Source organism: Iodobacter sp. BJB302 (genome assembly GCF_002735645.1).
GTDB lineage: Bacteria > Pseudomonadota > Gammaproteobacteria > Burkholderiales > Chitinibacteraceae > Iodobacter.
Map to the genome: position 1 here is coordinate 1 of NZ_PDZG01000025.1, position 56,347 is coordinate 56,347.

Below are 56,347 nucleotides of genomic sequence, written 5' to 3' on the forward strand. Positions count from 1 at the left end.
TTAAGTAGTCAGATATTCGAATCGAATCTTCCAAATGTGCAGCTCTGCTCGCCATACTTCATGATTAATGAAAAAAAGAAATTATCTATCAATTATCCATCATTTGACTATAAAGTGAACAGCATTGAGGTCAAACCCCAATTAAGAACATGACATCGGTTTCCAATTTCTTCTTTTTACCTCCCCCTATACATGCACCGCCACAGCTCCAGGTATCGGCATCTCCATTTCCTGCACCACCAGCCTGGCCATATCTGACAGCATTTCTATTTCAAAATCCTGCAGTTTTCGGGAGGCTGGGTCGATCAGGCAGAGCGTGCCGAGGTTCATACCATTACTAGCCTTTAATGGCGCACCGGCATAGAAGCGGATTTTTGGCTCGCCGGTGACCAGCGGATTATCAAAGAAGCGCTCGTCCAGCAAAGCGTCTTCAATCACAAACACCCTATCTTGCAAAATAGCGTGGCCGCAAAAGGAGATATCACGCGGTGTTTCTTTGGCGCCCAGCCCGCAGGCCGATTTGAACCATTGCCGGTTTGTATCTATCAGGCTAACAACAGCAATTTGCACACGAAAAAATGCCGCTGCGGCGCGAGTGAGGTTATCAAAGCGCGCTTCAGGCGGCGTATCCAGAATCAGCAGCTCACGCAGCGTTTCTACGCGCAAGGCCTCATCGGGAGGGAATGCAGGCACCTGCATAACGTATCCTGTCTGGCATATAACAGATGCCATTGTACTCTTGAAAGCTGTTGGCTGGTCATGCTTAAGGTGACACCAGGTCGGGAAAAGTGGGTGTTTTCATAGGGCAGCTACTCGGCCGCACCAGCACACCAAATTAAACCTAATAAGTACGATGCATTTTTAGCGAGGTGGGTGAAGCCCGCGAGCAATCTTGAATAAAGACGCGGGTTTCACCCATATGCTCTAACCAAAGTCAAAAAGAACTTTTTAGTGCCTTCGGCACGTTGATTTTGGAGCGGTAGCCACCGCAGGGGCGTTCTTTTCTTGAACGGCCAAGAAAAGAACCAAAAGAAGGCCGCCCCACGAAGCACGAAACCCCTCGCTGCGGACAAGCGAGGCGGCGGCTGCGGACAAGCGAGGCGGCGGCTGCGGGACTCGCTTCGCTCAAACATCCTCGCCGAAACCCCGCCCCGCTTGTTCCTCGCTTCGGCGCGCTTCAAGGGGACTCTAAAAGCCCCGTGCAAAGAGCGTAGTCACTCGATTTTCGCTGTTTGCTGATGAAAACCAAGGTGGTTAGCGCCCATGAAGTTCTACCCGCTCTACGATAATTTAATCTTCAACTTTTTAGAATCCCCCCGCCCTTTGAGCAGAGGGGCTGCAAAGAGAGCTTAGTGGCAGGCACACGCCCCATGCACATGCGGCTTAGCCGGGATGCTGGCAAAGCTTGGCAGCTGGCCGTGCTCGGCTAAATGCTGACGCGCCTGGCGGGTGGCTTCCAGCATATTGGCAAGGGCCGCTTCGGTTTCCGGCCAGTTGCGGGTTTTCAGGCCGCAATCCGGGTTCACCCACAAGAGCTCAACCGGCACCACTTCAGCTGCTTTGGCGATCAGGCGCAGCATGTCTTCTACCGGCGGAATGCGCGGGCTGTGAATATCGTACACACCCGGGCCGACTTCATTTGGATACTTGAAGGTGCCAAAGCCGGTGAGCAATTCCATATCTGAGCGGCTGGTTTCAATAGTGATCACGTCTGCATCCATGGCGGCAATGGCGGGCAGAATATCGTTGAATTCCGAATAGCACATATGGGTGTGGATTTGCGTTTGATTGGCCACGCCAGATGCAGAGATGCGGAATGCCTCGGCAGCCCAGTGCAGATAAGCGGCCCAATCGCTCTTTTTAAGCGGCAAGCCTTCACGGAAAGCGGGCTCATCAATCTGGATAATGCCGATGCCTGCGGCTTCCAGATCCACCACTTCATCCCGAATCGCCAGGGCAATTTGCTGTGTGGTCACCGAGCGCGGCTGATCATCGCGCACAAATGACCATTGCAAGATGGTAACCGGGCCAGTCAGCATGCCTTTCATGGGCTTTTGCGTCAGGCTTTGCGCGTACTGGGTCCACTCTACCGTCATCGGCGTTGGGCGGCTTACATCGCCGAATAACACTGGCGGTTTAACGCAGCGGCTGCCGTAGCTTTGCACCCAGCCAAACTGAGTAAACGCAAAACCAGATAGCTGCTCACCAAAGTATTCCACCATATCATTGCGCTCGGCTTCGCCGTGCACCAGCACATCAATACCTAAGGCTTCTTGCTTTTCTACCGCAAGGCGGATTTCGGCTTGCATCTGTTCTACATAATCGTTTTGCGCCAGCGTGCCTTTTTTAAACGCCGCACGCGCCGCACGGATTTCCTTGGTTTGCGGGAACGAGCCGATGGTGGTGGTAGGCAATGGCGGCAAATTAAAACGCAGTTTTTGCTCGGCCTGGCGGGTAGCAAACACCGCATGGCGGCGGGCATCGCCCTCGCTCAAGGCTTGAATACGGGCGCTTACCGCTGGATTATGAATCCGTGGCGATGCCGCGCGTGAGGCGACTTTTGCGGCATTCGCGCTTAGCTCCGCGCTGACATCAGCTCCATTCAGGGCGCGTTTTAATACGCTGATTTCTTGTAGTTTTTGCTTAGCAAATGCAAGCCAGCCTTTTAACTCATCATCAAGCTTGGTTTCTTGGACCAAATCCACCGGCACATGTAAGAGCGAGCATGAAGCGCTCAGCCAGATATTGCGGCCTTGCAGTGCCTCTACTCGCGCCAGAATTGCGGATAAATCGCTCACCCAGATATTGCGGCCATCGACCACGCCCAATGATAAAACCTTGCTGGCTGGCCAATTGTTGGCAAACACGTCTAATTGCTGCGGTGCGCGCACCAGATCAAGATGTACACCGGCTACCGGCAAATCGCGCAGCAGGGCTGCATGGGCAGCAACCGATTCAAAATAAGTAGCAAGTAAAATTTTAGGGCCGGTATAAGCAAAGCTGCGATACACCGGCTCAAATGCGGCCAGCCATTCTGCTTCTAAATCTAAGCCCAGAATCGGCTCATCGAGTTGCAACCATTCCACACCTAATTTTGCCAAGCGCTCAAGGATGAGCGCATAGGCCGCCACAACTTTGGGCAACAGGCTTAGCTTATCAAAACCTGCCGTTTTGGCTTTGGCCAAATAAAGAAAGGTCAGCGGGCCGGGTAAGACCGCCTTCACCGCGTGCCCAAGGGAGCGTGCTTCTTCAATTTCATAAAAGAACCAATCTACCCCACCGGCAAAAGCAGTGTTTTCATCCAGCTCTGGCACCAGATAGTGGTAGTTGGTATCAAACCACTTGGTCATTTCTAAGGCTGGCTGCTCGGCATTGCCACGCGCCAGTTCAAAGTATTGTTTCAGGCTTAGATCCTTAGGGCTTAAACCACCGACCTCATCAAAACCAAAACGCGCAGGCAAAGCGCCCAATAGCGCGGAGGCATTCAGCATCTGGTCGTACCATGCAAAATCTCCCACGGTGACAAAATCCAGATCAGCGTCTTTTTGCCATTGCCAGTGCTGGCGGCGTAAAGCATTACCCGTTTGCGCCAAAGCGCTTTCATCAATCTCGCCTTTCCAGAATTGCTCAATCGCAAATTTAAGCTCGCGCTGTGCACCAATGCGCGGAAAACCAAGAATATGGGCCTTTGTAGTATGAGTAGTAGTCATCGCAATCTCTGTTTGTCATGAATATGATTTGTATCATGCCAGCGGAGTTGCTATGATTCAAATTCATTATTTTCATAACAATGATGAACAGCTCTCAATAAAAGTAATGTAGTTTACAACGAGCAAAACCCAAATCTTGAACCACAGAGGGCACGGAGAACACAGAGGGCCACGGAGAAAACCTAAGTTTTGTAAAGGAAACCTCAAAGCAGTTATCCCCGAGTGCCGTTATCAGAGATCCAACCAAGACACTAAATTCCCGAACACACACACGGGAATGACGACGTAACGCAGTTTCCAAGGATGGGTAGAACCATTTTGCATAACAGCAATAATTAATGGCTTAAGGAAACAGGATTCTGTCTTTCTCCGTGTAACTCCGTGTTCTCTGTGTGCTCCGTGGTTCAAGATTTGGGTTTTCAGTAAGCAAAAAAGGCCACCATGCAATCCTTACTCGAACTTCGCCACCTTAAAACCCTGCTCGCCATTCGTGAATCGGGCAATCTGACCCGTGCGGCGGAGCGTTTGCACTTGACGCAATCGGCGCTGTCGCATCAGATTCGCCTTTTAGAAGACCACTACGCCCTGCCGCTGCTGCTGCGTAAATCCAGCCCGCTGAAACTCACCGCAGCAGGGGAAAAACTGGCCCAGCTTGCGGCCGAGTTTTTGCCACGCATCGATCAGGCCGAGCGGGATATCGCTAAATTAAGAGAAGGCGAAGCGGGCCAGCTGCGTATCGCGGTGGAATGCCACACCTGTTTTGACTGGCTGATGCCGGCGATGGATGACTTTCGCGGCCACTGGCCGGAAGTCGAGCTGGATATCGTGTCCGGCTTTCATGCCGACCCGGTGCAGCTTTTATTTGAAGACCGTGCCGATCTGGCGATTGTGTCCGAGGCCGCTGATGAGCCAGGCATCAGCTATCAGCCGCTGTTCAGCTATGAAATGATCGCGCTGATTGCCAAGGATCACCCGCTGGCAACGAAGCCCTTTTTAAGCGCCGAAGATTTTGCTAATGAAACGCTAATCAGCTACCCCGTGCCGGACGATATGCTGGATTTAATCCGCAAAGTATTAAAGCCCGCAGGCATCAACCCCAAGCGCCGCACTACCGAGCTCACCGCCGCCATTTTACAGCTGGTCGCCAGCCGCCGGGGCATCGCCGCCCTGCCCAGCTGGAGCGTGCAGCATTATCTGGAGCGCGGCTATGTGGTGGCCAAACCCATCACCGAGCAAGGCCTGACATCCGACCTCTACGCCGCCATCACCCACGCCCAGACCGATACCGCCTTTGTAAAAGACTTTGTTACCACCACCCGCGAAGTCAGCCGCATCAGCCTGCCGGGGGTGACTTTGTTGTAAGCTTTTTAGAGGAGAGTAAGCAGGCGACCCGAATCCAGCGAGTGTTAGCTTTTTGCCGTTCGGTAATGCATGCGGTGCTTGCATTATTCACCGATAATGCAATGTGGCGCTTCGCTAAGCCCGTAAAATATTGGCCAGCTCCACAACGCTCATTTTTATCCTGAGCAAAAGACTATTCAGCATCACACAAATCATAGAGTGGCACCTGCCCCCCTTCCCCCAGCCTGTCTTCATATCGCAACAAACATCCTGAAATACCCACAATCTTTTATTCCCAATAAATATATCGGATAAGATACATACATCAAAATACGTATAAAGAATGCTCATCGTGAAACTCGCCAACTCCCTTGCTTTGCTCTTGATCAGTGGCAGCACTTTTGCCGCTTCTTCCTCTGCTCCTGCCGGTATCGCATGGGAGCAAGGTGATGTGGCTGCGGCTTTTGCCAAAGCCAAAGCCGAGAAAAAGCCGCTGTTTTTATACTGGGGTGCAACATGGTGCCCGCCTTGCAATCAGATTAAAGCCACAGTGTTTAATCAGCAGCGCTTTATTGATCGCACCAAACAATTTATTCCGGTGTATATCGATGGCGATAGTGCAGGCGCGCAAAAGCTGGCCAGCCAATTTAAAGTGCGCGGCTATCCAAGCATGATTTTGTTTAAGCCTGATGGCTCCGAAATCACCCGCCTGCCGGGTGAAGTGGATGCCGATCGCTACCTGAGCACGCTGGAACTGGGCCTCTCTAATGCACGCCCGGTTAAAGAAACGCTGAGCAGCGCGCTGGCCGGTGGCAAGCTCAGCAGTGATGACTGGCGCTTACTGGCCGATTACTCATGGGATTCTGATCAGGCGCAGCTGGTGCCCGAAGATCAGCTGGCTGCAACGCTTAAAACCCTGGCCAAATCTGTACCGGCCACTGAAAGCTACGCTTCAACGCATTTGCAGCTGAAAGCCATTGCGCAAGCAGCGGGTGATGAGAAAACAACTGGCCCGGCAGAAGAGCTTGCGCTGGTGCATAAAGTGCTGGCTGATAAGCAGCAAACGCGCGATAACTTTGATGTGCTCGTCAATAGCGTCACCGAAATTGTCAGCTATTTAAGTAAGGCGCAAACCAGCGAGCGCAGCAAGTTAAGTGAGGCTTGGAATAAAGCCCTGCAACAACTGGCGCTGGATAAAACGCTATCGGCCAACGATCGCTTAAGCGCACTCACCAGCCAGGTGGCGCTGGCCAAACTGGATGCAGCCAAAGACAGCAAGCTGGCAGCCCCCATCATTAAAGAAGTGCTTGAACGCGTGGCAGAGGCAGACAAAACCACCACTAATGGCTACGAGCGCCAATCGGTGATCAGTACTGCGGCTTACACACTCAGCGAAGCAGGCTTGCTGGATGAATCGGATGTCTTACTTAAAGCCGAGCTAAAACGCTCGCACGCGCCTTACTACTTTATGCTCTCCTTAGGCTCTAATGCCAAAAAACGCGGCGATAAAACCGCGGCCTTAGGCTGGTATGAAGAAGCGTATAAAAAGTCCGAAGGCCCGGCCACCCGTGTGCAATGGGGCAGCAGCTATGTAAGCGCACTGGTTGATCTGGCACCGCAAAATGAAGAGCGCATCGAGCAAACAGCGCAAGGCATTTTGAAAGAAGTCGCCGTCACACCCAATGCCTTTTACGAACGCAGCCGCCGCTCTATTGAAAAAATCGTCAATAAGCTCGCCACTTGGAATAAAGACAAACAGCACGATGCAGCAGTTGGCCGTGTGCTGACTCAGCTTGATGGTATCTGCAGCAAGCTGCCAGCCAGCGATCCGCAGCGTGGTATTTGCCAGGACTTACTCAAGCCTAAGGCTTAATCCATAGCGACAAAAAGCGGGCACTGCCCGCTTTTTGCTGATGCGTTTTCCACAGGCAGCAACGCCTCCCCCCCCAAAAAAACACCGGTTCCAGACAAAACTTCTGCTATCCAAGCGGCAATAAGCTTCTGATCTGTTAACTGCAGCAGCGCTCCTTCCTTCCCCCCAAGCTTTTTCCCTCATTCAGATAATCTGTATTTATTACTCTGCATGACCTGGCACATCGCCAACTGATCACGCGCATAAACGCAAGCCTGCAATTTATCTGTATCACTTGCCAAGGCGTATCAGGCAAAATCTCCTCAAAACTTCGCAACCTATATCAATCGTATCTGCTTAATCTGCAAGGCATGGAGAGAGGGATGAGAAAACCAACGGTAGAGGATTATGGGCGGCGGCTGATGCGGGTGGTCAATACCATCTGGCAAGACCCCACAGCGTCGTATTCAATTGAGCAATTAGCGGGCATTGCGCATTTTTCGCCGTTTCATTTTCACCGTATTTATCGTGAAATGATGGGCGAAACGGTCAACGCCACTCAGCTGCGTATGCGTTTGCTGTATGCATCGCGGCAATTAGCCCAAGCGAACGATATTCCCTTAATCCGCATTGCTCAGCGTGCGGGATATCAAAGCAGCGCGGCATTTGTGCGCTCTTTTGCTGCCGCGCACGGCATGCCACCCGGGGCTTACCGCAGGCAAAGACTCAGCCACATCCATTCTCAAATTAATCAGGAGCTTGGTATGTATAACGTTGAATTTCGTAAACTTGATACGCCGATTCACTTAGCCGCCAGCCGCCATCATGGCTCTTATCTGAAGATTGGTGAGGCCTTTGCACGGTTGCAATTATCTAAAACAGCACTGCCTGTTGATCCACAACAAGTGCGCTGGTTTGCCCAATACCATGATGATCCGCAGAGTGTGGCCGAGGCAGAGTTACGCTCTGATGCCTGCGTAGAAATCAAAGCCGGTGGCGATTTGCCTGATGAGCTGGCACGCACGCAAATCCCCGCCGGGCGTTACGGGGTGATTGAGCATCGTGGCCCCTATAGCGAGCTGCAGCAGGCTTATCACTGGCTGTTTGGGGTATGGCTGCCACAAAGCGGCGAGCAGCCTGCCAATGTGCCCGTTATCGAGCAATATCTGAATTTGCCACACAATACCCCGCCTAAAGATTTACGTACCGAGATTTGGGTGGCGCTGACAGCGTAATCAGATTCAATAATGACCCGCAAGCAGGCCCAAAGACCTGCTTTTTATTTTAATGACTCATTAAAGCTTGTAATCAAAGCCAATAAATCCGTAGCGGCCTGATGTGGTACCGTTATATCCGCCACCATCAACAGAGTATGGTGCAACTTTATCAAACAGATTATTTACACCCAATACAAAAGAGGTATTTTTATTGAGCTGATAACCCGCAGATAAATTAAACACGGTATATGAAGGCAAATAGCCATCCGGATTACTGCTGTTTTCTGGTAAATCAGCTGCATCATGCACACGGGCATACGTTTTGGCGGTTAAAGTGGCATCGTATTCTGCATACTGATAGCCCAGCGAAATCCGGTTAGACCAGTCAGGATTATTATATCCACCCGTACGCTCTACAGGATCTGTTCCTTCCAGATCAGAGCTCTTATAACTTAACAGGTAGCTGAATTGATCCCGGAATGTAAACTTGCCCCAGCCATTGGTTTTATAGGCAAAATTGAAATCCACATCAATACCTGATGTATCAATTTGGCCAATATTGGCTAAAGGTAAATCAATTACTTCGATTTTACCCCTGGTTAAACCTGGATAATTCTTTAATTCATCCGGATCCAGCGCCAGGCGTTTAATTAATTTGCCCATAGCAGGATTGCTGTCTTCGTGATCAATCACATACTGCGGATCCAGGCGTGCAATTGCATCATTTTGCTTAATACTGTACCAATCAATGCTCAGTGACAGGTCTTTTAGTGGCTGAAATACAAAGCCCAGCGTTAAGTTATTAGATGTTTCAGGTTTTAATTCCGGATTGCTGCGGCTGTTTAAATCAACCCTGCCGATGCATTCGCCGTTTGGAACACCCATTGGCTTGCAGCGGGCCCAGTCATTATAAAAGTAATAGCTTGAAGTAGGCGACATGCCTAGTTGCTGCAAGCTGGGCGCTCGGAATGTGCTTGTGGCCGATCCGCGTAATAACAGAGATTCAACAGGGCGATAAGCAACAGCTACTTTAGGCGATGTTGCCCCGCCCACATCGTCGTAATGGTCATAACGCAATGCAGCTTGTATTTCCAGGTTTTTTAATACCGGGATATTTAATTCACCATAGATTGATTTAACCCAGCGGCTGCTCTCTACGGTGCTGTCTTCAACCGCTTTTTCTTTTAAAATATTCACACCGGCTGCAAAACCAACATCCCCCCCCGCTAATTGAAACAGTGAAGAATGAGATACACGCGCATCACCAATTAATAAAGATGCAGTGCCTTCACGATAACGGGATGTAATTAAGGCGTTGGCTAATTCAACCGGATTATTGGCCACAAATGGATCATATCCGCCCTTTTTAAAGGCAGCAGTAATTTTTGCAGCGTCAGCGCGATCTCTCGCCTGGCTGCTTTTATTGCTGCTGTAAGTTAAAGCAGTTTCACCATCCCAGCCCCCCAGCGAGGCTTTAGCCCCTAAAACAGCACGCAGCGTATCGCTGTCTACATTATTTTGCGCTAAACCCGCTTCATAAATACGGCGGGTAACGGTGATATCCTTGCCATTTGTTTTTACACCGTTAATCACATCTTTATACGCCGCATCACCCGCTTTAATGACTGCTTGTGCCGCGGGAATAGAAAGCGGCCAGCTTTCAAATGCTTGCCTGTCCTGACCAATACCCAGCTCGGCAAACAATAATGCATCATCACTGATCTGATAGTTATAAAGCGCATTGGCATTTAAGCGCTTTATATGTGCACTGCGATAAAGATTTTCATTAGAAAAGCATTTCTGGTTGCCAAATTGATCAGTCACAATTTCGCCATTGCCTTCGCAGCCTGGCAACAGAGTCGTTGTTCCCCCTTTAATTTTATAAGCGCCACCATGCAAACCGGTAAAGCGATTATCTGCCCCGCCTAATCCACGTTTATCCAGATTTTTGCTTGCATCATGCTTATTATCAAGAGTCGGTTTTTTATCCGTTACATCCAGCGTGACTAATAAATTCTGATTATCTTCATTTAAATTACCAAAGCCAGCAGCAATGCCCAATACTAAATCCTGGCCATCACCCGCAAAGTTTTGTCCGTATTTACCCGTAAGCGAAACGCCTTGAAAATTGCGCTTGGTTTTAAAATTAATCACCCCTGCCACTGCATCCGAGCCATAAATCGCCGCTGCACCATCATAAAGCACTTCAATTTGCTCGATGGCAGAGAGCGGAATATTGTTCAGGCTGACCGGGCTGGTATCCACATCAGCAAAGCCATTGGGCGCTAAGCGACGGCCATTCAATAAAATCAACGTATTTTTAGCGCCCATGCCCCGCAGGCCCACGGTACTGGAGCCTGGTGCAAACCGGCCGCCATCGGTGGCAAATTCTAAGGAAGCTTTAGGCAACAGGTTATCCAGCGCTTCTACCACGGTGGTGGCACCGGATTTTTCAATTTCATCACGCTTGATAATGGTGACCGGCGACGGGCCTTCCTTATTAATACGTTTGATATTGGAGCCCACCACCTCAACGCGTTCAACCTTATTCGTTGGAAGATCTGCAGCGTAAGCCAGAGTAGAAGCCGTGATCTGAGCAATCACCATCGTCAGTAGTTTTGGTCTGAAATGCATGTCGTCCCCTTTGACTGATAAAAAGCGCTCGCTTTTTATGTCTATTAGTTATAAAAGATATTATTTATATATCAATAAACAAAATTTATCATAAAGGTGACAAATGATGACAAGCAAATAATTTAAAACCCTGACCTTTGCAATAACACTTTGATTTATATATAAAAAAAATTATTATAAATTTGCATTACTGCAACAATGGTTTATTTAATGCAAAGTAGTCGGTAAAAAATAAAAACCCCGCCAGATTCGCAATTGCGATGGCGGGGTTTTATATAAAATATTCTATAGATAGAATAGAATAGAATATTTATTTCTCCAACACCTGATCCAGTAATTGCTTAAATGGTTCGGCAGATTTAAAGCCAATACTGCTTTGCAGCTCTTTACCTTCTTTATTAAAGAAAATAATTCCAGGCGGGCCAAATAACTTAAAGCGCTTTAATAATGCTTTATCGTCTGCTGTATTGGCGGTGACATCCACCTGTAATCGTCTCATTTGCCCCATTCTGGCAGCGACTTCCGGATTTGAAAAAGTCAGCTTTTCCATTTCTTTACAAGAAACACACCAATCCGCATAAAAATCGAGCATTACCGGCTGATTTGTTTGCGCTAATTCCTGCTCTAACTGGCTTAAGGTCGTAACCTTGCTAAATGGGGGATATGACTCTGCTTTAGCCTGTGCCTGCAGGCCTTGCAAAGGCTGCAGCGGATCACGCCCGCCACTGAGTGCGCCAATCAATAGAGCAGATCCTGCCAGAAGTGCAATCACCCCCAGCCCTTTGCAAAAACGCGGCCAGCCTTTGCTGTCTGCCGGAAGCGGATCAATCGCCCGCAAAAAGATGGCAGATATAATCAATAGCGCAGCCCATGCCAGCATGGCAAATACTGCGGGCAATACCGGGGATACCAGCCAGATCGCTACAGCCAGTAATAAAACACCGAATACTTTTTTAATGTTTTCCATCCATGCCCCGGCACGCGGCAGGGCCGATGCGGCGCAGGCCACCATAATCAGCGGCACGCCCATGCCCAGCGCCATCACAAACAGTGCCGCCCCCCCCAGTACCGCGTTATGCGTTTGCGCTATATAGAGCAATGCACCTGCCAGAGGTGCTGCCACACAAGGCCCGACAATCAGCGCCGATAAGGCGCCCATCATCAACACGCCCAGCAAAGATCCACCCTGCTGACGATTGGCGCTGCCAGAGATTTTGCTTTGCAATGATGCGGGCAATTGCAGCTCATAAAACCCAAACATCGATAAAGACAGCAGCACAAACACCAGTGCAAACGCGCCTAATACCCAGATGTTTTGCAAAGCAGCAGAAAGCATAGAGCCAGATAAACCGGCGGCCACGCCTGCCGCGGCATAACTGACCGCCATACCCAGCACATAAAAAAGAGATAAAACAAAGGCGCGTTTTTTGCTGATCTGATCGCCATGGCCAATAATAATCCCCGATAAAATCGGGATCATTGGAAACACGCAGGGCGTTAAAGCCAGTAAAAGACCAAAGCCAAAAAAGCTGAACAAAATCAGCGTGAGATTGCCACTGCCCAGCAATGAATTGATTTGCCCGGTATCACTTGCCTGCGCCAAAGGGGCTGCTACGGCCGGGGCAACCGCACTGACCAGCACTGCTGACGCCACAACACTTGCGCTGGCAAGTGTCTCTTTAGCCAGCTCTTTAATCACTGGGGTTTCAGTATTGACAGCAGGCTTAATGACAGAGGCCAGCACCGCCACAGCTGAGGCTTTGCTGCGCGCCACAGCGGCCAGCTTAATATCTGCAATCTGGGTAATAGGCGGATAACAGAGGCCCGCATCTGCACAGCCCTGTGCAATCACGGTTAATTTAAATTGCTGAGCGACAGGGTTTTTAATCTGCACAGGCAGGACTAATTGCCCGCGATAGGTTTCTACCTTGCCAAAATTGGGATCATCGTGCGGCAATGAGGCAGGAAAATCGATCTCTCCCAGCTGCACGCCCTGATCTGCAGAAATTTTCAGCTTATTTTTGTAAAGATAATAGCCCTGAGCAATCGCAAAACGCACTTCCACCGTTTGGTGATCGCGTGCGCTGGCGCTCATTTTAAGGGCCTGCTCAGGCTCTAAAAATTCGGGATCAGGCTCTGCCCATGCCATCATCGAGATGACACACAACAGCGCACTGAGGATCTTCAACATGGGGTTTTCTCTCTTTAGCCAGTAAACAGGCATAGAGTTTAATTGTTATTATATTTTTAACACTAAGACTTTTTAGTTATTTAAAAGCAAAGATACTTAAATAAACCGCCAGAATACTTGCACGCTTTATCAGCAAAGCCCATTCAGCCCTTAAGCGCATCCAGCAAAACGACACAATTCTTACCCTGATGCTTGGCCTGATAAGTGCCATCATCCGCCCTTTTCACCAGGCTTTTGGCATCATCGCCTGTCACGAACTGGCTCACGCCAATACTTACCGTGCAATGTAAAACCAAACCCGGTGCGGGCCTTTGTATCTGATCTTCAAAACGCTGCCTCAGGCGCTCTGCCACATTAATGGCATCCTCGCTGCGTGTTTCCGGCAACACCACAATAAACTCTTCACCACCATAACGATAAGCACTATCCATTTCCCGCAAGCAGCCCCTGATCACCATGGCCAGAGACTGCAACACTTTATCGCCTTCCAAATGCCCGTACTGATCATTCACTTTTTTAAAATTGTCAATATCCATTAAAAGCAAAGTGAGCGGCCTGCCATAACGCCTTGCCCGTTCGATTTCTTTTTCTATGTTTTCATAAAAGTGCCTGCTGTTAAATAAGCCGGTCATACCATCAGTAATGCTCAGATCCCGATAGCGGGCCTCACTGGCTTTTAAAGCTTCTTCGGCGAGACGGCGCTCGTTCATATCCTGCAATGTTTCTATGGCCCCCACCACTTTGCCATCCATATCACGCAAAGGGGCGGCCGTAAAAAAGACCCATTTGCCTTCAGTGCCAAAATGGGCGAAAAAATCCTCTGCCTCAAAAACACCTTCAATCAGGCGTGAAGGACGAAATTTACCGTGATAAAACTGATCAACATCGTCTGCCATCGCACCATTCATAATTAAATCAGCCATCACGGGGCGCTCGCTCGGGTAAAAAGCCCGCCACTGCTCATGCGTGCCAATCACATCACTTGCAGCAAGCCCTGTAAGCGCTTCGCATGCCCGGTTCCAGTGCGTTACAGTGTGATCCCGGTCAATCACAAAAGTCGCCACAGAGCTGCCATCGACAATCTGCGCTAAAAAAGCTTCACTCGCCTGAAGCGCCGCTTCAACCGCATGCCTGCGGGTGACATCCTGCAAGGTTTCCATCGCACCAACCACCTTGCCACAATCATCCCTGATCGGCGTAGCCGTGAAATAAATCCACCTGCCGTCTTCCCCCATATGCGCAAAAAAATCTTCAGCCTCAAACACGCCTTGATTATTAAAAGAGACAGACACCTTGCCCGGGTAAAAGGCCTTCACCTTCTGCTCTAAAGCATCTTCAAGCATTAAATCGGCCAATACAGGCCGTGGCTCAGAGTAAAAAGCCTGCCACTGATTAGAAGTACCAATCATTTCAAATGCTTTTTTGCCTGTAAACACTTCACAAGCCTGATTCCAGTGCGTGACCTGATGATTGCAATCAATCACAAATGAAGCCACCGGGCTGCCTTCTACAATCTGGCTTAAGCTTAGCCTGTGCTCTATCATGTTCAGCTCTGCACTAGTCCGTGCATGCTGGTCCCGGCTTTCATTAATGACCCGCAATAACACAATAGGCAGCAGCACCAAAAAACCACCTTCAGCATCTTTAATCAGAAAGTGCTCGTTTTTTAATTGCACAGCCTGTTTAATCCATGCCTCACGCCCTGCAGGTGCCAGCATCACAACGGGCAAATTCTGGCTAATCTGGATTAACTGCCGGGCGTACTTCAGATGGCTTTCAGCCAGATCAATCACCAGAACATCGAAAGAAAAATCTTTAGACCGGAGTACCTGATCAAGCTGCATTAAATCCCGGCATTCATGAATTGTGCAGGGCAGATCACTATCCTGCATTCCACGGATCAATGGCGCACTATCTGCATACTGACCGAGCAGCAAGAGTATTCTGATTTGTGAAGGCGATTCACCATACAACAACATAAAAGCCCCAATGCGCATCAAATCCAGAGAAAGAAACACTCGTATAAAGCCCAAAACCAAGGAGAATACCCCATCAGTAAAGGTGCTTTTAAGTTGCATTACAAGCAAAAATCTGTTGAACCTGTTGAACGTTAAATACGGGCTCTTTTTATGCCAATCACTACTCCAAAAAATCTGCCAATACAGGCTGTAAGCTAAAATAGCCGCACTGCTAATTAATTGACTCAGGCATTTAAATCTATTTTAAATCAAACTTTACTTGTGGCCTTTGCTCTGAGCCCTGCCCAATCAGCGCTTTCACCATAAATAAGCGGGCTTCATCTACGCCTGCAGCCAGCAAACCGGCTTTAACCTGCAGCGCACGCCTCTGGCCAAGGGCATTTAAATCATCGTTTTTAATATCCGTATGTTCAAAAATCAGTTTTTCCATTTCAGCTACAGACAATGATTTATCCATACCAATAAAATTAGCGGGCTTATCAAATTTTTCACGCTTATAAACTTTTCCCAGCAAATCCGGATATTCATCTTTACCAATGATGAATTCGTTGTCGTCTTCACTCAGCTTATTACCAAGACCAGCCAGTTTGATCTGCCGTATTTTTCTTTGTAAATCTTTAGCCTTTAACCCTTCTTTATCCAGTACCGGATTCAGCACGCTTTGAATGTCTAATTTTAATCCTGGGCGCTCTGCCAGTACTCCGGCAAGTTGTTTGATACTGAGATCTGCCTTATCATCAATTTTATCACTGCCTGCAGCAAACTCAATATGCGAAAGCGTTGCTCCCTCATGCCCCATTGCATTTGCAAGCGCATCAAAAGGAGATGTAACTATTTTTTCTAATACATTAGCCACCACCTGCCAAAGTATGCCTGATATGCTGAATTGTGGATCTTCTAATGATCCCTCAATCGGCAAATTTAAATTAATCTGGCCACGCCGGTCGGTTAATAAAGACAGTGCCAATTTAACAGGCAATTGAGTGGCATCGGCACTCTCTATTTTTTCTTCACTTAATGTAAGCTGATCTAAAAATATTTTATTTGTGGCTAATAATTTACTGCCTTCAATTTTATAAGCAATATCCATCGACATTTTCCCTTTCTCTACGCCATAGCCTGCATACTTGGCCGAGTAAGTTGAAGCTGATGTCAGATCGTAGTTTTTTACCCCGCCTTTTAAATCTAAATATATTTTCTCAGATAAGGGGTTAAGCGTGCCACTCACTTGCATGGGCGCTGTTTTATCTACAAAGCCATGTAAATCCAGCTGAGCACGGGCACTTTCTACACTGGATAAGCCATAAATCACTCCGCCCATCTTATTTAAATTAGCCGTAAAGTTAGGCTTGATAAAGAAATCGCTGTAACGGATATCTCCGTTACTGAACACTACTTTTTTAATATTAACAGGCGCCAGCCGCTCTGAGGCAGGCGCAGATGCAACAGCGCTGGCCGTATTTGCCTGAGCAACTGATACTTCTTTACCATCATGCACCACAATGTCCTGTAAATTTAATCTTCCGGAAGAAGATAAAATAAGCCGTGAAAAATATTTATCCAGCTCAATCTCAGCAATATCAACTTTCAGGGGCACAAGCGACGCGTCAATTCCTTTAATATCCAAACGATTCCATTTTAAAAAGGCAGTGGACGTCTGTTTATCTAGGGCATAAAAATGATTAATACTGAATGCGCCCCGATAACGGCCATTGAACTTTGGCTTAGTTGCTAACTGCAAATTACCCTTAGCATTTAATAAGCCTCTGGCTAATTCAATATTAAGGTACTGAGTAAAATAGGGCTGTAAAAATGCGGCATCTGCATTGCGTAAATCAAGTGCAATTTGTGCAGAAAAGGGCAAATGAATAATGCCTGCATCCACATCAATCAAACCACGATTTCCCCAATGACCACTGAGCTTTAATTGCCCTTTACTGCCAGGCTCAGTATCAAAATGATCAAATACCAGAGAAATATCCCGGACAGGAACAGGGGGGGCTTTTACTATCCGCTGATCAGAAAAATCAAGCGCCCAATCTTTTAATGAAATTTTACTGATTTGCACATGCCAGGGAGCAGCAGGCTTTGCTGCAGCCTGCTCAGCCGGTAACAGTGCATTAAAATTAAACTGACCATTGGCTAACCATTCTGCGCCTAATAATCCTCCTTCACTTTCAACTGCCAGCGCCTTCACCGACTTTTCTGCCGAATCTGAATTAAGCCCCTGCACTGAAAAATGATTTACTTTTAATAATGATTTTTTTTGTTCAGGCAAATGCAGAGCAAACTGATTGAGCCTGATCTCTGTTTCTTTTACAGACCAGGCCAATGGCGCTTGAGAAAAATGTATGGTGCTGTGTACATCAAGCCGGCCATCACTGATTTCGCCTTTAAAATAGGGTGCAAGCAAAGCACCATATTTGGCCAGTGCAGCAGCCTGAATATCCAGCTTGCCGTCAACGAGTAAAGGCTGTGCTGATATTTTTATATCTGCGGAAAATTGCTCGCCATCATCGGTTTGCGCAGAAAGCTGCACAGGGCTGTTTTTTCCGGGCTTACTTGAAAAAGCAGATAAATTGAGTTTTATGCCATTGAACTGATAATTCTGATAACGAATTTTGCTGTTTAATACGGTTATTTTTCCTATTTCTAAATCAGCCTTGCTCTGATCAGCACTTGCCTTACTTTCTAATGCCTGCTGCCAGTTCAACTGGCCCTTTTCATTTTTTTCAATCGCTGTATCCAGCCCATCCAGACGGATATCAGCGATATGATACCGGCCAGATAATGGCTCTATACTTTTTAAATCAACAGATAAGCTGTCTATATTAATTAAAGGCTGATCCTGCAGAGAAGCGCTGAAGTGATCAAGCCGCAAAGGCCCACTGATACTCAGTTTTGTTTTTTCTTTTTCTATATCAAAATGCAGGCTGATCTGCCCGGACAAAGATGCAGACAATAGTTTTATATCATTGGGAAGCCTGACGTACTGAGCGTATTGCTGCAAATTTAAGTTTTTAAAATCAAAAGTAAACTCTGTGTCTTTACTGCTTGTAAAAGGTTTGCTTTTTGCATCCAGCTGAAACCGAGTGCCATTCAGCTCACCAGAAACCCGGGGTAAAATATATTCATTAACACGGTGGGCCAGCGTAGATATAAAAGGCAGTGCCACCTCTAAGTGCTTTATTTTTTGCTTTGCATTTAAAAACTGATCATCAAAATCAAGGGATCCATTTTCAATTTTAATATTATTAATTGCAAATTTCGCCAGCTCACTCTTTGTATTTTTATCTTTTGAAAAATGCTCAATTAAATCAGAGAAATTATACTCATGCTCTTTTGTTCTGATTATTTTTATAACAGGTGAATGAAGTGTAATTTCTCTGATAACCGGGGCTCTTTTCCATAAAGACGCCCATTCAAAATCAAGCTCTAAAAAATTAAAGTCAACAAACGGCTCAGTATTTTCTTTGATGCTGACATTTTGCAAGGTTACAGTGAGTGTGAAGGGATTAAAGTCTATTTTTTCAATCTGCACATGACGATGCAAAGCAGCAGATGCAAAAGTTTCGATCCGGGGCCTCGCCCACTCAGGAAGAATCAAACCAGCAATCAAAACGAGTACGGTAAGTAAGCCGCCCCAAAGCAACATCCAGCGTTGGATTTTCATGCGATTTTGCGCTCCGTAAGTGAATGCTCTGTGCTCTTAACTACTATTTTAGACCCATGCTAAAACATTGCCTGTTCACACATAAACAAAAACCCTAGCTAAGCATATAGCGAGCGACAGCAGGCACTTTAAGTCTGGAAGAACAGTACAACAAACCAAAAACTTACAAGTTATAAAAAAACATGCACAGGCCTCAAAAGAAACATGACGAACAGTGAAAGTAACTGAGCAAATGATCACTTGCGCCCATCTGCTGCAGACCTTCACTTTGCGTTAAACAAAAATAATCCGCAAAAAACACGCTAAAAAGCTTAGAATTAAAGGGCAATTAAACCGGCGGCACGCCTATTCATACTGGATTATCAAAGTGGCATTTTCATTTATCCGTAAGAAATTTACCCCAAATGTACCCGCTCATTTATCCGCAGTTGAAGTTAATGAAAACACCCGCACGCCAACTGCAGAGCCGGATTTTAATCTTGCACAGCTCAGCATTGAAGTGATCGATAATGAATCGCAGCTCACACCGATTCAGGAAGAAGCGGCCATGCTGCATAGCGGCGGGCAAAGCGAATTAGCCTTACAACTATTACAGACAGAAATAAAAAAAATAGCGGGATTGCGCCAGACTGAAACATGGTTAATGCTATTTGAATTATTACAGCAACATAACAATAAATCACTTTTTGATGAAATTGCTTTGCAATATGTTTTGGAATTTGAAAAAACGCCGCCCGCATGGCGTGAAGTCAGTGCACATAATGACAATGAGCAATCCAATTACTATCTATTTCCGGCGGTTTTAAGCAGCCTGCAAATTGATCAGGAAATTGCTTCATTTGAAGCCGCTTGCAAAAATTGCCATCACTTGCGAATGGATTTAGCAAGGGTCACCCAGATTGATACCATTGCCGCGGCAGAATTACTCGCGCTGTGGCAGCGTTGCGCCAAAAATAACATTCGTTTGCAATTATCAGGCCGTACAGAAATTGAGCAGCTGCTGCGTAAGCGCATTCAAACCGGCCGGGCCATTCCGGCGGAAGCGCCACTTTGGCTGCTTCTGATTGAATTACAGCAAATACAGGGCCTGCAGGACGAGTTTGAAAATCTGGCCGTTGATTATGCAATTACCTTTGAAGTTTCCCCTCCTTCATGGATTGCTACAGATCGCTTGCCCGATCTTCCTTTGCCCGCTGAAATTAATTTACCCGCCCAGCCTGCAGACCGCTTACTGATTGCGGGAGATTTGCTCAATACCAAGCCAGAAAAAATAGCTGTTATTCGTGATTTTGTGCGCTTGCATGAATTTCCGGTGCTTGATTTTAACGCCGTGCGCCGCCTTGATTTTGATTCCGCCGGGCAACTTCTGGGCCTTTGTATGGATAATCCACAGCAAATTACCTTTTGTAATGTCAACGCCCTGGTGCTGGCCTTGTTCCGCATCATGGGCATTACCGAGCTTGCTGTGTTGTCCTTATCCTGAAGCACTTGTAATTTAGCAACCCAGCCGCCACATCAGGCTTATACGATTATTGCGGATTAAGAATATGGAACAATTTGATGGCACAACGATCGTCTCGGTTCGCCGGGGCGATCTGGTTGCAGTTGGTGGCGACGGCCAGGTTACGCTGGGCAATGTGGTCATCAAGGGCACTGCGCGTAAAGTGCGTAAGCTATACAACGACAAAGTGATTGTTGGCTTTGCCGGTGGCACCGCCGATGCATTTACCTTGTTTGAACGCTTTGAGGCAAAGCTGGAAAAGCATCAGGGCCATTTAACCCGCGCGGCAGTAGAGCTGGCTAAAGACTGGCGTACTGATCGCATGTTGCGCCGTCTTGAAGCCATGCTGATCGTTGCAGATAAAACTGCCACACTGATCATTACAGGCAATGGCGATGTTTTAGAGCCCGAGCACGGTATTGCGGCCATTGGCTCCGGAGGTGCTTTTGCCCAGTCTGCCGCCCGTGCCCTGCTGGAAAACACGGATCTTGCACCTGAGGTGGTCGTTAAAAAAGCACTGGAAATCGCCGGTGAGATTTGCATCTATACCAATCAAAACCATACGATTGAAACGATGTAGTTCCCTGGACTTGTGCGGCCCCGCAAAGGCGGCCTGTACAGCCACGAATCAAAGCCCTCCCCATGTAATGCCCGCGTAAATCATTACGCGGGCATTTTTTATTTTGCAAGATGGCCCGTTAATTATCGCCACGCCATTTGTAAAAGTTGATCCGTATTTATTTTATCTAACAAAACTGCGACAGCCAGCTATAAAGAAAAGTAATTTTTGGATGAGAAATCATGGCTAAACACTTTTCTATCAGCGAGTTACGGGTTATTTTGCTGGAACCATCACCAGCACAGAATAAACTGATTACTGCCAAACTTAAATTACTCGGGATTAGCGATATCATTTCTTTTGAGCTGGCGTCCCAGGCCCTTGCTTCACTCAAAACAGATAACAGCCCAAATTTAATCCTGAGCGCCCTCTATTTAAAAGATATGACGGGCATTGATTTACTGACCCAGCTGCGTAATAACCCGGATACCCAGGATATTGCTTTTGTACTGATTTCCAGCGAAACCCAGCCCAAAGTGCTGGAGCCTCTGCGCCAGCTGGGAGCCTGTGCGATTATTCCCAAGCCCTTTACCTCTGAAAATCTTGATCACGCGCTTTGCGTTTCCCTTGATTATCTTTCTGAAGATTTAACGCTGGATCAGGATGATCTGGATTTGGATATGCTGAGAGTTTTACTGGTGGATGATTCAAAAGCCGCCCGTAATTATATGAAGAAAGTATTGGAAAACCTGGGCGTTCGTAATATCAAAGAGGCGGCCAATGGGCACGAAGGCGTGCAAATGCTGGAAGAATCGGTATTTGATTTACTCATCACCGATTACAATATGCCCGAAATGGATGGCAAAGAGCTGATCGAGTTTGTGCGTAAAAACAGCTGGCAAAGCAATATTCCCATTTTGATGGTTTCATCTGAAAGCGACGGAGGCCGGCTTGCCGCAGTGACCCAGGCAGGCGTTTCCGGAATCTGTGACAAGCCCTTCGAGCCCTCGGTTGTGCGTGGCCTGCTGGAAAAAATCCTGCGTGATCAGCAGCCATAAGCGGCGCTGAAACAATCTGATGCCCCGCAGCGGATCAATTTATCGCCCCTTTTCCAACTCATTTAAGCCTCCTTTACGCCTTATGCAGCCAAGCAGGTGGAGCTTAGCTCTGCTTGCCGCTAGAATGTCGCCATGTTGCATACACTTACACTTCTTCGTCAGCTTAAGGCCCATGAATTTACCTCTGGTGAAGCCATTGCCAGGCAGCTGAATATCTCCAGATCCGCGGTTTCCGGCGCACTGACACGCAGCGTCGATTACGGCGTTGAGCTGGAGCGCCGCCATGGCGTGGGCTATAAACTCACTCAAACCCTTGAGTGGCTGGATCATGATCAAATCAGCCGCCAGCTCACCCCCCACAGCCCTTTTAAGCTGCAATTAACCGATGAAATTGATTCGACCAACCGGGCGCTGCGCCAGGATAATGCCGCTCCGGGCACCGTGCTGGCTGCCGAATGGCAAAATGCCGGCCGGGGGCGCTTGGGCCGGCAATGGGTTGGCAGCTTAGGCGGCAGCCTTTTGTTTTCCCTTGTCTGGCGTTTTAGTGGCGGCATGACCCGGCTGGCGGGTTTAAGCCTTGCCGTTGGCATTGCACTCACAAGAGCGCTTGAGAAAAAAGGCTACGCGGGCATGGGGCTGAAATGGCCCAACGATGTGCTCTGCGCCAAAGGCAAACTGGCGGGTATATTAATTGAGCTGTCAGGCGATGCCCTGGGCCCGGCCGATGCGGTTATTGGGATTGGCTTAAATTTGCGCCTGTCTGATGCTGAGCGCCTGAATGCCGATCATGCCGCCGACCTCAGCGATTGCCCCGGCCCTGTGCCCGATAGAAATGCCCTGCTTGCGGCCATATTAAACGAGCTGGCCGATATTCTGCCCCGCTTTGATCAGGATGGTTTTGCGCCGCTCCGGGCCGAATGGGAGGCACGGCATCTGTGGCAAGGCGAACAGGCAAGATTGATTTCGCCTGATGGCAAAGAAAACCGTGGCCGTATTATTGGTGTGGCAGAAGATGGCGCATTAAGAATGGCAGGAGAAGATGGCTTAAAAATAGCCTATGCAGGCGATGTGAGCTTACGCAGGGAAAACGCATCATGAAAATGCTCTTAATTGATCTGGGTAATACGCGCATTAAGTGGGCCTATCGTGAAGGCGATATTCTTTCCACAGAAGGCTTCATCCTCAATACCGATTTTAATCAGCTGCTACAGCAGCTAATTGCCCTGCCCCAGCCCGATATTATTCATGGCTGCACGGTAGGCTCGCCTGAGCTTGCTACCCGGCTGGATGAGTTTTGCGGGGCACAGTGGCAGCGTAGCATTGAATGGTTGCAAGTCAGCCGTGAAGCACTGGGCATCCAAAATGGCTATCGCTATTTAGAGCAGCAGGGGCCGGATCGCTGGGCTGCGGTTTTAGGCGCGCGCAGCCTGTTTCCTGATAAAGCCCTGTTGATCGCCAGCGCTGGAACGGCTCTTACAGTGGATGCACTCACCGAAGATAATGAATTTTTAGGCGGCATGATCCTGCCCGGTTTACGCCTGATGAAATCTGCATTAGCACAGCAAACAGAGCGTTTAACAGTCAGTGATGGTGCTTTTCATGATTTTCCGCGCTGCACAACCGATGCCATTCAAACCGGCTGTTTAAGCGCTCTGGCTGGCAGTATTATGGCCATGCATGCCCGCTTGTCTTTACGGGGTGACACACCGCTTTGTATTTTATCGGGCGGAGATGCCGCCGCAATTGCTCCGCTTTTAAGCGCTTATCAACCCATCATTGCCGAGCAGCTGGTGCTGCACGGCCTTGCAGCCCTAGCCCGGAATAACGCTTCATGAAATGGTTTTGTGCTCTGTTACTGGCTGCCAATCTATTGCTTTGGGGCTATCCTTCACGGCCCGTTGCCGCACCGCGCTTAAACGCGGAGATCAATGCAGATAAAGTAAAGCTGATTGCCAGCCTGCCTGTACAAGTTGTTAGCCGGCCAGCCTCACCGGTTGAGGCGCGCGAAATTGCAGCCGCCAGCGCTGCCATTGCAAAACCCACACCCAAACCCACACCAGTCCCAACACCAACACCAACACCAACACCCACCCCTGCACCCAAAGCAGAGATCGTAACGGCCTGCATGCGCTGGAATGGCATTGGCCAGGAGCAAACCGATACCATGCGGGCCCGCTTAAAAGCACTGGGCATCAGCAGCACAGAAACTGTCGTCAGCGGCAAAGTATGGGTTTATATCCCGCCACAAACTGATATTGAGCTTGCAAAGAAAAAAGCACAGCAGCTTAACGATCAGGGCGTGCAGGACTATTACGTCATCAATAATGGTGGCCGCTGGCAGAATGCCATCTCGCTTGGGGTATTCAGCAGCCGTGAAGGTGCAGACCGCCGTTTAAATGAGCTTAAGGAGCAGGGCGTGAAATCTGCCGTCGTCAGAGAGCGGGACGACAGCCCAACCCATGTCACCTTTGCTTTACGTAAGGTTTCTGCAGATCAGCAGCAAAAGCTGGAGAAACTGAACAATCAGCTAAAAGGAGCACAGCTACAGCAGAGCAAATGCTCCTGAGTCATGCGCTTATTCTGAGAGAATGAGCAGAGCAAAAGCATACTATGGGTAGCTGTATAAACGCCAGCGCAGCTCGTTTTCCTGACTGGTGCTTAATTTTGGCTCGGCAGCAGCGGGCACAGCCCCTGGCATCACAGCAGAGCGGGTCAGCATTGTGGCGGGTAAAGTTTGTACATGGGGCTCCGGCCTCGCCATCACAACGGGGCCATTGTTTCTGGGGGCACTATGTGCTGCTGCAGGTGCATGGGCGGCTTTCGCCCGTGAATGCCCGGGTTTTCTTATGTGACGGCTTGAGTTATAAGACGACGCTTCAACGCAGCTCATGATCAGTAATAAACTAAGCGCAATTGCAACACGCAGGGCATTCATCTTGATTCCTTCATACTAAAACGCACGTAATCACCCACTTCCGGGCAGATGCTGCCATTTTCTAAAATTGCGATCGCAAATAAAGGCTGAACCTGGGTAACGGTTACCGCACTCAGCAACGACTCTGGCGTGCCTAAAGACATGCTACTGTCCCCATTCACAGCAGCCACTAACTGATTAGGGCCGCTTACCCTGAATAATTGCAATTTATCGCCTTTATTTACTCTTGCAGTGCTTCCGGCATCGATATAAATACGGTCTTTTTCTACCCGGCTGATCCTTGCTGCAAAAGCCTGGCAGGCCAGAACATCATCCACACCTGCCACAATTTGCTCCAGCTGCTTCTCAACCATTTTACCAAAATCAGTTTCGTAAAAGCGGCGTGAGCCAAACACATTATCCCTGCTTTGAATCACATCCCCGCTCGCCGAATCAGCAAAGCGCTGCTGCTTTAATAACGCCCCGCTGGCACCATCAAACACATAGACATCGGCCTCAAAACGGCGTGAAGAAGGACTGATTTTTACGCCCAGCTCGGCCAGTGACGGCACCCAGCCATTAAATTTAAGCATAGGAATATTCGGGCTAATTTTACGCTCGCCAGTGCGGACGTCATTTCCCCATGCAAGCCCGATCTGCTCACCAGAAGCACCCAGATCGCGAATCACGCCACCCACTACAAATTGAGTGCCATAGCGGCGCGCCAGTTCTCTGACCCGCTCTGGCTGCAAAACCGGATCATAAAAACCGGGTTGCAAATTAAAAGCAGCCTCATTCACCGTGCGCTGTGGCAAATAATGATCCGAAGCCGATAACATACGGCTCAGCTCTTGCTGCAAACCATCCTGAAAATGGGAAATATCGTTGGCATCAACGGGGTTTTGCAGCTGAAAATGCGCGAGCAGCAGTTTTTTCCGATAGGCAAAATCAGATTGTGCACATTCGCGCACAGGCTGCCTTGCCAATCCCTGCGGTGCGCTGCCTGCATTTGCAACAGAGGCCGGTAGAGAGGCCGCTGTTTTTTCTGCAGGAACAGGCTCTGGCTTAGGGTTCGTTTCTATCATCACATGATAAAAACTGCCTTCACGCCACTCCCTTAATAATTGATACCGGTCCAGCGTTTGTACGGGGTAGACGCGCTGCAGCTCACTGACCCGGCCATTTTCAACGTGGCTGCTCGCCTCAACTTTAGCCCCATTCCACAATGAAGCCTGCATCAGGGCATCCTGAATCGCCTCTTGCCTCGCCATAGGAATCCCTCCCACGCCGATTGCGGATAAACCTTCAATTTCTGCAGCACAGGCATGAAAGGCCAGAAGCAAGAGCACACAAGCTTTAAGCAATTAACGGCCCCGCATCGCAAAATAATTCTGGTTGGATGATTCTGCCACCAGCTTAGACATGTCTAACTCTAATACGGTCTCGTAAGCGCCTTCTGGCAAGGCATTCATCGAAACCACCCGCGCACCGCGAAGATAGGCATCAACATAAATGCGGAAGCTATCATTTTGCACCGCCAAAGCCGCCACCGTGCTGTTACCTGCCAATCTGAACCCCTGCACTGTTTCGGCCAGCGCACGATAAGCATCCAGCTTTGAGGCACGCATCGACATTAGGCGGCGCTGCGCGCCGGATAAGCCCTCGATTTGAGGCGGGGCACCATAACCAGCAGCGCTTACCAGCCCTTCTTCAGCAAAAGCCGAGCTCACAGCCAGCAAAGTCGCAAGCGACACCAGAATATGTTTGATCCGCATTTTTATACCGCCTTATCTTTAGAGCTGAATTAACTTTAGCATAACGGCCGCCCTGCATTATCTGACTAAAGAGCAGGCCCATCACTGCGTTATCGGCAAGAATCAGGAAAAATAAAGCCGTTTTCTGCGAAATAAACCATTAAGCGTAGGAAAGGCGGAAATGTGAGGTGGGGGAAACACCAAGTGCGCTAACCAAAATCAAAAACAAGAATTTTTAGTGCCTTCGGCACGTTGATTTTGGAGCGGTTAGCCACCACGAAGTCTATGATTTCTGCTTCGCCAAGAAACGAAGCCAAGCGACAAACTCAAAACCACGAAAACCCATGCACTGCGGACAATCGAGTCGGCGGCAGGCGGGATTGGCTGGATCCTCGCTCCCAAGCGATCCCCCGCCCCGTTTGTTCCTCGCTCCGGCGTGTTTCAAGGGGACTTTAAAAAGCCCTATGCAAAGAGCGTGGTTACTATGCTTCTTCGCTGCTTGCTAATGAAAAAACAATTTGGTTAGCGCATATGGGGCTTCAGCCTAATCCTATCAACTTAAGCAAAGCCGGAGCGTTATGCGATGCTTTTGTAGGTTGGGTTACGCGATAAAGCCCGCTAACCCAACCTACGAATTCTGCTTAAGTTGATAGGATTGGGCTTCACCCGCCCTACAAATAATTAAATTTTACGGAACACCAAGTCCCAAACGCCGTGGCCCAGCTTGATACCGCGGTTTTCAAACTTGGTGAGCGGGCGATAATCCGGGCGCTCGGCGTAGCTTTCTGCGGTGTTTTTTAAGCTTGGTTCATTGGATAAGACTTCCAGCATCTGGATGGCGTAGTCTTCCCAATCAGTGGCCAGATGCACATAGCCGCCGCTTTTAATACGGGAGCACAGCAGCTTCACCAGATCAGGCTGAATCAGGCGGCGTTTATTGTGGCGTTTTTTATGCCATGGATCAGGGAAGAAAATATGCGCGCCATCAAGGGAATCTGCTGCAAGCATTTTCTCCAGCACTTCAACCGCATCATACTGCACGATGCGTACATTTTGCAGGCCCTGCTCGCCCAGTAATTTAAGCAGGCTGCCCACACCCGGGGTATGCACTTCTACGCCAAGGTAATCGGTTTCTGGCTTATTCGTGGCAATCTCAGCCGTCGGGCCGCCCATACCGAAACCAATTTCCAGAATTTTAGGGCCAGTACGGCCAAATGCAGCGTTCAGATCAATCAGCGCTGGCTGATAAGAGATGCAAAACTTTTCACCAAACTCAGCGATTGCCCGCTCCTGGCCTGATGATAAATGCCCCTGGCGCAGCACAAAGCTGCGAATACGGCGCATATAATTTGGGTGTTCCATTTCTCAGTTCCTTGCAAACAAAAACGCCGCATCACGCGGCGTATTTTCTAATTAAACCTATTTTATAACAAAACCCAAATCTTTAACCACGGAGTTAAGGAGATCACGGAGTCCCACGGAGAAAAACAGTTTTGAATTGAACCCTTTGCTGATAAAGCACGATTGGTTTTCTCCGTGTAACTCTGTGTCCTCTGTGTCCTCCGTGGTTCAAGATTTGGGTTTGTTTATTTATTTACTTCGCTGCAATCAAGCCTGATACCGGTGAGCTTGGGTCTGCAGTGTAGAGCTTTCTTGGGATGCGGCCCGCTAAGAATGCATCACGCCCTGCCATCACAGCCAGCTTCATCGCCCGGGCCATCAGTACGGGGTCTTTTGCACCCGCAATCGCGGTATTCATCAAGATACCGTCGCAGCCTAATTCCATGGCAATGGCCGCGTCGGACGCCGTGCCTACACCCGCATCAACCAGCACCGGCACTTTGGCCGATTCAATAATCAGCCGCAGATTCCATGGGTTTAAAATACCCATGCCCGAGCCAATCAAAGACGCCAGAGGCATGATGGCGCAGCAGCCGATGTCTTCCAACTCTTTAGCCACAATCGGGTCATCCGATGTATAAACCATCACATCGAAGCCTTCTTTAACCAGCGTTTCTGCAGCAATCAGTGTTTCGCGCACATTGGGGTAAAGCGTACTGGCGTCCCCAAGTACTTCAAGCTTGACCAGCTTATGCCCGTCGAGCAATTCCCGCGCAAGGCGCAGGGTACGAACAGCATCGGTGGCGTTATAACAGCCTGCAGTATTGGGCAAATAGGTAAATTGCGACGGCGGCAAATACTCAAGTAAAGATGGCTGGCTGGCATCCTGGCCAATATTTACGCGGCGAATGGCCACCGTAATAATTTCTGCACCAGAAGCATACACCGCGGCACGCGTTTCTTGAAAATCTTTATATTTACCTGTGCCAACAATCAATCTGGATTGGTAAGCCTTACCCGCAATTTGAAATTGATCCGACATAGACGCCTCTTATAAATGAAGACAATACCGGGCTGCGCCAACGCTAACCCGGGCTGCGAAGTAATAATCAGCCCCCGCCTACGGCCACGACCATTTCTAAAACATCACCTTCACTTAGAAAAGTAGTGCCATGCTGGCTTTTAGGAACGATCTCGCCATTTTGCTCGATCGCAATTCGTTTGCCCTTGAGTTCAAGCAAATCAATCAGATCAAGCAGGGAAAGAGGGGCCACAAATTCGCGGGCTTCGCCATTAATTGAGATTTTCATGATTTAGTTCAGAAAGTAAAAAGAAATATGCCCCTGCGCTCTTATGAACGCATTCTTTGAATCCGATAAGCCGAAGGCAATTGGCGCAGGTTTTTCATTACCTTGGCCAGATGCGTGCGATTGCTAACCTGCAAGGTAAATTGAATCTGCATATAGCGCTCAGAAAAGCCCTCAGGCTCTTGCGTGGCCACTGCAGTAATATTGGCATCGGCCTCTGCAATGGCCGTGGCAATCGCCGCCAGGGTGCCTCTGTCGTTTTGCGCCAGAATACGTACGGGCACATCGAACAGGCGATTCACATCGGCATCCCATTCCACATCGATCAGCTTTTCGCTATCAATACGGCCATGGGCAATTTGCGGGCAATCATGGGTATGAATCACGAGGCCCTGATCTTTTTTAACAAAGCCTAAAATTGGATCGCCCGGAATCGGGTTACAACATCGCGCACACTGAATCGCCATGCCTTCACTGCCGCGCACAGCCACGGCGGCTACTTTGCGCCCGCCAGCTAATTCTTCCTGCCAATTACCGGCTAATTGCAATAAACGCTTGGCCACAACCATCGCCAGCCGTTTACCAAGGCCTAGTTCGGCCTTCACAACTTCACGGGATTTCTCGCCATTTTCTTTTAAATAGCGCTCCCACACATCATCACTCACCTGCTGCAAAGGCTGATTCAGGCTGGCAAAACCCTGAGCCAGTAAACGATCGCCCAATAATACAGATTCTTCAAAGCGCAGGCTTTTTAGGAAATGACGAATATGCGAACGTGCCTTGCCCGTAGTCACAAACGTCAACCAAGATGGATTTGGACGTGCGTGCACGGCAGAAACAATTTCTACCTGATCACCATTTTTTAAGCGCGTGCGTAATGGCACTAATTCATGATTAATTTTTGCGGCAATACAGCTGTCGCCAATATCTGAATGCACGGCATAGGCAAAATCAACACAACAGGATCCTGCGGGCATATTAAAAATCTTGCCCTTAGGCGTAAATACATACACCTGATCGGGGAATAAATCGACTTTAATATGTTCTAAAAATTCAACCGCATCACCTGATTCGGTTTGCATTTCTAATAAAGATTGCAGCCATTGATGGGTTTTTTTCTGTACATCAGAAAAACCTTCGTCGCCGCTTTTATACATCCAATGGCTGGCCACACCCGCATCGGCAATACGGTGCATATCACCCGAGCGAATCTGAATTTCAATCGGCGTGCCATAAGGGCCAAAGAGCGTGGTATGCAGGCTTTGATAGCCATTGGCTTTGGGAATCGCAATATAATCTTTAAATTTGCCTGGAATAGGCTTAAACAAAGCATGCAATGCGCCCAGCGTAAGATAGCTGGTGGGTACGTCTTTGACAATTACTCTAAATGCATAGATATCCAGCACTTCAGAAAAACTGAGTTGTTTTTCCTGCATTTTGCGGTAAATGCTATAGAGGTTTTTTTCGCGGCCCGTTACGCTGGCTTCAATTTTAGCTGCGGCCAGTTTGTCTTTAATTGAATCTAATATCTTGCCCACCACTTCGCGGCGATTACCGCGGGCGGCTTTTAATGCCTTGGATAAAACACCATAGCGATTAGGGTGAAGATATTTAAATGCAAGATCGTCTAATTCCTGATACGCGCTATTCAGGCCAATACGATTGGCAATGGGCGCGTAAATTTCCATAGTTTCGCGGGCAATCCGCTTTTGCTTATCCGGACGCATGGCATCCATGGTGCGCATATTATGCAAGCGGTCAGCCAGCTTAATCAGCATCACACGCAAATCACGCGCCATCGCCAGCAGCATTTTGCGGAAATTCTCGGCCTGTGCTTCTTCTTTACTTTGGAACTCCAGCTTGTCGATTTTGCTCATGCCATCGACCAGCTCGGCAACTGTTTTACCAAACTTTTCAGTCAGTTCAAGTTTGGTAACACCGCTGTCTTCCATCACATCGTGCAGCAAAGCGCCAGCCAGCGCCTGAGCGTCGAGCTTCCATTGGGTAAGAATGGTGGCCACCGCAAGCGGATGGGAAATATAAGGCTCGCCAGAGCGGCGAACCTGGCCCCGGTGCGAGGCATCAGCAAAGCAAAAAGCCGCAGCCAGAAACTGCCGGTCTTCCAGCTTTAAATAGGAGGTATTCAGGGAAAGAAAGCGATTTGCATCGGCGAACACTTCCGGGGCGGTACTCGCCAACTCGGGTAAATCAATATCTGCCAGCAGCATTTCCATAATCGGGCCCAAAATAAAACAGGCCCGGCATACAGCCGGGCCGGAAGAAGCTTAAGAGCGCTTAATCAGAATATCGCGGCTAACCAAACCTGCGGCCACTTCACGCAGTGCAAGTACAGTTGGCTTTTCACGGCCATTGTGCTCGATCTGTGGAGTAGAACCATTTGCAATTTGGCGAGCGCGATAAGCTGCTGCTAATGTCAAATCAAAACGATTTTCGATGCGGTTGAGGCAGTCGTCTACGGTAACTCGAGCCATGGCGTTGTCCCTGGAAATAATATGGATGATGCGCACAACCGTGCGACTAACCCTTGATTCTATCAGAAAACCATGCAATCCGTCAGCGATTAGCCCCGGCCCCCGCAAAAAAACAGCTTATCACGCCATCAGGCAAGCACTGCGGGCATGACCAATGCCTGCCACAGCAGGCTGAATCATTACGCTTTTAAGCTGCTGATCAGGGTTTGATGACGCGTGCTTTGACGATGCAGCTTCAGGCGCTCTGCCCTTACTGCGCTCACGATATCGCGCACTGCTTCATCGATATGTTCATTCACAATCACATAATCGAACTCTTCAACGTGGCTGATTTCTTCTTTTGCCACACGCATCCGGCGCTCAATCACTTCATCGCTGTCTTTGCCGCGATTTTTCAAACGCTGCTCAAGAATCTCTACCGAAGGCGGCAAAATAAACAGACCAATCGCTTCCGGGAACAGGCGGCGAACTTGCGCAGCGCCCTGCCAGTCGATTTCTAAAAGAATATCGCGGCCAGTCGCAATTGCCGTATTAATCCATGTCTGCGAGGTGCCATAATAATTACCATACACCTCGGCGTGCTCCAGAAAATCACCGTTATGGATCATTTGCTCAAACACTTCACGGCTTACAAAATGATAATCCTTTCCGTCTACTTCACCTGGGCGCGCGGCACGGGTAGTGAAAGATACTGAAAGCTGTACATTTTGGTCTGCGGCAAGAAGCGCTGCGACCAGTGTGGTTTTTCCAGCACCTGAAGGCGCAGTCACCACAAAAAGATTACCTTTTGCCATCGAACAAATCCTGTAATAAAACTACACGAAGATTAGCATTAGACGCCAAATCAGGCGAGCGCTTGCCACATTTAAATTTACAACACGGGGCAAGATAAATGATTAGCCCTGTTTATTAAAACATAAGCATGCACTGCACACTCAATAATATTTCTTTACATGTAAGAATAAAAATATACTTAACAAAAATCAAACCTTGGTTGCCTGACACTGGCGACTCAATTAGCATACTGCTGGGCATAAATCGTGCCCAAAAATAGTATCATTCCAACCGTATGTCGCCTGGGGTTTTGTATGTTGCCTGCATTACACAGCCTAACCATCAAGCAGCTGCACTGGGTAGCCAGCCTCAGTCTGCTTGCTGGCTGCGCCGTTAATATCCCCAAACCATCTCCTCAGGAGTTAGCCCCGGCTGCAAGCGAATGGAATAGCCCTCATCAGAGTAGTGCCTCTGTACAAAATAGCTGGGCGAGCTGGCAAGATGCAAGCCTGAATACTTTACTCGCACACACGCTCGCCTCCCACCCCAATATCGCGCAGGCCAAGGCCAAAATTAGCGAAGCACGCGCAGAAGCGGCCGCCATCGGCGCACACCTTTGGCCCAATATCAGCGCCACGACTGGCTATAGCCGAGGGATGAACTCGCTGCCCAATGCGGAATCAGCTAAAAACTTAGCCAATGCAGGGCTGGATGCACGCTGGGAACTTGATCTATGGGGCGGCATTGCCGCAGCCCGGCAAGGCGTCTATGCCAACCTGAGCAGCAATGAAAACGCCTACGAGCAGGCTGCGGCCAGCCTGGCTGCGGAGCTGGCAAACACCCTGACCGCTTACCGGGCGTGCAAAGGGCAAGAGGCTATATCCGCACAGATTTTAGAATCCCATATCCTCAGCGCCAGACTGATGCACAGCAAGCTGGATGTGGGCCTGGCCAGCCTTGTGGATGCGGCCAAAAGTGATCACGAACAAGCCGAAGCCCGCTTTCAGGCCAGCGATATCGCAACCCAATGCGGCGTGACGCTCAAAGCGCTGGTGGCCATAACGGGCACGCAGGAAGACGCCCTTAAAACCATGCTTGCGCCAGAGGCAGGCATGATGCCCGGCCGCCCCGCGCTGGCTGTTAAAAGCATCCCGGCCGAAGTGCTTGCAGACCGGCCTGATATTAAAAGCGCAGCCTTATTACTGGAAACAGCTGCAGCAGAAGTGGCCGTCAAAGAAGTGGCCCGTTATCCATCGGCCTCTTTACTTGGCATGATTTGCGTGGGCTGCCAGCTCAGTGAAGGCATTAATTTAGACAGCCGCAACTGGTCGTTTGGCATCAACTTTAATATCCCCGTGTTTAATGCAGGTGAGCTGAGCGCCAAACAAGATGCGGCCATGGCCCGCTATCAGCAAGCGATTTACAGCTACCAGCAGCTGGCCAGGCAGGCGGTGCGGGAAATAGAAGAAAACATGCTGCGTCTGGATGACAGCCAGCGCCGCACCCAAGTACTGCAGCAGCAGCTCAGCCTTGCCCGCGTACAGCTCAAAGCCAGCCAGGCACTTTATAAAGTCGGCAGCGCCAGCCAGCTGCAGGCAGCAGAAACAGAGCGCTATGAGCTGGCCGCCCAAAGCCGCCTGCTCACCCTGCAAAGAGAACAAAACGCCAACTGGATTGCACTTTACAAAGCGCTGGGCGGAAAAGCGCCGAATATTGCTGAACAAAAAGATCAGCAGACACAGAGCGCAGCGATAACAAAAAGCACACAAAACAACAGGTGAACTGGCTTCACAGGGCATGCAAGCCGCTGCACAGCGCCCGGTCTGTTACACCAGCAACATTAAACATCTGGCTGTACCCGAAGCACCGTACGCCGGATAACAAATACACCAATATGCCCCCGATAAATTGGAGCTGCACCCCATGCGTATCCTCAAGCAACACCCCAAGCTGACTGCGATCTGCGCCGGCCTTGTGCTTTGCGGGGTGATCGCACTGATTGCCATGCCTAAAAGCATTGCCAAGGCCACCGAAGCCACACGGCCCGCGATGACCGTAACGGTGGTTTCACCAGCGAAGCAAACATGGCCGGTGGTGGTGAATGCCAATGGCAATATCGAGGCATGGCAAGAGTCCGTCATTGGTGCAGAAATTGGCGGCTATGCACTGGCCGAAGTGCAAGCGCAAATCGGCGATGTGGTGAAGCGGGGCCAGGTATTGGCGCAGTTTTCCAGCGACACACTCAAAATCGAGCTGGCTCAGCAGCAAGCCGCCCTAGCAGAAGCAGAAGCAGCATGGAATGAAGCCACAGATAACGCCGGGCGTATTCGCAAGCTCGACAGCAATGGCGCGCTCAGCAGCCAGCAAATCCAGCAATCTGTTTTACAAGAACAAGCCGCAGCCGCCCGCCTGCAAGCCGCCAAAGCCCGCCTTGCCGCCCAGCAATTACGCATCAAACAAAGCCAGGTAAGCGCCCCGGATGATGGCGTGATTTCTGCCCGCAGTGCCACCGTGGGCGCGGTTGTGCAGCCTGGGCAAGAGCTATTTAGATTAATCCGGCAAAGCCGCCTGGAATGGCGCGCCGAAGTCAGCGCGGTTGATGCCGCACGCATCAAAAACGGCCAACAAGTCAGCATCACCCTGCCCAATGGCCAGTCGGTAAACGGCAAAGTCCGCAAAGCCGCTCCCACCGTGGATGCCCGCACGCGGAATTTGCTGGTGTATGTCGACCTGCAAAACACCTCACTCGATACCGCCAAGCCCGGCATGTTTGCCAAAGGCGCATTACAAACCGGCCAGGGCGATGTGCTCACCCTGCCCGGCAACAGCATCGTCATGCGCGACGGCTTTGCCCATGTATTTGTGCTGGGCGCAGGCAACAAAGTCAAAATGCAGCGCGTGACATTAGGCAGGCAAGACAGCCAAAGCATGGCCGTCAGCGGCGTCGGCAAAGACGCCCAAATCATCGCCAGCGGCGCAGGATTCTTAGCCGACGGCGATGTGGTGAAAGTGGTTGCTGCCAAATAAACAGCCGCGAATGCCAAAACAATAAAACCCAAATTTTGAAACACGGAGGACACGGAGTTTCACGGAGGAAAGCAAGGCTTGAAGCAGGTTGTTTTACCGTATCCGCAGGGTGGGTTAGGCCAGAAAATGCACTAAATATGGGCGCTGCCGCATCCGGGCCGTAACCCACCGCAGCGCAGTGCCATGGTGGGTTACGGCCGAAATAAATCAGCCCCCCTAATGAGAATCAAGAGCGGCCTAACCCACCCTACGGTGACCTTTTTCTTCTAAAAGAATTGTGTAGATACTTATGCCCCGCGGTGGCTACCGCTCCAAAATCAAGGTGCCGAAGGCACTAAAAAGTTCTTTTTGACTTTGCTTAGCTTAGATGGTGAAACCCGCCGAGCTTTGACATGAAATGATAGGAAAACGGCGGGTCTCACCCGCCCTACAAAAACACATAGCAATCCCCTAAGCCACGCCCTTAAGGATAAGTAATGAATTTTTCTGCCTGGTCGATCAGAAACCCCATCCCGGCCATTATGTTATTTGTCTTACTGTCTTTAGCCGGTGTGCTGTCTTTTCAAAGCATGAAGGTGCAGGACTTCCCCGATATTGAGCTGCCTATGGTCACGGTCACGGCCATACAGCCAGGGGCTGCTCCGGCTCAACTGGAAAGCGAAGTCGCCAGAAAGCTTGAAAACTCAGTCTCCGCCCTGCAAGGGGTAAAACACGTCTACAGCAAGATTCAAGACGGCAGCGTGATGCTGACGGTTGAATTTGTACTGGAAAAACCCGTCAACGAAGCGGTAGAAGATGTGCGTAATGCGGTCAGTGGCGTACGCGGTGATCTGCCCAGCGACCTGAAAGACCCTGTGATTGGCAAGGTAGAATTCTCTGGCGTGCCGTTTTTGGTGTTTACCGTAGCATCTAATACATTGGGCGAAGAAGCTCTTTCATGGCTGGTGGATAACAAAATCAGCAGGGAAGTTCGGGCCGTTTCTGGCGTGGGTAAGTTTGCCCGTGTAGGAGGGATTAACCGTGAAGTGCGGGTAGAAATCGACCCTGCACGCCTCGCAGCCTTAGGGGTGAGCGCTGCCGATATATCCCGCAGCCTGGCACAAACCCAGCGTGATTCATCTGGCGGGCGAAGCGATCTGATCGGCAGCGAACAGGCAATCCGCACGCTGTCTACCGTGCAAAGCGCGGGCGAATTAGGCCAGATGACACTCCCTCTGAACGATGGCCGCAGCATCCGCCTCGATCAGGTTGCCACCATTACCGACACCACCGCCGAGCGCCGTTCGATTGCTCTTCTCGATGGCAAGCCTGTGGTGGGTTTTGAAATCAGCCGCTCACGCGGGGCAAGTGAAATTGAAGTTGCCGCAGGCATTCACGCGGCGCTGGAAAAGATTAAAGCTGCCAACGCGGGCCTCACCATTACCGAAGCCTACAATATGGCCGAGCCAGTACAGGAATCCTTTGACGGATCGATGAAGCTGCTTTGGGAAGGCGCCCTGCTGGCGGTGCTGGTGGTATGGTGGTTTTTACGCGACTGGCGCGCCACCTTGGTTTCTGCCGCCGCCTTACCGCTGTCTATCTTGCCCGCCTTTATTGGCATGGCTTATTTAGGCTTCAGTTTAAATACCGTGACGCTGCTTTCCTTAGCACTGGTCGTCGGGATTTTGGTTGATGACGCGATTGTAGAAATCGAAAATATCGTCCGCCATTTACGCATGGGCAAGTCCCCCTATCAGGCCGCCATGGAAGCGGCGGATGAAATTGGCCTTGCCGTTATTGCCACGACGTTTGCCCTCGTTGCCGTATTTTTGCCCACCGCATTTATGGCGGGGATTCCAGGTAAATTCTTTAAGCAATTTGGCTGGACAGCGGCGCTGGCCGTGATGGCATCCCTGATTGTGGCGCGTTTACTGACGCCGATGATGGCGGCTTATATCCTCAAACCCATCACGCACGAGCATAAAGAAGGCCGCATGATGCTGGCCTATTTAAAACTGGCGGACTGGTGCTTAAGGCATCGCAAGCTCACCACCCTGTTCTCGCTGCTATTTTTTATCGGCTCTTTAATGTTGGTGCCGCTGCTGCCTACCGGCTTTATTCCACCTGATGATCGATCACAAACGCTGGTCAAGATTGAGCTGCCGCCAGGAGCCACACTGGAAGAAACCAGTGCCGTTGCCGAACGCGCTCGTGTCTTGCTTGGCAGCGAAAAATCCATCACTCGCATCTATACCGCTATCGGCGGCGGCGGAGCGGGGGCCGATCCCCTTGCGGCTGGTGGCGTCACCGAAGTGAACAAAGCCAACCTAACCCTCACCTTAAGCGAGCGTACCGAGCGCAATAAAAAAATCATTATCGAATCGCGTTTACGTGACTTACTCAAAAATATTCCAGGCGTGCGCCTGAGTGTGGGCCTTGGTGGATCAGGGGAAAAATTCCAGCTTATTTTAAGAGGTGACGACGCCGCCACCTTGGTCGCCACGGCGCAAAATGTGGAGCGCGATATGCGCACGATTCAAGGCGTAGGCGCGGTAACCTCAAGCGCCAGCCTGGTGCGCCCCGAAGTCAGCATCCGGCCAGATCTGGCCCGTGCGGCTGATTTAGGCGTCAACATGGCCAGCATCTCGGACACGATTCGCATCTCTACCGTCGGCGATTTTGACACCCACGTTGCCAAGCTTAATCTGCCCGAGCGGCAAATCCCCATCGTGGTGCGCCTGCCCGACAGCACACGCAAAGATTTGGAGCAAATCAAGCAGCTGAAAGTACCGGGCAAAAATGGCGATGTGATGCTGGGCGAAGTAGCCAGCGTAGCCTTATCGTCCGGCCCTAGTCAGATTGATCGCTACGATCGAGCCAGAAATGTGATTTTTGATATCGAGCTGAGCGGACGCTCGCTAGGGGATGTGAGCGCAGAAGTCGATAAGCTACCCAGCCTGCTGCAACTGCCCAAGGGCGTAGAGCGTGCAGCCTTTGGTGATGCAGAAGAAATGAAAAAACTCTTCGCCAGCTTTGGCATCGCCATGCTCACCGGCGTGCTCTGCATTTATATGGTGCTGGTGCTGCTGTTTAAAGATTTTATGCAGCCCGTCACCATTCTGGCGGCTTTGCCTTTATCGATAGGCGGTGCATTTTTAGCGCTCTTAATCGCGCAAAGCTCATTCTCTATGCCTACGCTGATTGGCCTGATTATGCTGATGGGCATCGCCACCAAAAACTCCATTTTGCTGGTCGAATACGCCATCGTCGCCCGCCGGGACGGCATGAGCCGCTTTGACGCGCTGATGGACGCAGGCTTAAAACGCGCCCGCCCCATCGTCATGACCACCATCGCCATGGGCGCAGGTATGTTGCCGATTGCACTGGGCATCGGTATCGACCCCAGCTTCAGATCGCCCATGGCCATTGCCGTAATCGGCGGCCTGATCACCTCCACCCTGCTCAGCCTCCTGGTGGTGCCGGTGGTATTTACCTTTGTGGATGATTTTGTGCAGTGGCTTAGCAGAAGCAGAAAGCGCGCACTCCCCTAGCCCTTGGGAATCGCCCTTCTCCCACTTCGGGGGAGGAGGCTAAGTAGCGCACGCACAAGTATTTAGATTTAATCATCGTAGGGCGAGTACACCCCCATACGCGTTAGCCAATTTTTTTCATTAGCAAACAGCAAAAAAGCACAACAACCACGCTCTTTGCATAGGGCTTTTTACAATCCCCTTGAAACACGCCGGAGTGAGGAACAAGCGGGGCGGGGTTTCGGCAAGGGAGCGAGGAACGAGCCAATCCCGCCCGCCGCCGACTCGATTGTCCGCAGCGCAGGGGCTTTCGTGTTTCGTGGGGTGGCCTTCTTTGGCTTCGTTTCTTGGCCACACAAGAAAGGAAGGTCCAGCGGGACGCCCGCACCTAAATCAACGTGCCGAAGGCACTAAAAAGGTCTTTTTGACTTTGGTTAGCACGTACGAGTTTGCTCCCCCCTACGAAAAACATTTCGCTTAATTTGATAGGGTTGGACTAAGGACCAGCACATCTGAGACTAAAACCCATGCCATCCATCGTCATCATTTACCACTCAGCAAGCGGCACGACGGCACAATTGGCTGATGCCATTTTTGCCGGTGCTCAGGAGCTGGCAACGCCGTCAGTTTACCGCATCAGCGGTGCAGAAATCATTGCCGGGCGCTTTAAAAATGAAGAAATCTGGGCGCAACTCGATCAGGCTGACGCCATTATCTTTGGCAGCCCCACTTATATGGGCGGGCCTTCGGCGCAATTTAAAGCGTTTGCCGATGCATCGGGGGAGCGCTGGAGCCAGCGCGCTTGGGCAAATAAAATCGCCGCTGGTTTCACCATAGGCACGCTGGCCAACGGCGATCAATCAAGCACCCTGCTCTCTTTTAGCGTGTTCGCCGCCCAGCACGGCATGCTCTGGTGCGGCCTGGATATTGCGGGTGGCCATGATGAGCAAGGGCGTAACCGGCTGGGCACTCAGCTAGGGGTCGCAGCACAAAGCAATGATGGACAAGTGAATGCCATTGATTTAATGACTGCGCATTATTTAGGTAAGCGTGTCGCGCAAATTGCCCTGAAAATGAGCAACAAACCCATAGCCAAGGACACCCCATGAAATACATCGCCCTAAGAGTTCGCACCGCCATGCTGGTTCACGGCTATACCGCCGAGAATCAAGAAATCGTCGAAGAATTCCATGACGAGCCTTTCTTAGAAAAACTGATCGCGATTGAGCGAATTCAATCCGTTACCGGAAAATATCTTCTAGTCAACTCATCGCATGGCCGGGTGATGTATTGGGAATATGAGGGCGATCTGGATTCGATTGCACAAAGATTAAATGCGGCGGGCTTACTTGTTGCCTGATCATACTCAGCCCCTCTTCCCTGTCATTCAAACCCCGCGCTTAAACCTGCGCGAGCTGGTGAAGGACGACGCGCCAGCGATCTTTGCCATTCATAGTGATACAGATGCCATGCACAAAGAAATTGAATATCAGAAGCTGCTTGCCGGTAGTTGCGAACTATTTAATTTGGATAAAAAAGGCAAGCATTTGCCAAAGCAAGTGGGCGGCTGCTTTATTGCCGGGACACTGGTTCATACCGATCAGGGGCTGAAACCCATTGAAAAAATCCGGATCGGTGATCGCGTGTTATCGCAGCCGGAAGGTGGCGGTGAGCGGGTCTGCAAACAGGTCGTCAATACCTTCACTTACGACGACAAAGAGATCTGGGTTGTTAAATATACGCTAGCATCCGAAGCCCATTTGAAACGTGATAAACCGCTTCACCATTTGTATACCACGGCTAACCCCCCATTCTGGGTCGATGGTGAAGGATGGACTGCGGCGGATGAGTTGAGCGCAGATCAGCAATTGCAGTTGGTAGATGGGGGCATTGCCATTGTGCAGCAAGTGTGGCCGGTTTGGCGCACACCGGTGGCAGGTATGGGCTGGGTGCGAACTGATATTCTGGGCATTCCAGACAACGAAAGTGAAGCACATATAGTCGATTTTCGCACTAGCTGCGACCTCTGGGCATATCCGTTACGTCGCGAGCGCGATGCCGCCGTACCCTATTCCTACCCTGGAGATTTTGATTGTACGATTTTTGATCATAAAGCAATGCTGTCCATTATTTATGATGAAGGGGATCGCGCGTTTAAATCTCGTGTTTACAATTTGGAAGTAGAAGATTGCCACACCTATTATGTCGGCGAAGAGGGGGTCTGGGTTCGCAATAGAATGACTAAGAGCTAGAGAGATTGCATGAGGGTCAGCACATCAAAATTTCTGATGAAACAAATTGCAATATGCCCTGTTAGAAAATAATCACCAAATATAGCTCAAAACAAATCCCTTGCGACCGATCAAGAGTAAACCATCCTCCCCTGGCGTTTTATCGGGAATCCAGCCGCGCCGCCTGATTCCCGCCAAAGGCATGCGGGAATGACGATGTTTCGTTGCAGCAAATGAATAATCTGCCCAGGCATCAGCCGGTCAATTAAGCCAGCGTTCAGGCAAGCGGCCCGGCTTTACCCGTGCCACACCACGCTTGCGGCCATTCTTCCAAAGGCGCTGGGCGGCCAAAGTGGTAGCCCTGCGCGCGCTGGCAGCCCAGCTCGTATAATCTTTGGGCTTGCTCGGCGGTTTCTACCCCTTCAGCCACCAGAGGCACATCAAACCCTGCGGCAAGGCGGATAATCGCGGAAATAATGGCTTCGCTCTTATGATTATCCAAAAAGCGGCTTACAAAAGACTGATCAATTTTCAGGCAATCAAAGGCAAACTGATGCAGATAAGACATCGATGAATAGCCCGTACCAAAATCATCAATCGCAATAGATACCCCCAGATTTCTGATCCGCCCAATCAAAGTGGCAATCACATTACTGTCTTCAATCAAAATAGATTCAGTAATTTCCAGCGTTAAATTATGGGGAGGCAGATTATACTCAAGCAGAATATTTTCCAGATTCTGATAAAAATCAGACTGAATCAGCTGCCGCACAGAAACATTGACATGCACATCAAAATCGCTGGCCCGGCCATTTTTTAAACGCCCGGCAATCTGGCGGCATGATTCACGCAACACCCAATTACCAATTTGTAAAATCAAACCAGATTCTTCAGCTAAGGGAATAAACACACCCGGCGCAACTAAGCCACGCTGGCCGCTTTGCCAGCGCACCAAAGCCTCTGCCCCAATCACCTGGCTGTCATTTAAACTGACAACCGGCTGAAAATATATTCTGAATTCATTTTTTTCTATGGCTGCATTTAATTCAGCAATTAAATGTATTTTTTTAGCTGATTGCTCAGCCATGCTTCCCTGAAATACTTCATAAGAAATCGGGCCTTTTTCTTTAGCCTTACTCAATGCCATACTGGCATTGCGCATATTTTCAATCAAATCGTCATGATTAAAAGGGGCGCAGACCACACCCAAACTGGCTGTAATCAAAACCTCATCATATTGCAAATTAAAAGACTGCGAAAAACTACCCTGGAAACTGTTAATTAAATGATCAAGGCTGGTTTGATGAAAATCGATGGGCAGGCACACCACAAATTCTGTTTCTGCCACACGGGCAAACAATGCTTTTTCCGGCAAATGCGGTTTCAGATTATTGACAATAGCACAGAGCAATTCTTCGCCCTGCTCATAACCAATACTATCGTGAATACTGCGGTAATTATCCAGACCAATCAAAAACAAAGCATCCCATTTCATATCTGGCGTTTTTTTAACCAGCTCCAGCATTTCCTCAAGCAAGCCTTCCCTGCTCAGCAGCCCGGTAATATGATCATGGCGGATACGGTAATTAAGCTGATCAAAAGAGCAGGACAAAGCATTCGACATTTCATCAAATGCATTGGCCAATAATTTGGTTTCTTTAAGCTGCAGCCCGCCAGCAATCGTAGGCTGCCACTCTTGTTTTGCCAAAAGCCGGGCGGTTTGTGCGGCAAGCAAAATAGGTTTTGTAATACTGGCAATGGTTTTCCATGCCACCAGAGCAGCAAAAAAACCAATACTTAATACAATAATAAAGGTAATCAGCATATCTTTCTTAAGCGTGCCTAATAAATCACGCTCCGGGATTAAAACAACAATACGCCAATTTAAACCATTACCATCCACTACCGGAGAAACACGGCCATATATTTTTTCACCATTGAGATTAAATTCAAAATCTTTCACATCTTTTTTTAATAAAAGCGGCGCACTGTTTTTTACCATCAGATTTGAGCTGTCTTTAGGTTTAAGCAGCTTGGCACTTTCCTGATTTGGCAATTTTAATAAGGGCATGCGGGGCAAAGGGTCTTCATGGGTAGAGTGCGAAATAAGCTCGTTATTTTCCCCAACAATATAAATTGCACCGTGGCCCAGATTAGGGCTGGCGCGCAGATAGCCATCAAAATTATCCAGCTTAATATCGCTGGCCACAACACCAATAAAATTAGCCGCCCCATCATATAGCGGGCTACTGAAAGAAACGGTAATCCCCTGTACTGCATCGTAATCCTGATAAGCCGCTGTCCAGGATGGTTTTTTACTTTTTCCAACAGGGGCATACCATGGCCTTGGCCTTGGATCATAATTTTCAAATTGATTTAAAATGGGATCAGACGATTGCAAACCTTTATAAAAGTTTAAATAACCATTCGTTCTGCGGTCTTTAAGCAGAAGAGAAAATTGATTGGTTAAAATTTCCCGGCTGATTGCAATATATTCACCATGCACAGAGCCAAATGAAATCAGACTCAGTTGTTTCTGATCGGGGAAAATCTCACCCAGAATATGGGCAAACGGCACTTCAAACTGTGATAAATCCTTATCTAAAGGCGAATACTGCTCTCTCATCAGCACAGCCACCATTCGGTTTGCCAGCGCCGGGGCACGCAAAAAAACATTTAAATCGCTGCGCACAGCCGCTACTTCAGCCGAAATCACTTTACTGCTTAAATTTTTAAGCATTTTGGATTGATTGCGCATTTGCAAACTAATAATCGAACCTAGCGTTAATGCCAGCATAATGATAAAAGTAGCAGTAACGGCAAACTGGAGTGACACCCTTCCGCGCAGTTTCAAATTTTCTAGTCCCAAAGCATGCCTCAACTTTTTAAGAATTTCACTGCGCAGCAAAACATCATCTGCCATGCGCTGCGCCCAGCAAGAACGAGGCCTTCATGCCATCTTAAGATCATGCACTAAGGTGCAGCTGATCATTCAATTTGTTTTAGATGGCTTAGAAAAAAACAAGTGTTTATTTCAATTTAAGCCGATATTTTTTGCGGCTTGTTCATAGCTATAAACCGATTTAAATTGGAAAATACCGTTTTAGCGCCAAATATTACTAAATTCTAATGTATATGACTACAAACCCTATGCAGAAACAACAAGTGATATGCCATCGCCGCTGCAAATCAACAGCTTATGCATAGCCATTGCATTACCCTGCATTCTTATCCCACTCTAAATCCTAGATCTAAATTTTTGCTTCTACAACATGACTCTTATTGTTACAAGCATAAAAAAATCGTAATGAAGTTAAGGCTTCAGTACGATTTTTTTTAACATTTGCTTAGGGATTAATACAATCAGCCACAAAATCTATTTATCATTTAAATCCACTGCTGCAATGATTAATTGAAAAAAAGATATAGACCGCCTGAGCCAGTTTCAAACCGGGCGGCAGTTCAGCATGCTTAAAAACTTGCGCAAGGATCTGCCCTGTTTGCCGGGGCAATCAATTGCTCCTGATCAAATGCCCCCTGCTTACTGCCTTCAACAAAGCCCACAGACAGCGTGCCAGGCAGCCAGACCGGCACGCCCATATCGCGGCGCACATGGCCATTACCCGCCAGCAGCACCACACCCCGCGACTGGTAAGGCTTCATGACTTTAGCCATCATCGCATCGCGGGCGATTTGTGCCAGCGCCATGCCATCGAGTAAGTTTTCCGGCAGCTTATTGCAATGCCCCACGCGTACTTCTTCACGCTGAGCAGCCAGTAAACCCGCAGGTAGCTGAGTCAGCCCCAGCTCTTTGGCATCGGGCAGCGAAGAAAGGCCGGACTTCACCACTTTGCCTGCATCCTGGCGCGATAAATTAGCCGCAATAATCGGTAAATCGTAGCGCATGGCCAGCTCGATTACGGGCCTGTAAAGCGGCCAATCCCAGCGCTTGCCGCCGATTTTTTGAATTAAATAATCAGGATTATCCGGCTGCTCCAAACGCGCTTGATCCAAATCTGCCTGGCGCTCCACATCAAACTGCTCCATGGCAATCGCCGGGCGCCAGCCTGCTTGCACGGCTTTTTCTAAAGCCTGAAAACGAGCCTGATGCCCCAGAGCGTTATCGTGCACTTCGCCCATCAGCACATAAGATTTCCCGGCAAAAGGCGCACTGGCCGGGCTATTGGCACATGCGCTTAAAACAAGCGCCGCACAGAGGGCGGGGAGGATTTTTTTATACATGTGTGCCTTAGCAAATGAATGGTGGTGATAAATCTGTGAATCTCTTAGGGCGGGTGAAACCCGCCTAGTTTGGGCATGACGTAACAGGGAAAACGACGGACTACACCCCATAGGCGCAAACCATTTTGCTTTTACATTAGCAAACAACGAAAAAACCATAACCACGCTCTCTGCATAGGGCTTTAAAGTCCTCTTGAAACACGCCGGAGCGAGGAACAAGCGGGGTGGGGGATCGCTTGGGAGCGAGGCAGCGAGCCAATCCCGCCTGCCGCCGACTGTCCGCAGCGAAGGGGCCCTCGTGTTTTTGAGTTTGTGGCTTGACTTCGTTTCTTGGCCGTTCAAGAAAGGAAAGCCCCCGCAGTGGCCAACCGCTCCAAAATCAACGTGCCGAAGGCACTAAAATGGTCTTTTTTATTTTGCTTAGCACACATAGGGTTACACCCGCCCTAAGATTCATGCTTATAAATGAGCGGCAGCTGGGCTGTGCCCAGCCTACAAGTGTTAAGTAGAATCAAACAGGATCTGCCGGCCCCAGAATGGTCCACGCTTTATGAAGGCGCTCATCCTCAGCAAAAATTTCCAGCATTGCACTGGCAACATCAGCTCTGGGCAGATAATTGCCCGCATCATCACGCCCTGCCAGTACCCGATACTGGCCGGTGGCGGGCTGATGGCTCAGGCCTGCCGGCCTTGCAATCATCCAGGCTAAAGCGCTTTGCTCTAAGCGCTGTTCGGCCTGATTTTTAGCTTTAATCGCCTCGCCCAACATACGCTGAGCCCCTTCTGCCAAAGAATCCCATTGATCACCGCAGCCTAAAGACGTGCCAAGTAAAAACCGTATTTGGGGTGCCGCCACTTCGATGGCTTCGATCACATTTAAATTGCCTAGGGCATCAATCCGCTGGCCTGCGGCATTTTTACCGCCCAAAACACTGATCACCCGCTCTGCGCCAGCCTGCCTGATGGCGGCGATGCAGTCATCCAGGCTGAAAGCATCCCCCGTAATCAGGGTAATACCCAACTCGTTTAAAGCCGCAGTATCACTCTCGGCCCTCACCATGGCGGCCACCTTTTCACCGCGCAGCACGCTGCCCCTAGCAAGGCACAGCCCCAGCCCGCGGCTGGCGCCAAAAATCAATACATCGTGTATCACTTGAATGGCCTTTCAAAATTGTAAATAACAATCATCATCATTTAAACATTACAGCATTCCCTTGATACCTTGTAGCCCAAATAATGCTCATCCTACTTTTTAGCCAGCAACAACTTCGTCCTTTGCAAAGAATCGATACAGTGCTTCAAGCTGGCTGGCGGAGATTTCACCACTGCTACCTCTGCCTAAAAACACCTTAAACATCACACCGCCCTCGTGATTGGTAAACACCACAGACGCCGTATCGCGGCCCATAAAGGGGCGCTCAATCGCATAAATCGCACCGCAATTACCTACCCTTAAATGCCCGTGCAAGCCTGTTGGCCCCGGCAAATTAAAAAAACCGTGACTGAACTCCCCCGCAGGAATCGGGCCTGTGAATTCCATAATCACATCGCTGCTGTGCATAATCACCGTCACATCGCCCCAGTTGGCCATTTCCAGCAATAACTCAGCCATTTTGTCACCGGCAAGGCGCTGCCACATTGCAGCGGGCAGGCATTCAATCACCTCATTCACAGGCAGAGCGGAGGCGGCGGCTAAGCCTTCCAGCACCACACCAGGATTTTTGCTAAGACGTTCACGTAAGGATTGGGTGTTGTTCATGTTTTTTTCCAAAATAGTTAACAAATTGTTATGCCAAAAAACCCAAATCTTGAAACACAGAGGCCACAGAGAACACAGAGTTTCACGGAGAAAAACAGCGCATAAATGAAGTGTTCCCAATAAGCTTTTGAGTATTTTCAACTCCAATAATCTGGGTATCTATCCCTGCTCTTGGCAGGGGGCTTTTTAAAGTCCCCTTGAAGCACGCCGAAGCGAGGAACAAGCGGGGCGGGGTTTCGGCGAGGATGTTTGAGCGAAGCGAGTCCCGCAGCCGCCGCCTCGATTGTCCGCAGTGAGGGGTTTCGTGCTGGCCGGGGCGGCCTTCTTTGCTTACTTTCTTGGCCGTTCAAGAAAGTGAGTCCCCAGCGGGGGATTCCCGCACCAAAACCACCGTGCCGAAGGCACTAAAAAACGACTACTGCCATAGCAATAACTCATCAAGCCGCATCCACCAAAGCCCGAGCCATGCTTGGCCCCCAGAAGCGGGCCAGTGGGGCGATGCTCCACAGCGAATTTTGCAGCGGTGTAATCAAGCCCTGCTGCTGCCAGCTTTGCAGCAGGGGCAGGCAGGCGGCGGGTAAAAGTGATGCGTCGATCTGGCCTATTTCGATGCCACCTTGCAAAGCCGCAACCCAGTGCTGGCTTGGGTCTGAGCGGGAGACACGGGCGATTGCGGGCGATGGTGCATCCAGATAGCGCTCTAAGTCTGATTCAATTGAATAGGCATAGCCCGCATGGCTGCCGCCCGCGCCAGAGCCAAAAGCGAGGCAGCTATGGCCCGATTTAATCGCCAGGTTATAGCGATTACGCTCCCTGCCCTGGGCAGAGCCAAAATGGCTGTTCGATAGCTGCTGCCAGCCCGCTGCGGCAAAACGATCCAGCGCCATTTGGTAAAACCCCAGCTGTGTGGGCAGACCACTCACAGGCGGAAACACGCCTTTTTCCAGCATGCGCTGGATGGGCAGGCCGGGAAACAGATTAAAGGCGTAGACATCGATGCCATCCAAACCCAGGACCAGTGCTACATCCAGATCATTCGCCCAGATGGCTTCATCCTGCCCCGGCAGGCCAAACATCAGATCGGCCACCACCACGGCTTCTTGCCCGGCAGCCAGTGTAGCCAGATAGGCGGCCGCCTCTTCACCACCGTGCTTGCGGCCTAAACGGCGGCGCAGCGGGGTATGAAAAGTTTGCACGCCTATCGAAAAACGATTCGCCCCTGCCTCAAGGCAAGCGTCGATTTTGGCGCGATCAAAATGTGATATCCGCCCTTCTACGGTGATTTCGCAATCATCAGTCAGCGGTAAATACTGCTGCAAGGCACGCAGCAAGCGCGCCAGATCCGTGCCGGATAACGCTGTGGGTGTGCCGCCGCCTAAATACACGGCGGCAATCGAGCCACCAGCCACCCGGCTGGCCGCGACATGCTGCAAATCTGCAATCACCCTATCTACATAGGGCGTGCCGTGCTCTTCTTTCCATGCGTTTTTATAAAAGCCACAAAATACGCAGCGATTTGCGCAAAAAGGGATATGCACATAGGCCAAAGAATTCGCAGGCAAAGGGGTTTGATTTATCTCTTGCCAGGCTGGAGGCCAGGCTTCGGCATCCAGAGCTTGCTGCCCCCAGAAAGGCATTAAGGCCCGGCGCTGAGTAAAGGCAGCGGCAATGGCTTGAGAGTTATTGGGTTCTGAAATAAGGGTTTGCAATGGGTTTGCCTTGTGTTTTATCGATAATGATTATCGTTAGCACAAAAAAAGAAGGCCAGCCCAACTTGCCAATATGATGATTTACATCAAGATTAAGACCATTTAAATATTCTGACTGCCATAAAACAAAGCCCTAGATACCGCACTGATACATTTAAAAACGTTTACCCGGCGGCCACAATCATTTATTTAACTTTTTGAAAAATATAAAATAAGCCGACCACAGGCCATGCAAGGTAAACCAGGTATCAGCTATTTGCCTGGCTATGATCCAAACCCTTCTTACCTCTTTAAAAGTCCCTTCCAAGTTTTTACAAAAAGTGAAAGTATTTTATTAAGAATCATTTTAGGTAAAATTCCGTTGATAATGAGAATGACTATTGTTACGATAGATGCGCTTATTGCATGCCCTCTTCAGCAAGCATCGCAATTTCAAACTGCAGCCTTCAGCAACACTTCGCGCCCATGGTCTACGCCGCCAGTGATTATTTCAATCGCAGGCATTTATCAGGAATCAGTATGCAACGCCGCACTCACGCCATCGCGCTCTCTCTTTTAGCCGCCACCTTGCAAAGCGCATTCGCAGCCAGCAATGCTTCTGCCCCCGCCGCTCAGCTTGAGCCTGTGGTGGTCACCGCAACGCGTACCGATAAAAAACTCGATGAATTGCCGCCATCGGTCAGCAGCACCGATCGCTCCGAATTGGATCGCAGCTTTATCAAGAATTACCGCGATTTAGCCAGCGAAGAGCCAGGCATTAATATCAGCCGCAATGGCCGCTATGGTTTATCCAGCGTGAATGTGCGGGGCTTAGAGGGCAACCGGGTGCTGATGCTGGTAGATGGCATTCGCCTGCCGGATGCATTTTCTTTTGGGGCCTATCTGAACAGTGGGCGCGATCAGGTTGATTTCAGTCAGCTCAGCGCCATTGAAGTAGCGCGTGGCCCTTCATCTACACTGTATGGCTCAGATGCTTTGGGCGGCGTGGTTGGCCTGCGCACCACGTCCCCCAGCGACATGCTGCGTGGCCGTGGCAATTTTGCGGGCCAGGTTAAATCAGATTACGACAGCAGCGATCAGGGCCTGAGCGTACAAGCCGCCGTGGCCGGTGCATTTAATCAGGATACTTTCTGGCTGCTGCAAGCGGCACAGCGCAAGGGCCATGAGTTTGAAACCCAGGGTACAGTTGACAGCAAGGATTACCGCCGCACCACGGCCAATCCGCAAGACACAAATAAGCGCAGCGTGCTGGCAAAAGCAGAGCACTACTTTGAAAACGGCCATAAGCTGGCCATGGCCGCAGAAAACTATCGCAGCGAAGTGGATACCACGGTTTACACCGATATTGGCGCCCCCATGACGCCATCAATTACCGGCAGCCAGGCTAATGATATTCAGACCCGCAGCCGCGTATCGCTTGATTACAGCTACACCGCCCCGGCGCAAGGCCTGATTGATGCGGCGCAGGCCAAGCTGTATTACCAAACCCAGAATAATGAGCAAACCTCCACCCAACAGCGGCGCAATGTAGCCAGCTGGCAGCGCGTATCTATTTATGATCAGGATATGGTAGGTATATCGGGCTTAGTCGAAAAACGCATCGCAGGCCCCATCAGCCAGCATTGGACCCTTGGCGGCGAGTGGCTGCAGAATGATTTAGCCGCACTGCGTACCGGCACCATCACCCCTGTGCGCGATGTGCCCAAGACCAAAACCACCCAGTGGGGTGTTTACGCCCAAAATGAGATGGGCTGGGATGAAGGCCGCTTTACGCTGACCCCGGCACTGCGCTATGACGCCTTTAAGCTGCGCCCTGAGCTTGATGCAGAATTTATCAGCCAGGGCGGCAAGGCCGTTGCGCTGGACGACGCCAAGGTATCGCCTAAGCTGGCAACCAGCTGGAAAATCGCCGAACAAATCACTCTGTTTGGCCAATACAGCGAAGGTTTTCGCGCCCCAAGCGCAATGGAGCTGAACAGCAGCTATGTATCGCCCATGGGCTATGCCGCCATTGCTAATCCTGATCTAAAACCGGAAACCAGCCGTGGTGCAGAGCTGGGCGCACGCTTAGGCAACAGCACAGTGGGCGGCAGCTTCACGGCCTTTGATAACCGCTACAAAGATTTTATCGAACAAGTCAGCATTTCCTGCCCCGGCAACCCGCTGTGCGTGCCTGGCACCAATGTCACCTACCAAAGCCAGAACCAAAGCCGTGTACGTATCTACGGTGCAGAAAGCCGGGCCCACTGGCAGATCAGTAAAGACTGGCGCACATGGGGCAATATGGCCTGGACGGTTGGCCGCAATGAAGACACCGACGAATCACTCGACAGCGTTGCACCATTAAAAGCAGTGCTCGGCCTTGAATACAGCAAGGAGCAATGGGGCGGCAACGCGCTGCTCACCGCAGCCAGCGCCAAAACCCGTGTATCCAAGGATAGCTATTTCAAAACCCCCGGCTACGGCACCGTCGATTTAGCCCTCTGGTGGAGCCCGGTCAGGGATCTGAAACTATCCGGCGGCGTGTTTAATATTGCAGACCAAAAATACTGGATAGACAGCGATGTGCGCTTTTTAGCCGCCAACAGCAGCACGCTGGACCGCTACAGCCAGCCCGGCCGCAATATACGGGTATCAGCAGACTGGCGGTTTTAAGGGTTAAAAGTTTGATGTAACAAAACCCAAACCTTAAAACACGGAGGCCACAGAGAACACGGAGTTTCACGGAGAAAAACAGGCTTTGAATTAAGACATTTTCCATTGGGTTTTAAGTATTTTTGAAGCCTAAATAATCTGGAGTTTCATCACGGCTAGTTGCACGGGGCTTAAATCCCCCCTTGAAACACGCCGGAGCGAGGAACAAGCGGGGCGGGGTTTCGGCCAGGGAGTGAGGAACGAGCCAATCCCGCCCGCCGCCGACTCGATTGGACCGCAGCAGGGGCCTTCGTGTTTCGTGGGGTCGCCTTCTTTGCTTACTTTCTTGGCGAAGCAGAAATCACATACTTCGCGGGGATGCCCGCACCAAAATCAACGTGCCGAAGGCACTTAAAAAATCTTTTTGACTTTAGTTAGTGCACATAAGGTGCACTCCACCCAAAGCAATCTCAACCGATCAATAAGGACACACGATGCACGCACTCTCTACCCAGGAACGCACCGCTGTACTAAAAGCCAACTACGAAGCACTGGCCGCTGCCGAGCCTAAACTGCGCGCCCGTGATCGCGCGGCCCGCCTGCAAGTATCCGAAGCCGAGCTGGTTGCGGCGCAATGCGGCGTAGAAGCGGTAGCGCTCACCGGCACACCGCAGGAGATTTTTATCCAGCTGCAAAACTTTGGCGAAGTGATGGTGCTCAGCCGCAATGACTGGTGTGTGCATGAGCGCCACGGCCGCTATGAAGAAATCCACGCCAATGGCCCGGTTGGCATGGTGCTGGGTAAAGATATCGACCTGCGGATGTTTTTTAGCTACTGGAAACACGCTTTTGCCGTGAATGAAAACGGCCGCCGCAGCGTGCAGTTTTTTGATGGCGCAGGCGAAGCCATCCATAAAGTGTACTTAACTGAAAAAAGCGATGCTGCCGGCTACGATGCCTGTGTCAGGCAGCTTGCCGCAGCTGAAATCCCGGCTATGCATATCGAGGCTTACCCCATCGACACCAGCCGTGGCGATTGCCAGGATAACGCAGCCTTGCGCGAGCACTGGCTTAGCCTGACCGATACCCACGGCTTTTTCCCTATGCTGGGCAAGCATAAAGTAACGCGCCTTGCGGCTTTAAAAGCAGCCGGTGATGACTTAGCACAGCGCGTGGCAATTGATGCCACCGAAATCATGCTGCACCGTGCTGCTGCAGAAAAACTGCCGATTATGTGCTTTGTCAGCAATCGTGGCATGGTGCAAATCCACTCTGGCCCGGTTGAAAAACTATTACGCACCGGCCCTTGGTTCAATATTCTGGACCCGATGTTTAATCTGCACCTCAACACCACCGCCATTAGCGAGTGCTGGGTGGTAAATAAGCCAACCAGCGACGGCTGGGTGACATCGCTAGAGGTTTACACCGATGGCGGCGAGCTGATTGTGCAATTCTTTGGCGTAAGAAAACCAGGCGTGCCTGAGTTGCCAGAATGGCGCAAGCTGATGTGCGATCTTTGCAACACCCCGCTGGCAGGCTGATCCCATGAAAAAATGGCTTATCACGTCTGTTTTACTGACGCTGCTTCAACCTGCACTGGCCGCAGCCCCAAAGAAAATCGTGACCTTAGGCGGGCCGCTCACCGAAATCGTATATGCGCTGGATGCTGAAGCGCGGCTGGTAGCGGTGGATCAATCCAGCGTCTACCCGCCTGCTGCCAATAAATTGCCCAAGGTAGGTTACTACCGCGCGTTTTCGGTGGAAGGCGTGCTGTCGCAAAAGCCTGATCTGATTCTGGCCTCTGACCAGGCTGGCCCGCCGGAAGCCTTGGCAAGGCTGCAACGCACCGGTGTGCCTGTGATTGTGCTGCCAAGCGCGCCTAATTTGGCCGCGCTGGAAAAACGCATCACCGGCATCGCCAGCGCTTTGCATGAGGAAGAAAAAGGCAGGAGTATCGTGGCAAAGCTGAAACGTGATGTGACACCTGCCCCGGCCAGCAATACCCGCGCCCTGCTGTTGATCAGCCGCAGCGGCAGCCCGGAAGGCGCTGGCAATGACACCACGGCCGACGCCATCTTGAAATTAGCCGGTTTAAACAATGTACTGGCCAAACAACAGGGCTACAAACCGCTGTCCATGGAAAGCATCGCCGCGCTGCAGCCGGATGTAATTGTGCTGTCCGGTATGACGGTACAAAACTTGGGCGGCATGGAAAAAGTACTCGCCATGCCAGGGCTGGCACAGACCCCTGCGGCCAAAAACAAGAAAATTGTGGTGATGGATGACCTGCTGCTGCTCGGCTTTGGGCCCCGTTTGCCAGAAGCGTTGCAACAGCTGAAGCAGGCGTCCAGGTAAGAGAGCCCCATAGATGCTAGGCAAACAGCGGGGAGTGCAATAAACGCGCTGTTTGCATGGGGCTTAAATCCTCCCCTTGAAGCATGCCGAAGCGAGGAACAAGCGGGGCGGGGTTTCTTTGATCCTGTTTGAGCGAGCGAAGCGAGTGAGTCCCGCAGCCGCCGACTCGATTGTCCACAGTGAGGGGTTTCGTGCTTCGTGGGGTCGCCTTCTTTTGGTTCTTTTCTTGGCGAAGCAAGAAAAGAACGCCCCCGCGGTGGCTACCGCTCCAAAATAAACGTGCCGAAGGCACTCATCTTTTTCCCCTTGTATCAGGATTTATCATGACCGCAATAAGCCAGCCCCGCACCACCTTGCCGCAGTTTTCTAACTGGCTGCTGTGGGCCTTAGGCGGCTTGCTTATTTTGCTGATGATGATTTCAGCCAGCAGTGGCGCTGTCGCCATTCCGCTTAGCGAGTTACCGCAGCTCATCTTCAGCCCCAGATTTGAAATCGGCAGCGAGCAGCAGCTCTGGCAAAGCGTTTTGCTGGATATGCGCCTGCCGCGCGTTGTATTTGGTGCTCTGGCCGGGGCGGTATTAGCGCTCACTGGCGCAGCCATGCAGGCTTTATTCAGAAACCCGCTGGCCGAGCCTGGCCTGTTGGGCATTACCTCAGGCGCATCCTTAGGTGCAGTTACGGCCATTTTGTTTGGCGGGGGCAGCTTGATGGTGCTAGCCCCGGCGGCCTTTCTTGGCAGCCTGATTGCCACAGCGCTGGCTTATCACTTGGGCAAACATTATCAGGGCATTGCCGGGCTGCTGCTGGCGGGGATTGCCATCAATGCCATCTGCTTCAGCCTGATCGGGTTGATGACTTATATGGCAGATGATAATCAGCTGCGCAGCCTGACCTTCTGGAGTATGGGCAGCCTGGCAGGTGGCACATGGTCTTTGCTTAGCGTGCTGAGCCCTGCCCTGCTGGTGATTTCGGCCCTGATTCTGCGCCACTGGCGCGCCATGAATGCACTGCTCTTAGGTGAGCGCGAAGCGCAGCATTTAGGCTTTCCCATGAAGGCCATCCGCCGCAAATTAGTCTTGCTCACAGCGCTACTAATTGGCCCGCTGGTGGCAGCAACCGGCGGGATTGGCTTTGTAGGGCTGGTAGTACCGCATTTAGTCAGAATGGTACTGGGTGCTGATCATCGACGTTTATTACCTGCATCGATGCTGGCTGGTGCCATAGCCCTTGTCGCCGCCGACTGCCTGGCCCGCCTTGTGGCACAACCCGCCGAGCTGCCAATTGGCATCGTCACCAGCCTGATCGGAGGGCCGTTCTTTCTTTGGCTGCTGATTTCGCGGAAATAAACCGTGCGAGCCATTGCTTATAAAAATCAAACTAAAACCACAGAGGGCACAGAGCGTAACAGGAGAAATGGCCTGTGTTTTTGTGCCTTTTGTGTTTTTAGCAAACATCTGCTTTAGCGCTACTGTGTCATCACCCCTTTTAAAGCAATCGATATCAGCAGAAGCGGCTTCTGATGCGAATGCCCTCTTACCCTTGTGGAAAAACGAATGCCCAGCTTATTGAATACTCAGAATCTTTACTTTAAACGTGGCAAACAGCTGATTTTGAATGATGTTTCTCTGACGCTGCAAGCAGGTGAAGTCACGGCCATTCTGGGTGCCAATGGTGCAGGTAAGTCCACACTGCTGTCGCTGCTGTCCGGCGAGATCAAGGCCGATCAGGGTGAAATCTGCTTAAAAGGGGTAAATATCGCGGATATGCCAGCGGCAAAGCTCGCTCGTCAGCGTGCTGTGCTGCCGCAAAACCCGAATCTGACTTTCGATCTTGGAGTCGAAGAAGTCATCGCCATGGGGGCATATCCTTTTGCGGAGCTGTCACCCCACACTGTGTGCAACTTAAGCTTAAAGGTTTTGCAGCTTGCCGATATCAGCCATCTGGCCCGGCGCCGTTACTACCAGCTATCCGGTGGCGAGCAACAGCGGGTGCAGTTTGCCCGTGTGCTGCTGCAAATCCTCGCAAATCCAGGCCAGCCACGATATTTGCTGCTGGATGAGCCCACCGCCAGCCTGGACCCGCGCCATCAGCACGATTTACTCGCCGTAGTCAGCCGCCTGGCGCAGAGCGAAAATATCGCCGTGGCCGTCGTTCTGCACGACGTAAACCTCGCCGCCCGCTGGTGCAACCATTTGCTGCTGCTGAAAAACGGCAGCACCGTCGCCTGCGGTACACCCAAAGAAGTTCTCACCCCCAGCCTGCTCAGCACCGCCTACGGCATCGCATCCACCGTCATCCCGCATCCTAAGCATGAGGAGCGGTGTTTGGTGTTGTTTGAATAAGGGATGAAGCGCAGTCCCCCCAAAAGCTTGAACCACGAAGGACACAAATTTTCCATCACAGAGACATAGTGATCCGTAAATCAAAAATAAACTTTCAATAAAAAAGCCGAATTGCTGAACTGACCCCAATTAGTTGGACAGTATAAAAGCTAGGCGCTCAAGGGCTGGGTTCTGTATTGCACAGGACTCAGCCCTTTTAACTTCAGTTTGATTCGGTCGTGGTTATAGTAATGGATGTAATC

42 protein-coding genes are annotated in these 56,347 nt (G+C 50.2%); 21 read left to right on the top strand and 21 right to left on the bottom strand.

What is annotated here, in order from left to right:
• Positions 1-186: 186 nt before the first annotated feature.
• Complete coding sequence (locus CSQ88_RS09875; RefSeq protein ID WP_099397938.1) at positions 187-699, bottom strand: GAF domain-containing protein; 513 nt, start codon at positions 697-699, stop codon at positions 187-189.
• Between the two features lie 650 nt (positions 700-1,349).
• Positions 1,350-3,710 carry a 5-methyltetrahydropteroyltriglutamate--homocysteine S-methyltransferase gene (gene metE / locus CSQ88_RS09880; protein ID WP_099397939.1) on the bottom strand — a complete coding sequence of 787 codons (2,361 nt, stop codon included), beginning with the start codon at positions 3,708-3,710 and terminating at the stop codon, positions 1,350-1,352.
• Between the two features lie 441 nt (positions 3,711-4,151).
• Between metE and CSQ88_RS09885 the strand changes: the two genes are divergently transcribed.
• The 3 genes from CSQ88_RS09885 to CSQ88_RS09900 all read left to right on the top strand — a co-directional run bounded on the left by CSQ88_RS09885 (position 4,152) and on the right by CSQ88_RS09900 (position 8,138).
• Positions 4,152-5,072 (top strand): LysR family transcriptional regulator, encoded by a 921-nt coding sequence (locus CSQ88_RS09885; protein ID WP_099397940.1) that lies wholly within the window; start codon positions 4,152-4,154, stop codon positions 5,070-5,072.
• Positions 5,073-5,394: 322 nt separating this feature from the next.
• Positions 5,395-6,924 (top strand): thioredoxin family protein, encoded by a 1,530-nt coding sequence (locus CSQ88_RS09895; RefSeq protein ID WP_099397942.1) that lies wholly within the window; start codon positions 5,395-5,397, stop codon positions 6,922-6,924.
• Between the two features lie 362 nt (positions 6,925-7,286).
• On the top strand, positions 7,287-8,138 hold the full coding sequence (locus tag CSQ88_RS09900) for a GyrI-like domain-containing protein (protein WP_180273618.1): 852 nt from the start codon (positions 7,287-7,289) through the stop codon (positions 8,136-8,138).
• 60 nt (positions 8,139-8,198) lie between these two features.
• On the opposite strand, the gene CSQ88_RS09905 is transcribed toward CSQ88_RS09900, so the two are convergent.
• The 4 genes from CSQ88_RS09905 to CSQ88_RS09920 all read right to left on the bottom strand — a co-directional run bounded on the left by CSQ88_RS09905 (position 8,199) and on the right by CSQ88_RS09920 (position 18,597).
• Positions 8,199-10,754 (bottom strand): TonB-dependent receptor, encoded by a 2,556-nt coding sequence (locus CSQ88_RS09905; protein WP_099397944.1) that lies wholly within the window; start codon positions 10,752-10,754, stop codon positions 8,199-8,201.
• Positions 10,755-11,064: 310 nt separating this feature from the next.
• Positions 11,065-12,945 carry a protein-disulfide reductase DsbD gene (gene dsbD, locus CSQ88_RS09910; RefSeq protein WP_099397945.1) on the bottom strand — a complete coding sequence of 627 codons (1,881 nt, stop codon included), beginning with the start codon at positions 12,943-12,945 and terminating at the stop codon, positions 11,065-11,067.
• A gap of 143 nt (positions 12,946-13,088) precedes the next feature.
• Positions 13,089-14,924, bottom strand: a complete 1,836-nt coding sequence (locus CSQ88_RS09915; protein ID WP_218963061.1) for a diguanylate cyclase — start codon at positions 14,922-14,924, stop codon at positions 13,089-13,091.
• A 238-nt stretch (positions 14,925-15,162) separates the two neighbouring features.
• Positions 15,163-18,597, bottom strand: coding sequence for a DUF748 domain-containing protein (locus CSQ88_RS09920; protein ID WP_099397946.1), 3,435 nt, complete (start codon positions 18,595-18,597; stop codon positions 15,163-15,165).
• Between the two features lie 367 nt (positions 18,598-18,964).
• Between CSQ88_RS09920 and CSQ88_RS09925 the strand changes: the two genes are divergently transcribed.
• From CSQ88_RS09925 to CSQ88_RS23570, 6 genes are all read left to right on the top strand, one after another.
• The gene (locus tag CSQ88_RS09925; RefSeq protein WP_099397947.1) at positions 18,965-20,080 is read left to right on the top strand and encodes a hypothetical protein; all 1,116 of its coding nucleotides are present in this window, start codon (positions 18,965-18,967) and stop codon (positions 20,078-20,080) included.
• Positions 20,081-20,144: 64 nt separating this feature from the next.
• Positions 20,145-20,678, top strand: a complete 534-nt coding sequence (gene hslV / locus CSQ88_RS09930; protein WP_099397948.1) for an ATP-dependent protease subunit HslV — start codon at positions 20,145-20,147, stop codon at positions 20,676-20,678.
• A 221-nt stretch (positions 20,679-20,899) separates the two neighbouring features.
• Entirely contained in the window at positions 20,900-21,715 is an 816-nt protein-coding gene (locus CSQ88_RS09935; protein ID WP_099397949.1) for a response regulator, read from the top strand.
• A 132-nt stretch (positions 21,716-21,847) separates the two neighbouring features.
• The gene (locus CSQ88_RS09940; RefSeq protein WP_099397950.1) at positions 21,848-22,813 is read left to right on the top strand and encodes a biotin--[acetyl-CoA-carboxylase] ligase; all 966 of its coding nucleotides are present in this window, start codon (positions 21,848-21,850) and stop codon (positions 22,811-22,813) included.
• Positions 22,810-23,550 (top strand): type III pantothenate kinase, encoded by a 741-nt coding sequence (locus CSQ88_RS09945; RefSeq protein ID WP_099397951.1) that lies wholly within the window; start codon positions 22,810-22,812, stop codon positions 23,548-23,550. The genes CSQ88_RS09940 and CSQ88_RS09945 overlap by 4 nt, the downstream gene beginning before the upstream one ends.
• On the top strand, positions 23,547-24,281 hold the full coding sequence (locus CSQ88_RS23570) for an SPOR domain-containing protein (protein ID WP_099397952.1): 735 nt from the start codon (positions 23,547-23,549) through the stop codon (positions 24,279-24,281). The genes CSQ88_RS09945 and CSQ88_RS23570 overlap by 4 nt, the downstream gene beginning before the upstream one ends.
• Before the next feature lie 42 nt (positions 24,282-24,323).
• On the opposite strand, the gene CSQ88_RS09955 is transcribed toward CSQ88_RS23570, so the two are convergent.
• The 9 genes from CSQ88_RS09955 to gmk all read right to left on the bottom strand — a co-directional run bounded on the left by CSQ88_RS09955 (position 24,324) and on the right by gmk (position 32,317).
• Entirely contained in the window at positions 24,324-24,650 is a 327-nt protein-coding gene (locus CSQ88_RS09955) for a hypothetical protein (protein ID WP_099397953.1), read from the bottom strand.
• Positions 24,647-25,993 (bottom strand): flagellar assembly protein T N-terminal domain-containing protein, encoded by a 1,347-nt coding sequence (locus tag CSQ88_RS09960; RefSeq protein WP_099397954.1) that lies wholly within the window; start codon positions 25,991-25,993, stop codon positions 24,647-24,649. Before CSQ88_RS09960 ends, CSQ88_RS09955 begins: the two co-directional genes overlap by 4 nt.
• Positions 25,994-26,404 (bottom strand): LPP20 family lipoprotein, encoded by a 411-nt coding sequence (locus CSQ88_RS09965; RefSeq protein ID WP_099397955.1) that lies wholly within the window; start codon positions 26,402-26,404, stop codon positions 25,994-25,996.
• A 660-nt stretch (positions 26,405-27,064) separates the two neighbouring features.
• A complete protein-coding gene (gene trmB / locus CSQ88_RS09970) occupies positions 27,065-27,745 on the bottom strand; it encodes a tRNA (guanosine(46)-N7)-methyltransferase TrmB (RefSeq protein WP_099397956.1) in 681 nt (226 codons plus the stop codon).
• Positions 27,746-27,977: 232 nt separating this feature from the next.
• On the bottom strand, positions 27,978-28,766 hold the full coding sequence (locus CSQ88_RS09975; RefSeq protein ID WP_099397957.1) for a thiazole synthase: 789 nt from the start codon (positions 28,764-28,766) through the stop codon (positions 27,978-27,980).
• Between the two features lie 67 nt (positions 28,767-28,833).
• A complete protein-coding gene (gene thiS, locus CSQ88_RS09980; protein ID WP_099397958.1) occupies positions 28,834-29,034 on the bottom strand; it encodes a sulfur carrier protein ThiS in 201 nt (66 codons plus the stop codon).
• 41 nt (positions 29,035-29,075) lie between these two features.
• Entirely contained in the window at positions 29,076-31,259 is a 2,184-nt protein-coding gene (locus tag CSQ88_RS09985; RefSeq protein ID WP_374700464.1) for a bifunctional (p)ppGpp synthetase/guanosine-3',5'-bis(diphosphate) 3'-pyrophosphohydrolase, read from the bottom strand.
• 57 nt (positions 31,260-31,316) lie between these two features.
• Positions 31,317-31,523 carry a DNA-directed RNA polymerase subunit omega gene (gene rpoZ, locus CSQ88_RS09990; protein WP_046351075.1) on the bottom strand — a complete coding sequence of 69 codons (207 nt, stop codon included), beginning with the start codon at positions 31,521-31,523 and terminating at the stop codon, positions 31,317-31,319.
• A 179-nt stretch (positions 31,524-31,702) separates the two neighbouring features.
• Positions 31,703-32,317, bottom strand: coding sequence for a guanylate kinase (gene gmk / locus CSQ88_RS09995; RefSeq protein WP_099397960.1), 615 nt, complete (start codon positions 32,315-32,317; stop codon positions 31,703-31,705).
• Between the two features lie 294 nt (positions 32,318-32,611).
• On the opposite strand from gmk, the gene CSQ88_RS10000 reads away from it, so the two are divergent.
• The 6 genes from CSQ88_RS10000 (at position 32,612) to CSQ88_RS10025 (ending at position 41,085) form a co-directional block, all read left to right on the top strand.
• Positions 32,612-34,078 (top strand): efflux transporter outer membrane subunit, encoded by a 1,467-nt coding sequence (locus tag CSQ88_RS10000; protein ID WP_099397961.1) that lies wholly within the window; start codon positions 32,612-32,614, stop codon positions 34,076-34,078.
• 142 nt (positions 34,079-34,220) lie between these two features.
• Complete coding sequence (locus CSQ88_RS10005; RefSeq protein ID WP_218963062.1) at positions 34,221-35,324, top strand: efflux RND transporter periplasmic adaptor subunit; 1,104 nt, start codon at positions 34,221-34,223, stop codon at positions 35,322-35,324.
• 476 nt (positions 35,325-35,800) lie between these two features.
• On the top strand, positions 35,801-38,854 hold the full coding sequence (locus tag CSQ88_RS10010; protein WP_099397962.1) for an efflux RND transporter permease subunit: 3,054 nt from the start codon (positions 35,801-35,803) through the stop codon (positions 38,852-38,854).
• A 506-nt stretch (positions 38,855-39,360) separates the two neighbouring features.
• Complete coding sequence (locus CSQ88_RS10015) at positions 39,361-39,942, top strand: flavodoxin family protein (protein ID WP_099397963.1); 582 nt, start codon at positions 39,361-39,363, stop codon at positions 39,940-39,942.
• On the top strand, positions 39,939-40,193 hold the full coding sequence (locus tag CSQ88_RS10020; RefSeq protein WP_099397964.1) for a hypothetical protein: 255 nt from the start codon (positions 39,939-39,941) through the stop codon (positions 40,191-40,193). The genes CSQ88_RS10015 and CSQ88_RS10020 overlap by 4 nt, the downstream gene beginning before the upstream one ends.
• Positions 40,186-41,085 carry a polymorphic toxin-type HINT domain-containing protein gene (locus tag CSQ88_RS10025; RefSeq protein WP_180273619.1) on the top strand — a complete coding sequence of 300 codons (900 nt, stop codon included), beginning with the start codon at positions 40,186-40,188 and terminating at the stop codon, positions 41,083-41,085. Before CSQ88_RS10020 ends, CSQ88_RS10025 begins: the two co-directional genes overlap by 8 nt.
• A gap of 256 nt (positions 41,086-41,341) precedes the next feature.
• Here CSQ88_RS10025 and CSQ88_RS10030 read toward each other — a convergent pair whose 3' ends face one another.
• From CSQ88_RS10030 to hutW, 5 genes are all read right to left on the bottom strand, one after another.
• Entirely contained in the window at positions 41,342-43,987 is a 2,646-nt protein-coding gene (locus CSQ88_RS10030) for an EAL domain-containing protein (RefSeq protein ID WP_099397966.1), read from the bottom strand.
• Between the two features lie 548 nt (positions 43,988-44,535).
• On the bottom strand, positions 44,536-45,306 hold the full coding sequence (locus CSQ88_RS10035) for a ChaN family lipoprotein (RefSeq protein ID WP_099397967.1): 771 nt from the start codon (positions 45,304-45,306) through the stop codon (positions 44,536-44,538).
• A 511-nt stretch (positions 45,307-45,817) separates the two neighbouring features.
• Positions 45,818-46,459: an NAD(P)-dependent oxidoreductase gene (locus CSQ88_RS10040; RefSeq protein WP_180273620.1), complete on the bottom strand. Its 642-nt coding sequence runs from the start codon at positions 46,457-46,459 to the stop codon at positions 45,818-45,820.
• Positions 46,460-46,558: 99 nt separating this feature from the next.
• Positions 46,559-47,065, bottom strand: a complete 507-nt coding sequence (gene hutX / locus CSQ88_RS10045) for a heme utilization cystosolic carrier protein HutX (protein ID WP_099397969.1) — start codon at positions 47,063-47,065, stop codon at positions 46,559-46,561.
• 437 nt (positions 47,066-47,502) lie between these two features.
• Positions 47,503-48,774 (bottom strand): heme anaerobic degradation radical SAM methyltransferase ChuW/HutW, encoded by a 1,272-nt coding sequence (gene hutW / locus CSQ88_RS10050; protein WP_180273621.1) that lies wholly within the window; start codon positions 48,772-48,774, stop codon positions 47,503-47,505.
• Between the two features lie 229 nt (positions 48,775-49,003).
• On the opposite strand from hutW, the gene CSQ88_RS22960 reads away from it, so the two are divergent.
• The 6 genes from CSQ88_RS22960 (at position 49,004) to CSQ88_RS10080 (ending at position 56,105) form a co-directional block, all read left to right on the top strand.
• Positions 49,004-49,333, top strand: coding sequence for a hypothetical protein (locus tag CSQ88_RS22960; RefSeq protein WP_180273622.1), 330 nt, complete (start codon positions 49,004-49,006; stop codon positions 49,331-49,333).
• Positions 49,294-51,429 (top strand): TonB-dependent hemoglobin/transferrin/lactoferrin family receptor, encoded by a 2,136-nt coding sequence (locus CSQ88_RS10055; RefSeq protein ID WP_180273623.1) that lies wholly within the window; start codon positions 49,294-49,296, stop codon positions 51,427-51,429. The genes CSQ88_RS22960 and CSQ88_RS10055 overlap by 40 nt, the downstream gene beginning before the upstream one ends.
• Positions 51,430-51,902: 473 nt before the next feature.
• Positions 51,903-52,949 (top strand): hemin-degrading factor, encoded by a 1,047-nt coding sequence (locus CSQ88_RS10060; protein ID WP_099397972.1) that lies wholly within the window; start codon positions 51,903-51,905, stop codon positions 52,947-52,949.
• Between the two features lie 4 nt (positions 52,950-52,953).
• Complete coding sequence (locus tag CSQ88_RS10065) at positions 52,954-53,763, top strand: hemin ABC transporter substrate-binding protein (RefSeq protein WP_099397973.1); 810 nt, start codon at positions 52,954-52,956, stop codon at positions 53,761-53,763.
• A 323-nt stretch (positions 53,764-54,086) separates the two neighbouring features.
• Complete coding sequence (locus CSQ88_RS10075; RefSeq protein WP_099397975.1) at positions 54,087-55,109, top strand: iron ABC transporter permease; 1,023 nt, start codon at positions 54,087-54,089, stop codon at positions 55,107-55,109.
• A 207-nt stretch (positions 55,110-55,316) separates the two neighbouring features.
• Positions 55,317-56,105, top strand: a complete 789-nt coding sequence (locus CSQ88_RS10080) for a heme ABC transporter ATP-binding protein (RefSeq protein WP_099397976.1) — start codon at positions 55,317-55,319, stop codon at positions 56,103-56,105.
• A gap of 149 nt (positions 56,106-56,254) precedes the next feature.
• Here CSQ88_RS10080 and CSQ88_RS10085 read toward each other — a convergent pair.
• Positions 56,255-56,347 (bottom strand): IS3 family transposase (locus tag CSQ88_RS10085; RefSeq protein ID WP_143449410.1); only part of this gene is annotated, 93 nt, incomplete at its 5' end.

Coding starts and splice junctions, on each gene's coding strand:
- CSQ88_RS10080 (WP_099397976.1), top strand. CDS start 55,317: ATGCCCAGCTTATTGAATACTCAGAATCTTTACTTTAAACGTGGCAAA.
- CSQ88_RS09920 (WP_099397946.1), bottom strand. CDS start 18,597: ATGAAAATCCAACGCTGGATGTTGCTTTGGGGCGGCTTACTTACCGTA.
- CSQ88_RS09905 (WP_099397944.1), bottom strand. CDS start 10,754: ATGCATTTCAGACCAAAACTACTGACGATGGTGATTGCTCAGATCACG.
- hslV (WP_099397948.1), top strand. CDS start 20,145: ATGGAACAATTTGATGGCACAACGATCGTCTCGGTTCGCCGGGGCGAT.
- dsbD (WP_099397945.1), bottom strand. CDS start 12,945: ATGTTGAAGATCCTCAGTGCGCTGTTGTGTGTCATCTCGATGATGGCA.
- CSQ88_RS10030 (WP_099397966.1), bottom strand. CDS start 43,987: ATGGCAGATGATGTTTTGCTGCGCAGTGAAATTCTTAAAAAGTTGAGG.
- CSQ88_RS09935 (WP_099397949.1), top strand. CDS start 20,900: ATGGCTAAACACTTTTCTATCAGCGAGTTACGGGTTATTTTGCTGGAA.
- CSQ88_RS10020 (WP_099397964.1), top strand. CDS start 39,939: ATGAAATACATCGCCCTAAGAGTTCGCACCGCCATGCTGGTTCACGGC.
- hutX (WP_099397969.1), bottom strand. CDS start 47,065: ATGAACAACACCCAATCCTTACGTGAACGTCTTAGCAAAAATCCTGGT.
- CSQ88_RS09985 (WP_374700464.1), bottom strand. CDS start 31,259: ATGCTGCTGGCAGATATTGATTTACCCGAGTTGGCGAGTACCGCCCCG.
- thiS (WP_099397958.1), bottom strand. CDS start 29,034: ATGAAAATCTCAATTAATGGCGAAGCCCGCGAATTTGTGGCCCCTCTT.
- CSQ88_RS09955 (WP_099397953.1), bottom strand. CDS start 24,650: ATGAATGCCCTGCGTGTTGCAATTGCGCTTAGTTTATTACTGATCATG.
- CSQ88_RS10015 (WP_099397963.1), top strand. CDS start 39,361: ATGCCATCCATCGTCATCATTTACCACTCAGCAAGCGGCACGACGGCA.
- CSQ88_RS10000 (WP_099397961.1), top strand. CDS start 32,612: ATGTTGCCTGCATTACACAGCCTAACCATCAAGCAGCTGCACTGGGTA.
- CSQ88_RS10005 (WP_218963062.1), top strand. CDS start 34,221: ATGCGTATCCTCAAGCAACACCCCAAGCTGACTGCGATCTGCGCCGGC.
- CSQ88_RS09895 (WP_099397942.1), top strand. CDS start 5,395: ATGCTCATCGTGAAACTCGCCAACTCCCTTGCTTTGCTCTTGATCAGT.
- rpoZ (WP_046351075.1), bottom strand. CDS start 31,523: ATGGCTCGAGTTACCGTAGACGACTGCCTCAACCGCATCGAAAATCGT.
- CSQ88_RS09975 (WP_099397957.1), bottom strand. CDS start 28,766: ATGTCGGATCAATTTCAAATTGCGGGTAAGGCTTACCAATCCAGATTG.
- CSQ88_RS09945 (WP_099397951.1), top strand. CDS start 22,810: ATGAAAATGCTCTTAATTGATCTGGGTAATACGCGCATTAAGTGGGCC.
- gmk (WP_099397960.1), bottom strand. CDS start 32,317: ATGGCAAAAGGTAATCTTTTTGTGGTGACTGCGCCTTCAGGTGCTGGA.
- CSQ88_RS23570 (WP_099397952.1), top strand. CDS start 23,547: ATGAAATGGTTTTGTGCTCTGTTACTGGCTGCCAATCTATTGCTTTGG.
- CSQ88_RS10075 (WP_099397975.1), top strand. CDS start 54,087: ATGACCGCAATAAGCCAGCCCCGCACCACCTTGCCGCAGTTTTCTAAC.
- CSQ88_RS10055 (WP_180273623.1), top strand. CDS start 49,294: ATGCAACGCCGCACTCACGCCATCGCGCTCTCTCTTTTAGCCGCCACC.
- CSQ88_RS22960 (WP_180273622.1), top strand. CDS start 49,004: ATGCAAGGTAAACCAGGTATCAGCTATTTGCCTGGCTATGATCCAAAC.
- CSQ88_RS09965 (WP_099397955.1), bottom strand. CDS start 26,404: ATGCGGATCAAACATATTCTGGTGTCGCTTGCGACTTTGCTGGCTGTG.
- CSQ88_RS09885 (WP_099397940.1), top strand. CDS start 4,152: ATGCAATCCTTACTCGAACTTCGCCACCTTAAAACCCTGCTCGCCATT.
- CSQ88_RS09915 (WP_218963061.1), bottom strand. CDS start 14,924: ATGTTGTTGTATGGTGAATCGCCTTCACAAATCAGAATACTCTTGCTG.
- CSQ88_RS10010 (WP_099397962.1), top strand. CDS start 35,801: ATGAATTTTTCTGCCTGGTCGATCAGAAACCCCATCCCGGCCATTATG.
- metE (WP_099397939.1), bottom strand. CDS start 3,710: ATGACTACTACTCATACTACAAAGGCCCATATTCTTGGTTTTCCGCGC.
- CSQ88_RS10035 (WP_099397967.1), bottom strand. CDS start 45,306: ATGTATAAAAAAATCCTCCCCGCCCTCTGTGCGGCGCTTGTTTTAAGC.
- CSQ88_RS09900 (WP_180273618.1), top strand. CDS start 7,287: ATGAGAAAACCAACGGTAGAGGATTATGGGCGGCGGCTGATGCGGGTG.
- trmB (WP_099397956.1), bottom strand. CDS start 27,745: ATGGAACACCCAAATTATATGCGCCGTATTCGCAGCTTTGTGCTGCGC.
- CSQ88_RS10065 (WP_099397973.1), top strand. CDS start 52,954: ATGAAAAAATGGCTTATCACGTCTGTTTTACTGACGCTGCTTCAACCT.
- CSQ88_RS10060 (WP_099397972.1), top strand. CDS start 51,903: ATGCACGCACTCTCTACCCAGGAACGCACCGCTGTACTAAAAGCCAAC.
- CSQ88_RS09875 (WP_099397938.1), bottom strand. CDS start 699: ATGCAGGTGCCTGCATTCCCTCCCGATGAGGCCTTGCGCGTAGAAACG.
- CSQ88_RS09940 (WP_099397950.1), top strand. CDS start 21,848: ATGTTGCATACACTTACACTTCTTCGTCAGCTTAAGGCCCATGAATTT.